The organism is Paraburkholderia sp. BR10923 (assembly GCF_040948765.1).
GTDB classification, from domain to species: Bacteria; Pseudomonadota; Gammaproteobacteria; order Burkholderiales; family Burkholderiaceae; genus Paraburkholderia; species Paraburkholderia youngii.
Genome location: NZ_JBFPKO010000032.1, coordinates 1 through 57671 on the forward strand (window position 1 = coordinate 1; position 57671 = coordinate 57671).

Annotated in this window: 52 protein-coding genes and 2 pseudogenes (1 of these 54 running past the window's edge); 30 read left to right on the forward strand and 24 right to left on the reverse strand. The window is 60.3% G+C overall.

Annotated features, from left to right (window positions below):
* The 3 genes and pseudogenes from AB3X94_RS35690 to AB3X94_RS35700 form a co-directional block, all read right to left on the reverse strand.
* Positions 1–82, reverse strand: a pseudogene (locus tag AB3X94_RS35690) (IS5/IS1182 family transposase); the annotation flags it as partial.
* A 1217-nt stretch (positions 83–1299) separates the two neighbouring features.
* On the reverse strand, positions 1300–2280 hold the full coding sequence (locus tag AB3X94_RS35695) for a ParB/RepB/Spo0J family partition protein (protein ID WP_152854520.1): 981 nt from the start codon (positions 2278–2280) through the stop codon (positions 1300–1302).
* Positions 2277–3485, reverse strand: a complete 1209-nt coding sequence (locus tag AB3X94_RS35700) for a ParA family protein (RefSeq protein WP_368593646.1) — start codon at positions 3483–3485, stop codon at positions 2277–2279. Before AB3X94_RS35700 ends, AB3X94_RS35695 begins: the two co-directional genes overlap by 4 nt.
* Positions 3486–5065: 1580 nt before the next feature.
* On the opposite strand from AB3X94_RS35700, the gene AB3X94_RS35705 reads away from it, so the two are divergent.
* The gene (locus AB3X94_RS35705; protein WP_152854522.1) at positions 5066–6430 is read left to right on the forward strand and encodes a replication initiation protein; all 1365 of its coding nucleotides are present in this window, start codon (positions 5066–5068) and stop codon (positions 6428–6430) included.
* Between the two features lie 145 nt (positions 6431–6575).
* Here the strand turns inward: AB3X94_RS35705 and AB3X94_RS35710 are convergent, their stop codons facing one another.
* Complete coding sequence (locus AB3X94_RS35710) at positions 6576–7154, reverse strand: hypothetical protein (protein WP_368593647.1); 579 nt, start codon at positions 7152–7154, stop codon at positions 6576–6578.
* Between the two features lie 470 nt (positions 7155–7624).
* Here AB3X94_RS35710 and AB3X94_RS35715 point away from each other — a divergent pair, with 470 nt between their 5' ends.
* From AB3X94_RS35715 to AB3X94_RS35780, 14 genes are read left to right on the forward strand one after another with little or no spacing between them, the layout of a single operon-like run.
* On the forward strand, positions 7625–8326 hold the full coding sequence (locus AB3X94_RS35715; protein ID WP_368593648.1) for a type IV secretion system protein: 702 nt from the start codon (positions 7625–7627) through the stop codon (positions 8324–8326).
* A complete protein-coding gene (locus tag AB3X94_RS35720; protein WP_368593649.1) occupies positions 8323–9207 on the forward strand; it encodes a TrbG/VirB9 family P-type conjugative transfer protein in 885 nt (294 codons plus the stop codon). Before AB3X94_RS35715 ends, AB3X94_RS35720 begins: the two co-directional genes overlap by 4 nt.
* 8 nt (positions 9208–9215) lie before the next feature.
* The gene (locus tag AB3X94_RS35725) at positions 9216–10526 is read left to right on the forward strand and encodes a TrbI/VirB10 family protein (RefSeq protein WP_368613963.1); all 1311 of its coding nucleotides are present in this window, start codon (positions 9216–9218) and stop codon (positions 10524–10526) included.
* Between the two features lie 31 nt (positions 10527–10557).
* Positions 10558–11346 carry a transglycosylase SLT domain-containing protein gene (locus AB3X94_RS35730; protein WP_368593691.1) on the forward strand — a complete coding sequence of 263 codons (789 nt, stop codon included), beginning with the start codon at positions 10558–10560 and terminating at the stop codon, positions 11344–11346.
* A complete protein-coding gene (locus tag AB3X94_RS35735; RefSeq protein WP_368593651.1) occupies positions 11343–12644 on the forward strand; it encodes a TrbG/VirB9 family P-type conjugative transfer protein in 1302 nt (433 codons plus the stop codon). Before AB3X94_RS35730 ends, AB3X94_RS35735 begins: the two co-directional genes overlap by 4 nt.
* Positions 12644–13081 (forward strand): lytic transglycosylase domain-containing protein, encoded by a 438-nt coding sequence (locus AB3X94_RS35740; protein ID WP_368593692.1) that lies wholly within the window; start codon positions 12644–12646, stop codon positions 13079–13081. Before AB3X94_RS35735 ends, AB3X94_RS35740 begins: the two co-directional genes overlap by 1 nt.
* A 3-nt stretch (positions 13082–13084) precedes the next feature.
* On the forward strand, positions 13085–13720 hold the full coding sequence (locus AB3X94_RS35745; RefSeq protein ID WP_368613964.1) for a toxin co-regulated pilus biosynthesis Q family protein: 636 nt from the start codon (positions 13085–13087) through the stop codon (positions 13718–13720).
* Between the two features lie 4 nt (positions 13721–13724).
* Positions 13725–15338, forward strand: coding sequence for a type II secretory pathway protein (locus AB3X94_RS35750; protein WP_368593653.1), 1614 nt, complete (start codon positions 13725–13727; stop codon positions 15336–15338).
* An 8-nt stretch (positions 15339–15346) separates the two neighbouring features.
* A complete protein-coding gene (locus tag AB3X94_RS35755; RefSeq protein WP_368593693.1) occupies positions 15347–16675 on the forward strand; it encodes a hypothetical protein in 1329 nt (442 codons plus the stop codon).
* A complete protein-coding gene (locus AB3X94_RS35760; protein WP_368613965.1) occupies positions 16662–17417 on the forward strand; it encodes a hypothetical protein in 756 nt (251 codons plus the stop codon). The genes AB3X94_RS35755 and AB3X94_RS35760 overlap by 14 nt, the downstream gene beginning before the upstream one ends.
* Positions 17418–17420: 3 nt before the next feature.
* Complete coding sequence (locus tag AB3X94_RS35765; protein ID WP_368593655.1) at positions 17421–19679, forward strand: ATPase, T2SS/T4P/T4SS family; 2259 nt, start codon at positions 17421–17423, stop codon at positions 19677–19679.
* Positions 19676–20809, forward strand: coding sequence for a type II secretion system protein (locus AB3X94_RS35770; protein ID WP_368593656.1), 1134 nt, complete (start codon positions 19676–19678; stop codon positions 20807–20809). The genes AB3X94_RS35765 and AB3X94_RS35770 overlap by 4 nt, the downstream gene beginning before the upstream one ends.
* A 17-nt stretch (positions 20810–20826) precedes the next feature.
* Positions 20827–21435 carry a type 4 pilus major pilin gene (locus tag AB3X94_RS35775; protein WP_368593657.1) on the forward strand — a complete coding sequence of 203 codons (609 nt, stop codon included), beginning with the start codon at positions 20827–20829 and terminating at the stop codon, positions 21433–21435.
* Between the two features lie 12 nt (positions 21436–21447).
* Positions 21448–22617 (forward strand): hypothetical protein, encoded by a 1170-nt coding sequence (locus AB3X94_RS35780; RefSeq protein WP_368613966.1) that lies wholly within the window; start codon positions 21448–21450, stop codon positions 22615–22617.
* A gap of 803 nt (positions 22618–23420) precedes the next feature.
* Here AB3X94_RS35780 and AB3X94_RS35785 read toward each other — a convergent pair.
* From AB3X94_RS35785 to AB3X94_RS35805, 5 genes are all read right to left on the reverse strand, one after another.
* Positions 23421–24419 (reverse strand): CAP domain-containing protein, encoded by a 999-nt coding sequence (locus AB3X94_RS35785; protein WP_368613967.1) that lies wholly within the window; start codon positions 24417–24419, stop codon positions 23421–23423.
* 236 nt (positions 24420–24655) lie between these two features.
* Positions 24656–25021, reverse strand: a complete 366-nt coding sequence (locus AB3X94_RS35790) for a hypothetical protein (protein WP_368593660.1) — start codon at positions 25019–25021, stop codon at positions 24656–24658.
* Between the two features lie 183 nt (positions 25022–25204).
* Complete coding sequence (locus AB3X94_RS35795; RefSeq protein ID WP_368613968.1) at positions 25205–26392, reverse strand: FlhC family transcriptional regulator; 1188 nt, start codon at positions 26390–26392, stop codon at positions 25205–25207.
* Positions 26393–26436: 44 nt separating this feature from the next.
* Positions 26437–27675, reverse strand: a complete 1239-nt coding sequence (locus AB3X94_RS35800) for a hypothetical protein (RefSeq protein ID WP_368613969.1) — start codon at positions 27673–27675, stop codon at positions 26437–26439.
* A gap of 244 nt (positions 27676–27919) precedes the next feature.
* On the reverse strand, positions 27920–28624 hold the full coding sequence (locus AB3X94_RS35805; RefSeq protein ID WP_368593663.1) for a nuclease-related domain-containing protein: 705 nt from the start codon (positions 28622–28624) through the stop codon (positions 27920–27922).
* 621 nt (positions 28625–29245) lie between these two features.
* On the opposite strand from AB3X94_RS35805, the gene AB3X94_RS35810 reads away from it, so the two are divergent.
* The 5 genes from AB3X94_RS35810 (at position 29246) to AB3X94_RS35830 (ending at position 32948) form a co-directional block, all read left to right on the forward strand.
* Entirely contained in the window at positions 29246–29605 is a 360-nt protein-coding gene (locus tag AB3X94_RS35810) for a hypothetical protein (protein WP_368613970.1), read from the forward strand.
* Positions 29606–29731: 126 nt separating this feature from the next.
* A complete protein-coding gene (locus AB3X94_RS35815; RefSeq protein WP_368593665.1) occupies positions 29732–30160 on the forward strand; it encodes a hypothetical protein in 429 nt (142 codons plus the stop codon).
* 9 nt (positions 30161–30169) lie between these two features.
* On the forward strand, positions 30170–30997 hold the full coding sequence (locus AB3X94_RS35820; RefSeq protein ID WP_368593666.1) for a hypothetical protein: 828 nt from the start codon (positions 30170–30172) through the stop codon (positions 30995–30997).
* 11 nt (positions 30998–31008) lie between these two features.
* A complete protein-coding gene (locus AB3X94_RS35825; RefSeq protein ID WP_368593667.1) occupies positions 31009–31521 on the forward strand; it encodes a single-stranded DNA-binding protein in 513 nt (170 codons plus the stop codon).
* A gap of 284 nt (positions 31522–31805) precedes the next feature.
* Entirely contained in the window at positions 31806–32948 is a 1143-nt protein-coding gene (locus AB3X94_RS35830) for a primase-helicase zinc-binding domain-containing protein (protein ID WP_368593668.1), read from the forward strand.
* Between the two features lie 385 nt (positions 32949–33333).
* Here AB3X94_RS35830 and AB3X94_RS35835 read toward each other — a convergent pair whose 3' ends face one another.
* The 4 genes from AB3X94_RS35835 to AB3X94_RS35850 all read right to left on the reverse strand — a co-directional run bounded on the left by AB3X94_RS35835 (position 33334) and on the right by AB3X94_RS35850 (position 35233).
* Positions 33334–33585, reverse strand: a complete 252-nt coding sequence (locus AB3X94_RS35835) for a hypothetical protein (protein ID WP_368593669.1) — start codon at positions 33583–33585, stop codon at positions 33334–33336.
* Between the two features lie 5 nt (positions 33586–33590).
* Complete coding sequence (locus AB3X94_RS35840) at positions 33591–33743, reverse strand: hypothetical protein (RefSeq protein ID WP_193727505.1); 153 nt, start codon at positions 33741–33743, stop codon at positions 33591–33593.
* A 105-nt stretch (positions 33744–33848) separates the two neighbouring features.
* Complete coding sequence (locus AB3X94_RS35845) at positions 33849–34220, reverse strand: hypothetical protein (RefSeq protein WP_368593670.1); 372 nt, start codon at positions 34218–34220, stop codon at positions 33849–33851.
* Positions 34217–35233, reverse strand: a complete 1017-nt coding sequence (locus AB3X94_RS35850; protein WP_368593671.1) for a PRTRC system protein D — start codon at positions 35231–35233, stop codon at positions 34217–34219. The genes AB3X94_RS35845 and AB3X94_RS35850 overlap by 4 nt, the downstream gene beginning before the upstream one ends.
* Positions 35234–36397: 1164 nt before the next feature.
* On the opposite strand from AB3X94_RS35850, the gene AB3X94_RS35855 reads away from it, so the two are divergent.
* Positions 36398–37534 carry an integrase domain-containing protein gene (locus AB3X94_RS35855; protein ID WP_368613971.1) on the forward strand — a complete coding sequence of 379 codons (1137 nt, stop codon included), beginning with the start codon at positions 36398–36400 and terminating at the stop codon, positions 37532–37534.
* 298 nt (positions 37535–37832) lie between these two features.
* Here AB3X94_RS35855 and AB3X94_RS35860 read toward each other — a convergent pair whose 3' ends face one another.
* From AB3X94_RS35860 to AB3X94_RS35890, 7 genes are all read right to left on the reverse strand, one after another.
* Complete coding sequence (locus AB3X94_RS35860; RefSeq protein WP_368593673.1) at positions 37833–38504, reverse strand: Lar family restriction alleviation protein; 672 nt, start codon at positions 38502–38504, stop codon at positions 37833–37835.
* 101 nt (positions 38505–38605) lie between these two features.
* A complete protein-coding gene (locus AB3X94_RS35865) occupies positions 38606–39466 on the reverse strand; it encodes a phage Gp37/Gp68 family protein (RefSeq protein ID WP_368613972.1) in 861 nt (286 codons plus the stop codon).
* Positions 39467–39478: 12 nt separating this feature from the next.
* The gene (locus tag AB3X94_RS35870; RefSeq protein WP_368593675.1) at positions 39479–39934 is read right to left on the reverse strand and encodes a hypothetical protein; all 456 of its coding nucleotides are present in this window, start codon (positions 39932–39934) and stop codon (positions 39479–39481) included.
* A gap of 98 nt (positions 39935–40032) precedes the next feature.
* Complete coding sequence (locus AB3X94_RS35875; protein WP_368593676.1) at positions 40033–40353, reverse strand: hypothetical protein; 321 nt, start codon at positions 40351–40353, stop codon at positions 40033–40035.
* A 46-nt stretch (positions 40354–40399) separates the two neighbouring features.
* Positions 40400–40912 carry a phospholipase D family protein gene (locus tag AB3X94_RS35880; protein WP_368593694.1) on the reverse strand — a complete coding sequence of 171 codons (513 nt, stop codon included), beginning with the start codon at positions 40910–40912 and terminating at the stop codon, positions 40400–40402.
* Between the two features lie 136 nt (positions 40913–41048).
* Positions 41049–41657: a DUF1173 family protein gene (locus AB3X94_RS35885; RefSeq protein ID WP_368593695.1), complete on the reverse strand. Its 609-nt coding sequence runs from the start codon at positions 41655–41657 to the stop codon at positions 41049–41051.
* A gap of 96 nt (positions 41658–41753) precedes the next feature.
* Positions 41754–42095: a DUF1173 family protein gene (locus tag AB3X94_RS35890; protein ID WP_368593677.1), complete on the reverse strand. Its 342-nt coding sequence runs from the start codon at positions 42093–42095 to the stop codon at positions 41754–41756.
* 544 nt (positions 42096–42639) lie between these two features.
* Between AB3X94_RS35890 and AB3X94_RS35895 the strand changes: the two genes are divergently transcribed.
* The 4 genes from AB3X94_RS35895 to AB3X94_RS35910 all read left to right on the forward strand — a co-directional run bounded on the left by AB3X94_RS35895 (position 42640) and on the right by AB3X94_RS35910 (position 47356).
* Positions 42640–42987, forward strand: a complete 348-nt coding sequence (locus tag AB3X94_RS35895) for a hypothetical protein (protein ID WP_368613973.1) — start codon at positions 42640–42642, stop codon at positions 42985–42987.
* A 122-nt stretch (positions 42988–43109) separates the two neighbouring features.
* On the forward strand, positions 43110–43904 hold the full coding sequence (locus AB3X94_RS35900) for a hypothetical protein (protein ID WP_368593679.1): 795 nt from the start codon (positions 43110–43112) through the stop codon (positions 43902–43904).
* A gap of 69 nt (positions 43905–43973) precedes the next feature.
* Positions 43974–47114 carry an SNF2-related protein gene (locus AB3X94_RS35905; protein ID WP_368613974.1) on the forward strand — a complete coding sequence of 1047 codons (3141 nt, stop codon included), beginning with the start codon at positions 43974–43976 and terminating at the stop codon, positions 47112–47114.
* Complete coding sequence (locus tag AB3X94_RS35910; RefSeq protein WP_368593681.1) at positions 47111–47356, forward strand: hypothetical protein; 246 nt, start codon at positions 47111–47113, stop codon at positions 47354–47356. The genes AB3X94_RS35905 and AB3X94_RS35910 overlap by 4 nt, the downstream gene beginning before the upstream one ends.
* Before the next feature lie 204 nt (positions 47357–47560).
* Here the strand turns inward: AB3X94_RS35910 and AB3X94_RS35915 are convergent.
* The 4 genes and pseudogenes from AB3X94_RS35915 to AB3X94_RS35930 all read right to left on the reverse strand — a co-directional run.
* Positions 47561–48707: pseudogene (locus tag AB3X94_RS35915) on the reverse strand (amidohydrolase); the annotation flags it as partial.
* Positions 48682–49992: an MFS transporter gene (locus AB3X94_RS35920; RefSeq protein ID WP_368593682.1), complete on the reverse strand. Its 1311-nt coding sequence runs from the start codon at positions 49990–49992 to the stop codon at positions 48682–48684. The pseudogene AB3X94_RS35915 and the gene AB3X94_RS35920, both read right to left, overlap by 26 nt.
* A gap of 90 nt (positions 49993–50082) precedes the next feature.
* Entirely contained in the window at positions 50083–51357 is a 1275-nt protein-coding gene (locus AB3X94_RS35925; protein WP_368593683.1) for a CaiB/BaiF CoA transferase family protein, read from the reverse strand.
* Positions 51354–52337, reverse strand: coding sequence for a hydroxymethylglutaryl-CoA lyase (locus tag AB3X94_RS35930; protein ID WP_368593684.1), 984 nt, complete (start codon positions 52335–52337; stop codon positions 51354–51356). The genes AB3X94_RS35925 and AB3X94_RS35930 overlap by 4 nt, the downstream gene beginning before the upstream one ends.
* A gap of 166 nt (positions 52338–52503) precedes the next feature.
* Between AB3X94_RS35930 and AB3X94_RS35935 the strand changes: the two genes are divergently transcribed.
* From AB3X94_RS35935 to AB3X94_RS35955, 5 genes are all read left to right on the forward strand, one after another.
* Positions 52504–53364: an IclR family transcriptional regulator gene (locus AB3X94_RS35935; RefSeq protein WP_368593685.1), complete on the forward strand. Its 861-nt coding sequence runs from the start codon at positions 52504–52506 to the stop codon at positions 53362–53364.
* Positions 53365–53687: 323 nt separating this feature from the next.
* Positions 53688–55121, forward strand: coding sequence for an MFS transporter (locus AB3X94_RS35940; RefSeq protein ID WP_368593686.1), 1434 nt, complete (start codon positions 53688–53690; stop codon positions 55119–55121).
* A gap of 192 nt (positions 55122–55313) precedes the next feature.
* The gene (locus tag AB3X94_RS35945) at positions 55314–55535 is read left to right on the forward strand and encodes a hypothetical protein (RefSeq protein ID WP_176112165.1); all 222 of its coding nucleotides are present in this window, start codon (positions 55314–55316) and stop codon (positions 55533–55535) included.
* Positions 55536–55670: 135 nt separating this feature from the next.
* The gene (locus AB3X94_RS35950; RefSeq protein ID WP_368593687.1) at positions 55671–56501 is read left to right on the forward strand and encodes a site-specific integrase; all 831 of its coding nucleotides are present in this window, start codon (positions 55671–55673) and stop codon (positions 56499–56501) included.
* Between the two features lie 88 nt (positions 56502–56589).
* Positions 56590–57671 carry the 5' portion of a tyrosine-type recombinase/integrase gene (locus tag AB3X94_RS35955; protein WP_368593688.1) on the forward strand. Its footprint extends 166 nt past the window's final position, so only the first 1082 of its 1248 coding nucleotides appear in the window; its start codon is at positions 56590–56592; its stop codon lies off the right edge, out of view.

A 57671-nucleotide genomic window follows, 5' to 3' on the forward strand; every position in this document is an offset into this window, starting at 1 on the left:
TGTTCATCAGGGTCAGGTACGGAGCGGCGAAGTACCACTCTTCATCCGATACATCCGTTGGGTAAGGCCTGCGATTTTTCATTCCGCCAGGATACCAGGTCCGACATAAAGTGCCTAACACCCTCTAGAAATGCTGTCGGGCAGGCTGGATTCTACGACCACCGTGATCCTACTAGGAACACGCCGAGGCGATGCTACGGTCCGCTTGCGACCGGCCCCCTTCCTGTCCCTGCCAGCCGCGTCAACTATGCAGGGTGACGGGACTTACCGCCCAATCGCTCGCGCCACCGCACGAGTCTCCGAGTCACTTGAATCAAGCCGGCGACATCGGCTCAGGCCGCGCGCTGGCGGCGCAAGCGTTGAGCACCATCACGCAGGCACAGTCGCATTGATACCCCGCTCCTTGCGATCTTCGTCGCTTCGCACCCCCGACTCAAGGCCGAAGTCTTCGACCCGAATAGGCCAGACAGCTGCTCGTGCTCTTGCTCCTTGCGTTGGGGCACCGTGTTCCTAATAGGAACACGCAGCTCGTGACCAATCCCGCGGTCCGTAGAACCGCGGTCCGGGTGAGTCTCAGCCGCCGCTTTTTCCCAGCCTTCGCGCGACACCACAGTGCGCTTTCCCTGTGTAATCTATGATGTGTTACTAGACGAACACACGGGAAGAGCTGACGGGGTCTCATTCCGCGCGCTCGTCGGGGTAGGTGAAACCGCGACCCCCTAGTGAAATGACTCGCCGACCGAGCAGGGCGACCTGTGAACGTAGGCGGACAGACGTACCCCTTTCATTGCCGGACTCCGAGCAGCGTGTCCTAGTAGGACACGGTCAAGGGTAAGCTCGGTGCCATGCCATGCCGTCGACAAAAGATGCGACCTTGGCCCATCTCTATCTCACCCTATTGGGCACCTTCGCAGTAAAACCCCACCGTTGCGAGCGACGTCGGAAGCGTGCGGCCGCTCATTAATTTTCGGTGCGCCTGATGGCGTCGCAGCGCTGGTCGACCGGACGGGCAGCTCGCCCCTTTACGCCCGTGCAATGTGTTCCTACCCGCAACGCGCACATCCGAAAACCAACGCGATCCCAGACCTGCTGCGCCTAGAGACCAGAACCCGTGTTCCTAGTAGGAACAGATTGCGTCACCTCGTTTCGGCGTCGGTGGTGTCCGGCGCCGTACCTGGCGTTACCACACGCCCCGCTGATTGCTCGATTCGATAGGGCGGAGCCTGTCACAACAGTATTACTACGTGAACACACAAAAAAAACCCTCCGAAGAGGGGACTTCGCGTTCGCTCGCTACGATTACGGGATATCAGCGAACAGCTCATTTATCACCGACCGGATGCGTTCCTCCTGTGCCTCGGTCAAGATGGCGCTCTTCAGCTTGACGGTGAAACTCACCGAATCCTTCGTTATGCTGCCCGCGTGAGCCTTACCTGCATAGACCTTATGAATGTCTCGATTCGTGGTCGGCGGCGCGGCTCCGCGTCGGAGCATGGACCCCTCGAGAAGCTTCGCAAATTTGCTCTGCTCAAGGCTACCGCTCACCAGCTGCTTCCAAAGATCCGCCGCGACTTCGGACGCCGACTGACCGAATTTCTTGAGCACTGTGTTCGTGTCGCTCGCGGCGTTACCGCTAAAGAGTCCAGGGCTCCGCTCCAGGTCTTCGAGCATGAACGTCGGAAGGTTCTCGAACGCCATGTAGCGGTAGAGCGAGCTGCGGCTAAGGCCCATCGCTTCCGCCATTTTCTTCCGGTCCGGAAACTCCTTTTCGGCCCGACGCATCGCCTTCCCGATCTCGTAGTCGGTTAGGTCTTCCCGGCTAATATTCTCGGTCAGCGCCATGACGGCCATATCGGCGTCCGTGACATCGACAATAATGACCTTGATGTCTTCGAGTTCAAGCAACTGATGTGCGCGCCAACGACGCTCACCAGCAATCAGCTCAAAGTACTCTTCGCCGTCCTGCAACGTAATGCGACGGACCAGTACCGGCTGCATCAATCCTACTTCCCTGATGCTCTCCGCAAGCTCCCGAAGTTTGGCTTCGACGAATCGGGTTCGAGGCTGCCAGGGATTTGGTCGAACCTTGGCGACAGGGACAACGCTCTGCGCCCCTTGCGCTTCGAGTTCTGCAATGCGCTGCTCAGCCTGATTCAGCTTGGTCATCAAGCCAATGCCTGTTTTGGGCCGGTTGTTGTCCCCTGTCGGCTCTTCAATGTGTCTTTCCGCGGCCGGCACCAAATTCTGCGTGTTTGCCTTAAGGCGCTCGCGCATGTTCATTCTGTTGTCCCCCACTTGTTGGCGTAAAAATCGTCCATCCAGCGACAATACTCTTCAAGAGGTTCGCGAATACGGGCAAGCGTCTTGTTGCCGCCCTCCCATTTCGATACATCGAACACCGTCGATAACCCCACCGCGCCTGTGCTCATCACCGAGCTTGCCGGCACTTCGGTCTGGCTCATCCAGTGGCCATATGCCGCCTGCACCCAGCTGCGAACGATCGGGGCCGAGGAGGTCGAACTGTTGTCAACGCGCGAAAGCAGAATACTGACGAAGTCGAACTTCTTTTCGCTGTCGCCGCCTTCTCTGAACGCCGGCGTCATGTCGTTGAAGAGGCTCCAGAACGAGACCGAACTAATGAAGTCCAGACTTTCCGGAACCAGAGGCATCACCATGCTGTCCGCCGCCATTAGCCCATTGATAGTGAGATACGAGAGCGACGGCGCCGTATCGAGAATGATGTAGTCGTACTTCCTGCGCAGCGGCGCCAAGCCGTCACGAAGAATGGACCAGAACTTGTATCCCTTAACTGTTTTTACTTGCGAGGGAATCCAGAACTCAGCCGCGAAAAGCGTTGGGTGGGCTGGAATGACATCAATCCCGTCCCAGTACGTCGGCTGCACAACGTCTTCGAGCTCGGCCTCGTTCGGTTGGTAAATGAAAGGAAGTACTGTATCGTCCTCGCCCAACATCTTCTCTGCATACAGGCCGCACAGCTCAGTGAGCGACGCCTGCGGATCCAGGTCAACCAGCAATACCTTGCGCCCGCGCAGGCTGAGCCCTTGCGCAATGCACATGGTGGTGGTGGTCTTGCAACTGCCCCCCTTGAAGTTCGAGGTGACAACAATTCGTCCCGCTGCTTCGCCTTTCTCCAGCAGCGGTGACTTCTTGATCGGAGAGACTTGCTGGACCCATGCCCGCGTCTCGGCAAGGCTGAAATTGCGGATCCGGCCATTGCCCTGGACCTCTCCTTGCGGGAGCGTGCTGCCCTCCCGGGTCGCTAGGTAGTGAAGCCTCGCGCGGTCGATGGCGCACATCTCCGCCACCTGGGTAGACGTGAATGTCGGGGCATGCTTCCGCGGATTGGGCGTCAGAATGTCCTTCCTCAGGTCGCGGGTTAGCTGATCGAGTTTCTTCGAAAGTTCTTCCACGCCGTCAAGAGTGACGGTTCTATTGAGTTCTGGAAATTCACTCTTCACTAGCATATTCGACGCTCCCATCGAAATTCTTGATGTTGCGTAGAATAAGCGATCGAGGGGAAAACTTCATCCTTTACTTTAAGTTTTTCGAAAAAATCGACGCGTCAGAACGCGCTGTAAAGGCTTGGGAAGATCCCGCCGATGGCTCAGCAACGACGGAATGGTGATCCCCGCCAGCAGCCCATAACCCCCCTCGCTGGAGGGGACCGAAAATCAAACGGTTGTGTAAGGCGGTTGTAGTCGCAGAAATGGCGTATTCAAAAGAGCAAGTCTTCGTTCGGTGAGCTTCCAACGGACCCGCGGTTCCCCCGATCTACGCTTCGATAGAAGGGCAAAGACACTAAGATTGTGGCTCCAAAACGTTCGCCTGACTCAAGGTCACCAGGATTGTGCGATCTTCCGAACACGGGGAAGGCAAAGTCACCGAAATTGTTGGCTTCAGCCATTTTGCAGGCTATCTTAAATGGCGGTAACCCGCTAAGGCCTACAATTTTTGTGACCTTTCTCGGCCCAGAGAACGCGCAAACGTCCATGCTCGCGGCTTTTCTGCAAACATAGGGTGCCCTGCCAACAATTTCGGTGACTTTTCCTGGCGCATCATAGGCGCTCCTACAATTCTGGTGACTTTGCCGCCGGAGCTCAATGGGCGCCAGCAACCGCTCGCAAGAGGCCCCTGACCCATTGCAATTCCCAACCGCGTCAATAGCTTAGCGTGCATTCGCCACGGCAATCTCTATTCCCCGACTCCACTCCGATCGCCGGGGCTGCCGAGCGGCGCCGAGCGGACCTCGAAGCGGCAGATCTCCACAGTTTCGGTGACCTTTTCCAAGACCATGTCTCACGTCGCGATCCTACAATTTCGGTGACTTTGCCAAGTTAAGGGCACTCAAGCGCACGGACGGATCTGCAATCTTCGTGACCTTGCCACGCCAGACATGAGCGGCACTGTCGCGAAGCCTTGCCGCAACAGGGGTCTTGGCGTACGGAGTGTGCGCTGGCGCAAACAATTTTGGTGACCTTGCCGGGGCCCAAACTGCCCGAGACCAGCCTCCGGCAGGCCTGCCACGTCCCCCCCAACAATTTTGGTGACCTTCGCCACAAATCCGGTGACCTTTCGATATCCGCGCCCGGCTCTTGAGACAAATTGAGTGACCTATCTGCACCGAACGATGACTTTGCCGCACAATCCCGGTGACCAACCGAGCCGCTGATGTGACCTTTCCAAGCTAAGTTCTTGATTTTATTGCAGTGCGTTATCACTAGTATGTTGGTTTAGTTTTCTTAAAGACACTAACTACCAAACCAAACCGCCGCGAAGTTCGCTCGGCCAAACACATACTCACAATCGCGATTGCTAACGCCGGTCTCTTGAAAACGGGGGGACTGAAAGGTCACCAAAATTGTGCTCCTCCCGCCGGCAACCCACGGTATTTGTCGGCGCTCGGCTCCGTTTGTCTGCCACCTCCACTGCTGCAGAACGCGTATGTTGCGACGGGAACAACTTTCTATCAGGCAAAGTCACCGAAATTGTTTTGACATTTCGACCTTACCAGGTCACGCTCCGGCCCAGACCAACTGGAGAGGGTATGGATAGCGCGGCGCATCAACTGGCTCTGGCCTTGTTTGAAGACTACACGGCCAGAGGCGAAAGCATTGTTGCGGCACCCCATGATCTGGGCTTCCGGCGAAGCAACGCTTTCGTCAAGATCGTCGACCTTAGCCTCGCGGCCCGCCGTCTTGTCGATGTTGCGTACTTCCTGGTCGCAGACGACCCTGAAATCCGCAAGGAGTATCGCGTCGATTTTGGGCTCTTCAAATGGTTGATGTGCACCACGAGCGAAAACCGGCGGCACCTCACCAAGCTAATTCGCGAAGCCCAGAAAGCCGCGATCGAGTTGACCGAAATCGACGTCGCGGACCCCACTAAAGAGCGCTGGGGTTCTGTCCCTTTGATGGGCTCGGCATTTGTTGACGACGGTGAGTTCACCTTTGAATTGGCGGAGCGGCTTCAACGAGCCATAAAAAATCCCAGTGCATCGCACTTCCTGAGTCTGCGCTACGTTTTCAAGTCTATTCACTCGAAGGTTCTTTACGACCGGCTCCAGCCATACATGGCAGACGGCGTGACGCCATGGTTCGAGGTCACCGCCATGCGCGCCTTGATGGGTTGCGAGACCAAGACCTACGACCTCTTCAAGCACTTCCGCAGCAAGGTGCTCGAGATCGCGATGACTGAGATCCTGGAAGTTACGGGCATTCGTATCGACATGCTTACGCAAAACGTTCCGGGGTCCAAGCGCATCGGCCAACTACGCTTCAGGTTGCAGGGACAGCGCCAAGGCGATGAGCAAAAAACAGCGCTCGTCGTGCTTAAATCCCTTTACGACACGCTGCGCAAGGAGTTCGCGCTCAACAGGGCGGAGTTCAACGAGATCATTGCCAATCGTTCGACGTACACCGATGACCGCATCAACCAAGCCATCGAATACACGCGACATATGGCTGCCCGGGGGAAGGTTAAAGTGCGCGCAGGCGGTTATTTCATGAAGGCGTTACGCGAGGACTACCTGCTGGGCACCATCGACAAGGACATCCATCAGCAGGCTCTGGCGCTTGAGTCCACTCAGCAGGTAGCGCAGCAGGACGCCGACACACGTGAAGCCCAACTGAGCGCCGCGGCCAACGACAAAAAGCAGAAGGAAGTGGCACTTGGCTGGGACCACTACAACACGCTCGCTCAGGAAGAACAGGCAAATGTGGCCGCAGAGTTCGCGACAAGCCCCGGCGCAATACTCATTGCGAAAGTGATTAAGGCGGAGCCGAAGGACCTGCTCGCGCAACTTACAGATCCCAAGGTGTACAGCGCATTCGGCTCCTTCGTTGCCGGCAAGATATCGCGGAAGGCGAAGGCTGCGCGAGTGTCTAAAGCGGTCGTTGTTGACGAGGCGTGAACCTGCAGTAGGAACCTGCTGTGTGCCCGCTTACCGACAAAGTATAGGGCCCGCGACCGATGTTCGTTTCTCCAGACAGGGTTGCATAGGAGGAATGCGGCTTCGCTCGGTCAATCAAATGCGCCCGCACAGATTTCAAGTGAGTTCAGCTGCGCGTCGCAGCCTTCTTAGGTGCAGAGAGAGCTCCTGCCCGGTGCTTCCGGTTGTAGGTCGCAAGCAACGCGTTGAGGATCGCTTCCAGTTCTACAATCCGCGTGGCGATCTGCTCGTAATTTGGCACGTCGAGGCGTAAATATTTTTTACCGGGAATGATCCTTACCCGCACGCCTTCGCGCACGACTGGCTTTCCAGTGGTAAGCACAGCAAACACTTCTTCAAGCGAACAATTCGCAGTGACGTGCGCAGTTCGACGAGTAAGTTCGGGTTCGCCAAGCTGGCGAGTGAGCGTTTGAAGCGTCTGAATATTTCTAAAAGATAACTTTCTATTCCTGAATACTTCAAGCACGGCTTCAGGAAGTCGTGCAGCACCTACCATCCTCGACACTTGCGGATACGAGATGTTCAGTTCGATGGCAATGGCTCGCAAGCTCGGCCACAGCCCCTGTTCAAGTACTGAGAGATAGAACTCACCAATGGCGATTACGGAAGCCCGTCTTGCGCGCAACTGCTCGTGCAACGCGATGGCGGCTTCGCGGCGAAGTGTCATGTCGTTGTTGTATTCCATGTTCTTAGCCTGCTCGTTAGGAACCGATCTATCTGAGACAGCAGCAATTGGATGCTGAAGGCGTTGTGAGTTACCCGTTTCGTTGCACCAGTGAAAGAGGTGTCTGAGCCGGCTCAGACACCTGTCTTCAACACGCGCATGCAAAAACTGAAATGCGTTTGGGAATAAGGCATTGAAAATAAGTGGAAAACTGCGCACACAACCAATCTGACTTCGTCGGGCAAACCGGACCGCCGACTGTGAAACGCGTGAAACAGTCGATGGGAAGATGCTACCTCCTTACAGGACAACCGATTTCCCCAAAAGCTCACGAATTTCTGCGTCATTTCACCTTAGGTCTCTGAGCCGGCTCGGCCGTCCGTGAACCTCTGGGGCCGCGCCGAAAAGCGGCGATAAATCGCATCTCTTTCGCATGATCGGCTTCCACCCTGGGCTGATTCAATTGAGTCGGCCCAAATGGATCGACCGTCATGCCCCTGTTCCGCAGCAAGAAGCAAATCGCCCTTTCCACCGCGCCTGGCGGTTACTCAAACGATGACCCTGAGAAGATCATCTTCGACATGGGTGCCCGTCTGCGTACCGAAGCCAATCACTGGAAGACGTTCTGTTTCATCCTGGCCTTTATCGCTGGGGGCGCGGTCTATACGCGGAATCCCCCCCCGTCGGTCGTCAAGGCATATGGCGTTTCGTCCGACGTCAACGGCCACGCAGTAGTCGCCCAACTGGCCGCATACAAGCCCGACGACCAGGCAATCCGCACTTCGCTTCGGGAAGCCGTTGAGCGCTGGTTCACGATCGAACCGGTCCTCACAGACGATATCCAGACGTCCCGCATGGCAAAGAACATCAACGGCATCAAAGCCATGATGGTTGGCAATGCGCGCAATCAGTTCGGCGACTGGGTCAAAAGCGACGCTCCATTCCAGGCAATCACCCTGAATCCGAAGCTGGTTCGGGAGGTACGCGTCACAAACGTTGCACTGCTTGAAGACTCGACCGGCGTCGTGGAATTCACAACCAGCACGACGCAGTCGCCTACCGACAGGCCTGTCGTCCAGAAATACGCCCTGACGATCCGCTATCAGATCGTCCCACCGACTTCCGAAGACGCACTCGGTTCGAATCCATTCGGAATGTTCTATCCGTTGTTCTCGATCCAAAAAACTCAATGATGATCGCCTCCCGCACGCTCGCTTTGTGGGCGGCCGCTTTCGCATGCGCGGCTGCCGTTTGCCCGGCTGTGAATGCAGCGAAGAAGGGCGTCGTGGCCCCGGCCGCTTCGTTTGACCTCGCCACGGCAATGAGCGACCCGATGAGCCCGGTGAATCCCTATAACGCCGGTTCGGACCCGATCACCATGCCGGGCGATGCTCGGATGGTCGTGTTTCCCTATAGCCGCGATCAGATCTACCGGATCATGACCGCGCCGCTGAAGAACACAACGATTGAGCTGGCGAAGGGCGAGCGCGTGACGACCGATCCAGCTATGGGTGACTCGATACAGTGGGTCATCGACACGGACGGCGAGAATCACCTCTTCGTGAAGCCAGTCAAACCCGGCCTCGTCAACACCCTTCACCTGACCACCAACCTGCGCGAGTACGACATGACGCTCGTGTCGTCGCCGATGGGCGGCCTGTTTTATCAGACTGTGCGCTTCAGCTACCCCGGCTCTGTCATGGCGAAGGTCCGCGCGCGCGAACAAGCGGGCGTTGGCCCCGAGGGCCACGGTGACGATTCCGAGGGCCGGACGGATTCGAGCCCAATTGGCGTCTCGCCCGACAAACTCAACTTCGACTATACAGTCTCCGGTTCGGCGTCGTTCCGTCCCGAGACCGTGTTCGATGACGGCAAGTCGGTATGGCTGCGCCTGCCCGCCAATGCACCGTTTGCCGTGCCCCTCGTCAAGGATCACGGGGATGTCGTGAGCCCGAACTTCATTCGGCGCGGCCAGTACATCGTCGTGCAGGAGATAGCCAACCAGATCGTGCTGCGCGCCCCGAATGAGGAAGTGACGATCAAGCGCGGCCGTGCAGGCCTGTTTGGCTTCTGAGGGGCGAGATGAACTCACCGACCGATCAGCAGAACAATCCGCACGCAAGTCTTTTCAAGGGGAAGTCGCCCCGCAACGCACTGTTTGCGGTGGGCGGCGTCGCCGCAGTCGTGATCGGAGCACTCGGCTTCTACTACCAGGTGAAAGAGAGCGCCAAGGTTGACGAACAGGCGGCGCTGCAGAAAAAGGCGAAGGCTGCTGAAGTCGTCGACAAGTCGAACAACACGCAGGACCTCAACAAGACGATCGACGACCAGTTGAGCGAGGCGCGCAAGATGGCGGCCTCCGAAGCGCGCGCGGCGGCCGCCGCACGCTCGTCCTCGCCCGCGGCTACGTCGAATATGGTGAATGTCGCGCCTGCGCTAACCGCCGATGGTTTTATCAACGATCAGCAGACCAGGCAGATTAAGGCTGACGCCGACACGGACGCGATCTTCGCGTCGCCGATCTTCAAACCGGGCCTGAAGGTCAAGGATACGGCGCGTGCGTCTACGACGCCCAACCCGTTGCCGGGAGTGCTCACGCCCGCTCAGGTCGCGGCCCAGCAGGCTGCCGCGCAACAGGCGGCGGGAGGGTCGGTCGCCGAACGACTCGCGTCGGCCTTCGCGGCCGCAGGAGCAGGACAGCCGCAGTCGCCGCGTCCATATTCGGGCCAGGACCACGATGCCACCTTCATCAGGAATGTGTCGGCGCAGTCCGGTAGCGACCAGGATTTTCCGCGCGCCGGTTTTGTGGGCAAGGCGCATGGCTGCGTGCTTTCGCCTCCCCACCACATCGGCGTGCTCTCGACAGAGCGACTTAATTCCGATCGTCCCGGCACAGCCTCACTGATCGTCGAAAAGGATGTGTACGACAGCATCCGTGGCGACTGCCTGATGATCCCTAAGGGCAGCTTCATCACGGCACCGTATAGCTCTGACATTCAGCCGGGCCAGGAAAGCATTCTCGTAGCTGCGACGGAGTTGCGCCTGCCGAATGGCAAGCATGTCCCGCTCTTCGGCGCGCAGGGTGCGGATGGCGACGGTTCGGCTGGCTTCTCGGGCGATGTCAACAACCACTTCTTCAAGATTTTCGGGACGTCCTTTCTCGTCGCGATCCTTCTGCACAAGTACGACGGTGGCGAAACCTCCACCACCACGGGTCCGCTTGGTGTTACCCAGGTCGGCAGTACGGCGGGCCAGGTTGCCGCCACGACGGCCCAGTCAGTGCTTGAACGATACAAGAACATCCCGCCGACCATTACATCGGACCCAGGTGAGCGCCGTTTCATGCTCAAGGTCAATCGAGACATTGTGCTGGAGCCGTATCGCGATGAGTAAGCCGCTCGATAAACGTATTGCTATCGGCGGAATGGTTGTTGCGCTGGTCGCGTACCTTCACGGCGCCCAGGCTGCGACGATCGCTGAAGTGATCAGCCCGACAAGCGTTGTTCTGGCCGATGGCAACGCCCGCGCGCTCGCTTCGTTTGATGGTAAGCCCGTGTTCTGGTGCGGGCTGCAGGTGTTCGAAAAATGGGCGACGCCGCTGGTGGGTCAATCCGTGGCGAGCGATCCGGATACGGGTATCACCGTGTCGGTCGACTCGCGCGACGTCTCGCTCGAGCGGTTGCTCGTCGCGAAAGGCTGGCTGCAGCCAACCGTACTGGACGATGACGCCCAGGCCGCGATTGCCGAGGGCCGCGGCGGCTGGGCGTGCGCGAGTGCGACAGCTCCGTTTGAGCTGATGCATAGAAGCGTCGATCCGAAGATACTCGCGGGCATCGCCTTGAACGAGTCCGGTCTAAACGGGCGGGCCTGGCCCTGGACGCTGAACATCGCGGGGCGGGGCTTCTTCTTCAAGACCCGTGCGGATGCTTATCGCATTGTCCAGTCGCTGATCGCACGCGGCCGCAGCGACTTCGACGTAGGCGTAATGCAGATCAACTGGGCGTACCACGCGCGCCGTTTCGCATCGCCGTGGGACGCGTTGTCTCCGGCCACCAGCATCCGCGTTGCTGAGGACATTCTCAACGAGAACTACAGCAAGACGCACTCCGTCGCGAAGGCGATTGCCTATTACCACAGCGCCAATCCGGCTCCGGGGCAGGCGTATCTCGCGCGTTTCGCGCGGCACCTCAACCAGATCCAGGCCGGCCTATGAAACTCAACGTTTCCCGAACTGCTCTTGCCTGTCTCGCGCTGTTCGGCGCTATCACGGTCCATGCGGCGAACACTGACCCATTCGATTTCGATTACGAGATTGCAGGTGGTATCGCAGAACGTCCTGCGCTCATCTTCAACGACGGATCGAAGACTTACATCCAGCCTCGCGCGGGTCAGGTTATTTCCGCAGTCGGTGGCCATGCGGAAGGACCCTATGTCGTGGTCGATGGAACGCCCGAAACGATCACGTACACGGTAGCTGGCCGTCCTGCCAGTGCGCGCTGGACGAAGGCGAACACGTTCATCGGCGGCGGAGCGCGTGGCGCGCTCGCGGCGCTGCGCGACGATCAGCCCGCTGGCTTCGATGGCTTCACCAATCGCCTCGTTCTCATCGGCACACATGGTGCGCTTGAACCGGTCCGCGCGCTCAAGGCAAGCATGCCCGTGGCCAGCTTCGTGAAGGCGTTGGCTCCGCAGGGCTGGACCGGGTCTGCACAGAAGGATGTGGACATCACCGACGCAAGCGCCTTTGCCACGCGTGCGGGCGAGAACTGGATGCAGGCGCTCGATCGCCTGATGACGCAGACCGGACTGTATGCGGACGTCGACTTCACGTCGCGACACATCCGCCTGCACCGCGATGCGCCGAAGTCAGGCGCGCTCAATTATGCCGCTGGCGAGAAACCGCAAGCCGATGCGGTTGCGCAGACCGTGGCTGCGAGACCAGAGGAAGCGGCACCGACCGCTGCGCCCGCATCCCTGCTGGCCGAATACTTTGGCGCGCAGGCGATCCGCGACGGCGACGACACGCATACACAGATCCGCTTCGCGTCGAAGCCCACGGGGGAGCTGACGTTCAGAACGCCCGAAGGCCGTTCGCTGCATCCGAAGTGGGATGCCGGTACGAACGTGATGACCATCGAGCGCGCCGAGCGCATGGTCGTGTCAGACGGCACGAAGACGGTCGAGCTCGCGCGTTCCGCGGGGACCGTCTATGACTTCGACACCACAAGCCCCGCGCATCTCGAGGCTGTGTTCGACCGCGACGGCCACACGTATTTCAAGTTCGCCGAGTCCGTAGTGCAGATCCATGTAGCAGACGTGAAGCACCTGGGTTCGGGCGAGCAGAAGGGCCGGTACTACATGTTCAACGGCACGGCCGAACAGTTCATCGTCACCGCGGATGGCAATACCGTGAATGTCACCCGTCGCCACGATGTGAAGTACTTCGAGCGTGCCGCTCCGGGCTCCCGGCCTGAGCCGACGGCACCTGCAACGGCGGTGGCGAAATCGTGATGCACGGTGCGCGCATTTCCATTGTTTCCGTGGTCAGCGCGGTGCTGCTTGGCTGTGCCTTCGTTGCGCGCGCTGACTGCCTTGATGACGCTGCTGCCTACCGGCACGTCAGCGCACAACTGGTCCGCGCGATCGCACAGCACGAATCCGGCATGCGGCCGAACGCAGTGAACGTGAACAGCAACGGGACCGAAGACATCGGCCTGATGCAGATCAACTCATCGTGGCTACCCAGGCTTGCCCGGTATGGCATTCGCCGGGAGCACCTTTTCAACGCCTGCGTGAACGCCTACGTCGGTACGTGGATTCTGGCCTCGAACATCAGACAGTTCGGGCCGACCTGGAAAGCCGTGGGTGCCTATAACGCGGTTTCGACCCAGAAGCAGCTGATCTATGCCAACGCAATCTATCGCCGCCTGCAGCGGCAGGGGCAATAACGAATGAACGTTACCATCGAACGCAATGAACGGGTGCGCGTGATCGCGCGTATCCTGGCTGCACTGGTGCTAGTGGGCGCATCAGACTGGAGCCACGCCGCAATCGACCCGGACCAGTCGCACGTTGCGGCCCCCGCCGGCGACGGATGGCAGATCCTCGCGGCAGTCCCGTCGTCTCGCGCGACAACTGCGATTTCTGCACCAGCACCCGCGCCCGCGCCCGCACTCGCACTTGCACCAGCACCAGCACCAGCACCAGCACCCGCAGTGGTTGCTGCACCCGTTGCGCGGACGGCATTGGATGCCTCGTCCTCACCGATCGCAACAGGTGTTGCCTCGGTGGTTCTGCCGGGCACACCGACAGCACCGGCTGCCACGCTGACGCTTTCCGTCTCGCCGCAGGACCTCAATCTGCGCAACGCGCTCGACCGCTGGTTGCAGACTCAGGGCTGGCAACTTGCGTGGAAGATCGATGACGATCTACCGCTCGAATTCAATGCGACTTTCTCAGGCGACTTCACGTCTGTCCTCACGCAGGTCATGCAGGCGACCAATCACATGCGCGTGCCCACGCGCGTCTGCCGTCACACGAACAACGTCATCCGCGTCATCGCGCGCGCGGCCAACTGCCAGGACTAACTCCATGCGTCACGCATCCATTATCAAAACTGGCCTTTCCGTCGCCTGCTCGCTGATGATCGCAGGTTGCGCGGTCAATCAGAGCGACATCAACGCGGCCTACGACGCGGCTCATCGCACCGGGAGCGATGCGATGGCCAATCTGCCCGGTTCGATGGCGCTGGTGGAAGATGTGCCGACAGCGTTCCTCGGCGACCGGCTTGTGCCCGTCGCGTATGAAGCGACGCTGCCCGCCACCTTCCGCGAGAAGAAGGTGACGATGCCTGCGAACATCGGTATCAGGCAGATTTCGACCCTGATCTCGGGCGCAACCGGTTATCCGGTCCATCTGAGCCCCGACGTGTTCGTGCCGCGCAGTTCGCTGGTGCCGCGAGAGTCAGCGGGCGGCAAGGGCACAACGACAGGATTGAACGGCAACGCCTATGAAGAGCCTGTCTACGGCCAGGTTTTCACGGGCTATGCCGGCGCGTATCTGACACGCATGACCGAAGACCTCGGTCTCGACTGGTCGTTCGACGGCTCGACCATCAACATCACGCGCTTTGTCACGCGCATGTATCAGATCGCCGCGATCCCGGGCAAGGTGTCGATCAAGTCGACCATGTCCAAGGGCATGGACACCTCGACGGGCAACCAGGCGAACGGCACCGGTGGATCGGGCGGCAATACGGGATCTTTTGCGGCACAGACGTCGACGGGGCGGGAAGGGGATTTCGACCAGATCAAGGCGATCAGCGATGCACTCGATAAGCTGCGCTCGCCAATGGGCCGTGTGACCGTGAACCCGCAAAGCCGCCTCGTGATGGTCTACGACACGCGTGAGGCGGCTGACCGCATGGGCAAGCTGCTTGCGCAGGAAAACGCCGTCTCGACGCGCCAGGTGATGTTGCGCGTGCGTACGCTGCAGATCGCGCTGAACAACGGCAGTCAGGCGGGCGTGAATGCCGACGTGGTGTTCAACTATATCCAGGGCGGTCTTGCCAAGTATGCGGTCAGCTTCACCTCACCCACGTCGCTCTCGTCGGGCGGGGGTACGGTCGGCCTGTCAGTGCTGCAACCGAATGCGCCGTTCTCCGGCACGAACGCCGTCATCAATGCGCTGAACCAGTATGGCCGCACGGTGCAGGACAACACGCAGACGAAGATGACGCTCAACGGCCTGCCCGTTTCGATCGCGTCGTTCCAGAGCGATGACTATCTGCGCTCGACCTCGCCGTCTGCGGGGAGCCTCAACGCCACGTCCGGTGGGGTGCCGGGTCTCACGCCGGGGACTGTGACCACAGGTGACTTCGTCAACATCCTGCCGGCGGTCAACGACCATAACCAGATCATCCTGTCGTACTGGGCCGACAGTTCGAAGCTCAATGGTCCCTTCACGTCGGCGTCGGTCGGCTCTGGCCAGACGCTGCAACAGATCCAGCTTGCGCACACGACAGGCAGCAAGGAGGACCAGACGATCGCGCTGTCTGATGGTCAGACGGTGGTGCTCTACGGTCAGATAACGGACCTTGCGAACAGCACGATGAATGGCGGTATCGCGGGTATCACGGGTCTGTGGAACAAGTCGAAGACCTTCCAGGTGATCATGCTGACGGCTACGGTCGTCCCGTCGATGTGAGCACGGGCATGCACATTACCGATCCGCTGCCGCGCGAGAAGAACGCGCGTCTGGTCTTCGGACTGGACTGGCGCGCGTATCCCGCAAAACAGATGCGCGCCGAGCGCCGCCGATACGCCGATGATTTCGGCGCGACGCACTACATCGAATACAAGGTCGGCAAGGACGCCATCGGTGGTTTCTGCGCACCTGAGACGGGTGAGATCAAGGGCGCGCGCCTGTATTCGGGAGCGGCGCGGATCGCCCAGCACGAACGTGTGAAGGGAAGGGCTGCCGTACTCGTCATGCTGCAGGATGACCAGCGCGTGCATGTCGTCTTCGTGGTGCGCGGTGTCGTACGCAGCGACGAGGTTCTCACGGTACCGAAGGCGCACGAAAGGCGTCTGACGATCGAGCAGGAATGCCTGCGGTTGAATCTGGCGCTGACCACGCTCGGTTCCGGCCAGGCCGTGGGAGACGTGGACGAGAGCTTCGGCGCGGCAGCGCTGCTTGACGATCGCAAGACTGGCCGCATCGCGAAAGTACCGGTCAACCTGCCGACACTCGTGCCGGTGCTGGTGATTGCCGCGGCCGTTGTATTCGGTGGCATCCAGCTGCTGGACCTGCTCAATCCTCCTGCACCGCCTGCGCCAAAAGAGCCGTCGCTGGAAGATCGATATGAGGCGCTTGTGCGTCAGACCTTCGCGGCAAAGATGCCGCGCGCCAATCTGCTCGCGCCAGCGCTTCTTTCCACGCTTGGCAACAGCGAATCAGTCGTGGCGGGCTGGGTCTTTGAGAAGGCAGTGTGCGCGACGCAGGGCTATTGCGCCATGACCCTTCGCCGATACGGCGGGAGTTTTGAGGACCTCCGCCAGGCGGCGCCCGAGGCGATGCGTCCGCTGCGCTTTGATGCGGATGGTCTGCATGCCGGAGCGCGCGGTCCGCTGGTGCCGGGCGTCGCGTTCGTGACAGCCAGCGACAAGAAGGCATGGCCGACCGAGCAGGGACTGATCGACGCCCTGCAGACACCACCGCAGAAGCTTTCGACCAAACCATTCGAGCTGATCAGTTACGGGTACACGGTTCACATCGAACCTGCGAAGCCGTTACTCGCGATCCCGCCGGGCGCAACCGGCCCGCGGCCCGCGCAGATGATTCGTGTCGGCACATGGGAGATCAATGGCTTTCGCTGGCAATCGCCGTTGCTCGCGAAGCTGCCATCGAACATGACGCTCGACTCCATGACTGTGGAGTTGAAGCTGAACGAACAGGGTGCAACAGGGAAGGCGAACGGCGGTGCAGGCGACCAGGGCGGAATCCATTTCACAGCGAAGGGCAAATACTATGTTCTCGAATAAACGGCTGACGGCGATTGCCAGTGCATTGACGCTGATCACCGGTGCTGCGCAGGCGCAACAGACGAAGCCGGCTTCGTCGCACATGCAGACGGCGAGCGTGCGCGTCCCCTCGGCCAGTCTCGACATGGGTTCGCCCGGGTCGCCAGGCGCTGCTTCGCCCTCCGCGGCTTCTCAACCGGTTTCGCAACCCGTCTCGCAACCCGTCTCGCAACCCGTCTCGCAACCCGTCTCGCAACCGGCAGCGCAGGCGTTACCGGCTCCCGCTGCGCCGCACCTGTCGATCGACGAGATCGACCAGATTACCCGTTCGAAAATTGCACGGCAGCTTGCCGGCGATGGCGGGCCGCAGGGTACTGCTGTCACGCTCAACGCGCCTGCGCCTTCGACAGTGCCCGTCACTGCGCAGGTCATCAGGGCGACACCGCCGGCTTCCCACACGGAACCGGTGCGATTCGTTGGCGCTTTCAGCGATACGAGCGGAACGTCGGTGCTGTACGACTACCGCAACGCCTCCTATCCCGCGCATGTCGGCGTGAAGCTGCTCAATGGCTGGACCGTGAAGCGGGTTGATGGATTCGTCGTCACTGTCACCGATGGCAAGCGTACCTGGACCGAAACCATCAGCGGCGGCACGGCCAATACGTCCGACAACGCGCAGCAGCCGGGCAGTCCGACGCGAACGCTGAGTGATCTCGGCGGTCCGCTGCCTTCCTCCTTTCCTCTTTCCGCTGCCGCACGATAAACGATGAGCCTCTTCAACGGTATTGAAAAAGACGAGCCGTCCTCGCGCGGCATTCTTGGGCGGTTCCGCGCACTTCGCGCCGGGTTCACTGACGAATCCCCCGCGTCGATGCCTATCGCGGGTGCAGGCCGCAAGGAGGACACGAATCGCGAGCCGCGCTTCATGCGTAGGGACAAGCCACTCAAGGCAGAACCTGTAGACACGAAGCCGGGCCAGCCCATGACGTTGGGCATGCGGCTGAGAATGGGCGACGTCACTGACGTCGACGCCAATGAAGGCGACTCGTACGTGAGCGCCGGCGGTGATCCGTCACAACCCGAAGCGACGGCGCACCAGGCGCACGTTGAGCCGGCGGCTCATCACCCGGCTGAAAGGCAAGGGGTCGCGGAGGACGTCGCTGAAGCGATGCGCAATGCTGGTCCCGAATCAGCGATGGCGTCCAGCATGGTGGAGCGTCCCCTTGCTGAGCCCGCCGTGCAAAGGATGGAAGCGCATGACGTTGCACCGCGGGCAGTGCCGCCCACAGGGTCCGCCGACGAGGCACATGACGTGCACGAACTCCATGCACAAGCTGACGTGGTGTCGCAGCAGGCGGAGTTCCTGCCGTCAGGCCTGCCGCAACTGGTGGCCGCCGACGCACTGGGTTTCAAGCGCATCCTCAGTGAGCGCGGCCAGGATGCAACCCTGCGCATTACCGATGCGGCGCGCCGCGAGTTTGTGGCGGTCGAAGTGCAAGCGGGGATGGCGATCATCATCACGACTCGCACGTTCCACGAGTCCGCGCTGTATCCGACGTATGTGATGGATCTCGAGCGCGCCGACATCAAGGTGCATGAAGAGATGATCGCGACCGACGCGGTGATTGCCGCGATCTACGCGAGCGAGCGCAACCGCTCGGCGGCCATCCTTCCCGAAAGTTCGCGTGCGATCGGCACATTTCGCGACGTGGCCGAAGCCGCACACGCCTATGGCGCCGGCGATATTCACTTCGAGTACCGCGACTTCAACGACGATGTCGAAGTCCGGTTCCGCGTGAACGGCGACCTCTACACGTACCGCAAGCTGCCCAAGGCGCTGGTGCGTCGCGCGCTCTCGGCCGCCTATCAGGATCTCGTCGCGCGTAACACCAACTCGGGCGAGACGTTCCAGCCCACGGCGTCGCAGTCGGCGATGATCCCGCTCGTTGTGCAGTCCGACATCGTCAATATCCGCTGGCAGAGCTCGCCGCTCGTTGGCGGTTTCGATGTGGGCCTGCGCCTGCTCGACGGCAACTTCCGCAACCTCAAGGTGCTGATGCCGGAACAGATGGGGCTGCAGACGTCCCAGTTGCGCATCGTTCAGGCGCTGGGCAACGTCAGCGGCGGTGTCACGGTCCTGACCGGCGAGACGGGCTCGGCCAAGTCCACGTTGCTGCGCGCGATGTCCTTCATGCTCGCGTCTCGTGACCTGCGCAAGCAGTTCGCAGTCAATGAACCGTCCGAGTATCCGCAGCCGTGGCTCTCGGACATTTCGATTCCGCGTCGTCCCGATGAGACCGACGAAGAAGCGAACCGCAAGTGCGCCGAGGTGATCCGAACGCTGATGCGGATGGACCCGGACGATGTGACGGTCGGGGAGATCCGCGATCGTGTTGTCGCCGGGCTCGTGGCTGAGCTCGCACTCACAGGGCATCCGGTGCGTACCACGCTTCATGCGGATAGTGCGATCGGTGCATTCATGCGCCTGGCCGGTGGGCGCCTGCAGTTGCCGATGGACGAAGTGTCCTCGGAGAAATTCATTAATGCGGTCGCGAACCAGAAACTGATCCCCCTGCTGTGCCCCCACTGCAAAGTGCCGGCGCGCGATGTGATGCCCGCAGCGCAGATTGAAACGCTCGAACGCAAGTTCGGTCTGGACACCTCGAAGATGGCGTGCCGCGACGAAACCGGTTGCGAACACTGCCGCCTGAAGGGACTGTTCACACGGGCGGGCAAGGTCGCGGCCGGTACGAAAGGGCAGACGCTTGCAATGGAAATTTTCCGGCCGACGTTGGAGTTTCTGGAGCGCGCTGCCGAACGCGACTGGCGCGGCGCTGAGCGGGTATGGCGATCGGCGCGCACGACGGGGTTTGACAGCGATGACATGACGGGCAAGACGATCTACGAGCACGCGCTCTACAAGGCGTCGCAAGGCATCATCGATCCGCGCTTCATCGACACGGCGATGCGTCCGTTTGACGAATACCGGATTTTCGCTGACCGCGACGGGAGGATGCCGTCGTGATCCGCGGACTGACTCATACGCTCTTCATGGCGCTGCCGCAGAAGGAGCGCATGCGCATCGCCAGATGGCGCTTCCAGAAGGTGCGCGAGACCTTCTATCGCGAGACACGTCTGGACGTGGCGGCCAAGGGGCTGCGCAATCGCGAGACGCTGCTCGAGCGGCTGACAACCCTCGAAAAGCGTCATCGCTCGCGCAGGTGGCTGACGTGGCCCGTGTTCAATGCGGTGGCGAAGCGCATGGTCGCTGGTGACGACTTTGCCACCGCACTCAAGCCGTTCATTCCGAGCCAGGAACACGCACTGCTCGATATCGCCGGTACGTCGACGCGCGAAGACGCCGCGGTGCGCGGGCTGGAGCTCGCAGAAATGGCCGCGCACGCAGAGGGTGTGCTCGCGTCGACGACGTCGCTGGAGATGGCCTATCCGGCATTTCTCATCGTCTATCTCTACATGTTCTGCATGCTGTTCGGCGGAGAAATTTTCCCGGCCGTCGCGGACACGAAGCCGGTCGATCAATGGCTACCGGTAGGGCAGACGCTCTATGCGATCGACACGTTCTGCTACGAGTACTGGTGGCTGAGCGCTGCGATCGCCGCGGGTCTGGTGTCGTTGTATTTCTGGACGCTCAAACGCTGGACCGGACACTTCCGCAACCGCGTAGATGCATTGCCGCTGATGTGGCGCAACCGGCGCGACCTGCGTGCTGCGCTGCTCATCGTGTCGCTTGCAGGTCTCTTCGATTCGAATCTCGTCCTGCGTGCTGCGCTCGACCGGCTTGCGAAGACCGCAGACCCGTGGCTCTGGTGGCACATCGACCGCATGAGCCGGCGGCTCACGCAACGCCCCGATGAACCGATGCGGGCGCTCGACACCGGCATCTTCTCCGAGGTGGTGATCGACACCATCGCCGACGCGGCGGGGCGCGACCAGTTTGTCCAGGCCATCAAGAATCTGGGCCGAACATCGCTGGACCGCGTCGTCGCCACCGTGCGCCGAAATGCACGTATCACGCATTACGTGCTGCTCGGCTTCGCCGTCACGCTGTTTTTTGTGCTGGGCATCGGATCGTACGCTGCGACCGGCGCTGCGAGCTTCGATTCTTCCCCGACTACATCCGCTGTATCCAATTGACCGAGGCAATGAGAAAAATGAACAAAAACCCGATCCAGAATCAGACCCAGGAACAACGCAAGGCCGCGATCCTGCGCATGGGCCGTCGGCGCAAACAGTCCGGCGAGCTGTCGATCATCGAAGGCGCTGCCGTGATGGCGGGTGCCGCGCTGCTGGCACTCATCGTATATGAGGGTCGCAGCTTCGTGATGGATCGTATCCACGCCCACCAGTTCAAGAGCGAGTCGCAACTCTTCCGCAGCGGTATTCAGGACGCGACGGCGAGCGACACCGATTTTTCGGCTGAATCGCTGCTCACGCTTGCGCAGAATCACGCGTTTGATTCGGCCGGTAGCCGGGTGAACAAGACGTCCGGCACGCTGACCGGCATCTTCGGTGGCCCGGTGACCGCCGCGGTCGCGACCATTTCCACGACCGACGATGCGATGGTGCTGACCTATCCGGTTCCGGCGACGGTCTGTTCGCTCGCGGTGGGCGCGGTGGCAGGCGCCTATACCAAGGTGACCGTCAACGGGACGACCGTCTCCGATCCCAATACGACCTTTAGCCAGACGACTGCGGGAACGGCGTGCAGTTCGAGTGGTGCGACGGCGAGCATTGCGATGTACGCGACGCACAACAACTAAGGATAGTCGCCCATGTTCAGCATCGTTGAGATGGTGGTCGTGCTGGTGGCCGCTGCGCTGATGACGACGGTCGCGATCAAGGAAGACGCAGCGAAACGGCGCGCGCAGGTCATGACGGCCGAAGGCCAGAACGAGGCGGTCATCAATTCGGCGTTATCTGACTGGGTGACCAACAATTACGCGACGCTGATTGCAGGGGGCCCTGTCGCGGTGGTCGCCAGCCCGCCGACGCTCAATGACCTCTTTACGCAGGGAAACCTGAAACAGCCGCACGCTGCGGGACCGTTCTGGGGCGGGTCGTACGTGATCAGCATGAGTGTCGGGCCTGCAACGTGTACGGCGAGCGCCGGTGACTGCCACGTCACCTACGTCATGTATCCGTCGAAGCCGCTCACGCGAGGCGGGGTGCCGGATATCGTCGGCGCGTCGCAGATTGCGCAGGCTGGCGGCAATTCCTTCGGGTACTCGAAAACGCAGAACGCGGGAACGATCACTGGCCTGAACGGTGCATGGACCGCTAACAATCCGCTGGGCAATGTCCCGGCCGCGATTCTTGCGACCAACGGACCGACCTCGGACGGCAACTCGGTCTATATCCGGCGCGACGGCGCGCTGACGTGGACGGGAGACCAGAACGTCAATCACGTGAGCCTGCACAACGTTCACGATCTGGATGCAGAGGGGACGGTGAGCGCGGCGAATGTTGGAGCCACGGGCGCGGTGGCGGCAAGCGGTGCGGTAGCCGCGGGCATGACGGTCACGGCTGGTACGACTGTCACCGCCGGTACGACGATCGGGATGGGCAGCGTGGGATGGCCAAGAACCGCTTGCCCGGCGGTGAATGCCATGGCCGGGGCAAGCGACGGTTCCGGCCTAGTGCTGTCGTGCCAGAAGGTGTCGGGCGTTCTGCAGTGGATGCCCATTGGCGGGCCGAAGCTGTGGTACGGCTACACCGCTATTCCCGACGGGAACGGTACGTTCGTGCCCAATCCAGTGTGTCCGGCGGGCGGGACGCCGGGGATTGTGGTTTCCGGACAGAGCACCTACACCGACCCGACCGCCTCGATCCACTACAGGGTCGATGGTACGGGCCCATGGACGGTCTATATCGTGGATGGAAGCCCAGGCGACAACACCGTTATCCCCGGTACCGCCGTTGCGACGACGTACTGTTCCTATTGAGAATAGAGAAAATGACAAAACTGATAATCAGGATGGCGCTGGCCGTCTGTGCGGTGCTTTTAAGCCATGCTGCAGTGGCAGGGCCGGTGAGGTGCTCGGTCAACAATCAGGACTCGACGTGCGTCGGTCACATAACAACGGTCTGGCAGACAGCACCGACGTGTCCCACAGACCCAGGATGGACGACCGTAGCTGCGGCGCAGTGGATCGGATCGCAATACACCGCTCCGCAGTGCAACTATCAGGCGCCCCAGGGATGTCCGTCCGGATTTACGCAGACCTCGCCACCGGTTTGGACCGGGTCTAACTGGACGCTACCCCTCTGCCAGCCGGTAACGCCGCAAAAACGCACCATAGTGTCGGCCACGGGATTCTGGGTATGGGCGGATTGTGGCTCCTACCTCGGTGGGAGCAAAACGGGTCCGATACCGCTAGCGGTCTATAAGGATATTTGGTCCGATGGGTCAACCACGTACTATCAGTTCTTCTTCGGTAAGCAATACCCCGTATCGGTCGACAGTCAAGGTCGATACTACGTGAACGAGTTAGGCGACAATTGGGACACGGACCAGGGTAATGGCTACCCGCTTGCGTCTCTATATGAGACGGCTGCCGGTGATCCGAGTGCTTCGATTCCACCGCAGCCCAATTACGCATGTTCTGGTTCCAATCACTAAGCGATACCGGAGTTCGCAAACGCTATAAAACGTAGAGTCAAAAAAAAGCCCCATCAATTGCTGATGGGGCTTTTTTCGCCTGGAGGGAGCTTGCCAGGCCTTGGGGACTATCAAAAATCCATAGTGTCAACCGACGATGTTGCCGGTCGTGAAGGTGAAACTGCGGCTGAACGGGGTTCCGTTGATGGTCCCGGTAATCGACACCGCGTACGTCGAATTCGGCGCAAGTGGCGACTTGGGGTATGCCACGCCTTCGTAAGCCGCGATATCGTTGTTGGGATCGCTGGAATCCAACACCTGCAGCGTGATGACGTTGCCCGACGTGTCGGTCATCGTCGCCGATTGCAAACGGATCGTGTCCGTCAGATTGCCCGCAACGGCGACGGGGGTGCCCCAATTACCCGAAGTATTCGGCGGGGTTGGGGTTTCACCGCCTGCTGAATAGGCAACGCCAGTCGTGCCTTGGCAAGGGAAGGTCAAAGGCACGCTCGTCAATTTGGCTTGCGCGTTCGCGACACTGATCGACGCATAGACCTCCGGAAAGCCATTGAACGTCGTTTCAGATTCGCCGATGCCGATGGATGTTGCCGGCGACACCAAGACGCCGATGTGATAGACGCCAGAGAGCCAACCATAGACTAGCTGATGGCCGCATTGGTCTTCCGTTAGCTTCGCTGGGGTATAGAAGCCACCGCTCACACCCCCAACCGAAACAGTCTGCGGATAGCCAAAGTGCGCCGCACGGTCGCCATACGTCACGCCGGTGAAGCCTGCATTGCCCGAAACTTCTGTATCCGAGACACCACTGTTCAGCGCAGCCAGATACTGAGCGTGAGACTGTGTCGCCTGATCCAGCGCCGCATTGTCCTGAAGGGCCGAAAAGCCGCACTGCTGCCGTTGCTGGTTCAGCAGATTAAACGCCGCGAGCTGTGCGCTGCCCGCCGCGTACTGCGGCGTCGATAGATTCGTCACGGACGGGGCACTGGCGCCTGTCGGTGCTGAAGCGCTGCTGCCGCCGTTGCTGCTACCGCTGCTGTCACCACCGCCCCCACCGCCGCCGCATGCAGCCAGGGCGAGCACAGCCGCGAAAGAAATGGCTGTCAGAGTGGAAATGTTCTTCTTCATTATTGAATCCTTGGATTTGTTGTTGGCCGTGCACCTTGCGCGACCTTGATTCCATCTTACCGACGGGCGTGCAAAGTCAAGTTCCCGCCCCGCCGCGTTTGGCCCTTCGCCAGGCGATCGGACTCACGCCAGATTTGGCGCGCCATTCTAGTGGTAACGGAAAGTTTGAGTGAGGCTTGAGGCCAAACGTCGTCTGAGGGAGGAAAACAGCGACCTCGAGACGGACATCCCTGTTCCTACCGGCGTCTGCGGGCGCGTCGGTGAAAGACTCGCAAACCAACGAAGGCGGCAACCAAGCCGATACCAGTAATGGTTGGCCCGGCTTTCGCGAGTTGCGGGACGACCCGGGTGGCCATATACAGGGCAAATAGCGCGATTGAGACTCGACCAACCCATGGCGCACTCAAAAGGGACAGTAGAGGCGATGGCTGGCTGCTCACATAGTGGGCGTATCCCTCGTTGGCCTTTTCGAGGTCGAACTCCGTGGCATTCACTGCGCGCTCGCTCCGGTAGAACCTTTCGTATCGCTCAAAGCGCCCGTCACCGCGCCCGTCGAGCCATGCAGCGTTGCTCTCCCGCGCCAGGTAGGCGTAGTCATCCATCGTTGCGCCTAGTGAACGTGTCCTGCGTGCCACCCGATCGCACCGATAGCATCGGCGATGATGCTACCGTCTGCCTCGGCGTAGTACGCGCCGGTTTCAGGGTTTTGCCAACCGAACTGGGGCCGACCATCAATGCAAAAGATGACGAGTCCAGCGGGCAGGTCAATTTCGCTGGGTTTGGCTTCAGGTCTCACTGTTTGCCCTCCGCGCAGCGCGCTTTTTCGCGCCGAGCTGCTGGTTGCAGGCAGGGCATGTGAAGCGACTGTGCATTTCAATCTTCGCGTCGTTGTTTGACACGACGTAATGCGTGCTGCATGTGCGGCAAGGCGCGACGGTCAGGCGAGCATCGGCTGCCATCGAACGGATCAGGTTCCATCCGCGGTCCGGCATGATGACCCGATTGCCGCCGAATAGGCGGTCGTAGACATCATTGGTTGCGAGCAGCGCCTCGGCCGGATTCGCTCCCATGGCAGTTGCCGATCGATACAACCACGCGTAGACGGTAGCGTGCAGCCGATGGACCGGAGTTTCGACAAACCATGAGAGCGACGTTGCCGTGTTGCCGCATGGCGAACTCTTGCCGTGGATCTCGCTGTAGCGCGTTCGCATCTGATGCTGGTTCAGACCGAAAAGGTTCGAGGCCGTTGAGGCGCGCAGACCGTAGGCCATCATCGCGCTGGCGTAGGCCTCGTTTTTCAGGCGCCCGAGACGAAGTTCTCCCCATTGAGCAGCGTAAGGAAGAATTCCAACGCGAGAGGGCGAGGTCAACATGATCTGGTGGGCAATCATCTCGTCAGTCAGGGTGCTGCCGGCGAACTCCCACCAGAACGTTGGACTGTTGAAACGCCAGCGGAACAGCGGCAATTCCTTCATCCGGCCCAGCGCCAACCGTAGCTTGTGCGTCGGGACAGAAATCAGATACTTCGCGACCTCGGTCGAAATGCCTAGCAGCGGGGCACTCAGCACGCTGACGTTGAGCACCTGCGTGACAAGCGAAACAAATGCGGAATTCTGCTGGTTCACCGCGTAAGCCATCAGTGAGTCAAGCTGAGGCGTCTTGCGGCGAAGCACATCGACAGCCACGGTGGTGGCAGTGTTGTCGACGAAGCACCGCCAGTCCTCGACGGTCTTCAGCGTCGGCTCGACCATCAAAAACGGCGCGCGCAGCAGGTTTCGAAGCGAGGACTGGTTGAGCTGAAGCTGCTCGATCTCTTTGCGCTCGACATTGAAGACCTCGTTGAACCGACTGTCCTGCTTGAGCAACCACTTCATGTGGTCGACCAGATTGAAGTTTGCAACCTGAATTTGGCCGGTGAGCCATTCCGGCACATAGAACCGGTCAATCGCCCGGTAACCGTCTTTGTTGTTCACTGCGTTTTTTCCTTGTCTCTCAAACACATCAGTTGCCTGCAGAGTCAGGCCGCGCGAGCTGCTGCCAGCAATTCCCGGTGAAACTTGCCCGTAAGATCGGCCAGTCCCGTCAGAAGTCCCTTAAAGCGGCCGAGCGAACCGTCGGCCGTGACCAGCAGTTGAACGCTGTGGAATTCCTGAATGAACGAGCCGAAACGTTCTACCAGCCCGGCAACCCGCTTTTCAACGGCCGCTTTCTGATCGATTTCCGCTTCCTGTTTTTTCTTGAGCTCGGTCAGTTCCGCGAGGCGCTTTTGCGCTGCTTCACATTCACTGGTGAGCCGGCTGAGTTCCTCGAACCGGGTTTTCGCAGCGCTCTCAAGATTCCGAAGGTGCTCGGGCGTGACTTCGACCTCAACTTCTCTGATCGTGACCTTTTCATGGGCTTCGGCAAGCTCACGCCTCTTGGCCTGGACTTCACGTTCAAGCGTCGCAATGGTGCTTTGCAGGCCGCTCGCGGTCTGTTCGGCTGAGGCAAGGTCGACCATGGTCTTCCTCAGCTTCTCGCGGTCCTGCTGGACTTCATGATTCAGACGCTTCGCTTCCGCTGCGAGCCGCTCGTTATCGCTCTTCGCGTCGTCAAGCTGGCCATAGATTTCGGACAGCTGGCTCGTAACGGTAGCGAGGGCGCTCTCCTTCTCCACGAGGCGATCCTCGTAGCTCTCGATGATCTTCTTGATGTCGCGCTTGCTCAGATCGGGATTGTCGCGCTTGGCGTCAATGACCATCTCTACGACTTCGTCACTCTTGTTTACCAGCAGCTGCATGTCAGTGATCGACAGCATTTCGACCGCGCCGCTGTTCTTGCTGAAACGCTCGTAGCAGCGAATGTAGAGGTAGACCGAGTCGCGTTTCTTGCGGAACGTTCCTTCAAGGAAGCTGTAGACAAGCTCGGCTGCCTTTTTGCGGACCTGCTTTGTATCACCGTACGTGCTCACGAAGTGGCCCTCGATCCGCGTTCGGATGTGGTAGAACGAGCCTCCGATGCGCATGTGTTCGAGAAGAATCTTTTTCGTCGAGTGCGCGACTTCCTCGGCTTCTTCTGCGATCGAAGCACGCAGTCCGGCCGATATCTCATCGCCACCGAAGAACTCATTGACCTTCTGGCCAATTTCATGTTCGGACGGCACATGGGCGAAGGCGAGGGGCAATTCCCGCTCAACATTGCCGTCATTGCCCTCAGGACGGGTAGGATCGAAATCGTCCTCGTCGCCTGCTGTAACCGGGACATTCTTTTTGGTCATGTTGTTCTCTCTTCTTTTCGTGCTCGTTACTGATCTTTTCCTGCTTTTTTTGCAGGCGCCAAGGCCATTCGCCGGATCGTTCGAAAGCGGGTGCAACCTGTTTTCCCGAAATGCACCGCCTCAGAATACGCGCCGTTTCGTTGCTGCCATCCCGCTAAGAAGCTCAGTTTCATGCAGCTTTCACAGGAATGAAGTACGGGAATCCGACGGCCAGACAGTTGATTCGGCAAACATTTCTGAAACTTTAGGTAGCGATCGGTATTTTTTTAGGGTTTTCCCTCAGTTTCATCCGGTGCCTTTCTATGGCAGCGGGCGCTGTTTCGGCGACGGCCAGGACAGCCCGTCGCGCGTGAAGCACATTCACAGGCCGGTTGGTTGTGGAGGCGTACTCGGACTTTCGGGCGCGAAGCCAGTGACGCAGATCGGCTGCCCGCATCATGTTTAAAGGAAGGGCGGAGGACAGGTCGCAATGAGCGTGAGGGAATGCCGCCACCCCTTCCACTGGCCAGGTCCCCGGCAGAATTGACCGCAGAAAAGCGACCTTCGAGCGGTTCTGTTGCATCGGTGAGCGCCGTACATCTCTCAGTCCGTCAACCCCGGTACGCACGACCGTCTGTAGGTCTTGCCCTGGTTCAATGCGACCCGCCCAGTTTTTCGTCTCCACAACGAAGATGCCGAAAGGCGTCACGACAAGATGATCGACCTCGGCAGTCGGAAATTCGGCCCCCGGCGCATGATTGAGCAGAAGGGGGCCCGGATGCAGATAGAAGTTGTCGCCGCAGAGCCATTGCAAAGCGGCATGGAGCTCGGTCTGAACGGCAGCTTCACCTTCGTCGCCGCTACGCTGGCTGCGCGTTGCGGGGGGATGGCTGGAATTCGACTGGGGTCGGCGCCTGAGTGCCCGATAGACGAATACGCACCCGGTTACGAGAAAAATGTACGTCAGCATCGTGAAACCTCGCGGAGTGAAGATGATTCCAGTCTGCCGCGAAAATTGAGAAGTCAAGTCGTCGCCGGAACGACTGTGGTGTTGACGCCGCCGTCGACTCGACGGTGTCTGCATTGGCCATATCCCTTGATGCGCCGGGGCATCCGTCGCGCATTCGGCCGATTTGACGTCGCTCCTCGAAAATACATGTGCAGCACTTACATGTGCCTTTCCGCCAATCCTTTCTTCTTGCCTTCATGCACCCCCGGAAAGCTATAGGATTTAGTCGAGCTTTCTTGGCGAAGACGTTGAGCCGGCTCAGACAGGTCTGCCCAACGGGTGCGCATCTCCAGGACATTCAAAGCTGTACGACATTGGCGAGCATTTGCGGCTTCCAGCAACTGACTGAGCGCTAACCTTGCACTATCCATTGGCGTCCTGCGACGCATCGACCTGCCGCGAGTGATCGCGCGCTACCTGCTTTTCCCATCTCCGTCTTTTTCCTGCCGCAAGAGCTTTGGTGCGCGTCCGTGTGGACGCAGACCAAAGCGCTTCGCGCCTGAGTTTCCTTGCTCTTCGAGCATCGAAACCACCGGACGTTGGTCCGGACATTCCCTGTTGATTATTTTTCTAGAGAGAAAAATGCTGAAGGTCCATTTCAAAGACTCAATCAAGTCGCCAGGCAAGGTGCTGGCTCTGTGTTTCATCGCGTATTTCGCGACCATTTCATTTGTCGTTTCCGGCTTTCTTGTTCTTCTGGCTGCCCATTGGGTAGTCAAGAAAATGAAGAAGAAGGGGAAGGCCATTCTGCAGGCGGAAGCGGATGCGGAAGCGGCTCGCATCGAGACTGAAAAACTCGCTGCCCGAGCTGCGGGCGAAACGAAAGTGCCAGTTGCATCTGCCGCAACTGCAGCCGCCAACGACAGCAATATGAAGCCGACGCCGATGAAGCAGTACGCAAAATCGGCTGTCGTTGTTCCGTTCAAGAACGGTACCCGTTAATCGGCCTACCGTTGTTATCTACCGTCACCTGGGCCTCGCGCCTCTGGTGACGGCACCCTTCACCCTGCCGGGAATCGCATTCCCGGACACGGGCCATGAGATTGCCGGCGCCACCGGAGCAATCCCATGGAAATGCATGTGGCTGCCTGGCAGCTGGACATGTTCGGCGATTCATCGCCTGTTGTCGTAACCCCTCCCAAGCCTGATCCGCTGCCCGATCCGCATCTTTGGAGCGAGTCGGTGCGCGCAAAGATGGTTGATGCGCTCATCTCACTCGCCAGCGACAGTCGTCGCGGCGATAACATGCTCGAGTCGCTGATGGATTGCGCAGACCTGCTGTCCGAACGTCTACGCAACCGCAAGATCGATGTCGATGACTACCGCGCGACGCTGGGCTGGATCATGGGTTACTGGGATGGCGCGCTGCCCTATCTCTATGTGTGCAAGGTCAACGGCGTTGATCCGGAGATCCTGCAGGACGCAATTCTTAGCACGCCGCTACTTCTGCGCGATTTGCGCGAAGTTCAGCGCGTTTGCTTTGGCACGTTGCTATAGGAGCGAGTCATGGCGAACGCAGTAACGCTTTTTGCCCGCGTCATGGCGGACCTCTTCAACGGCAAATCTGCAAGCGAGCCCTCCGGGTTTTGCGCGCAGACGAACCCGCAGCCGGACGCACCAGATCCACAACCGACGGACGGGAATGACACCACGGCCAGCACGGTTGGGCAGGGCGCGCCGAACGAGACCGTTGTAACAATCGGCGACATCCCCCATCTGTTCGTCGATGAAGGCGATCACGTCGTCCAGTTCAGTCCTGCTTTCGACGACCACTCAGAGGAAACCGAGTTCGGTATGAAGATCCTCCCCGATCTCGCGCCGCACTGGGCGCAGCGTGCCGTGCACCGGTGTCCGCTCAAGGAGGCGGTAGCTGCCGCGATCCGCCACAACGGCAATCCACCTGCCACCAGTCCTCCGGCTCAGAGCAAGCGGCTCGGCAACGGCCATCCTGATCCATCAGCCGGAAGCGAAGAAGCGTTTGAGGCCGAACCGGCCGTGCCAACGCGATCGCGCCGCAACGACACCGCGGACGCGTCGAACGTCGTTGGCCGCATCGTTTCATGGGGCGAAGAGCGCTTTCCCGATCGCAAGAAGCCGGGGCGCTTTTACAAATCCTTCGCGATGCATATCGACACCAGCGCTGGTGAGCGAACGCTGCAAGGCGAAGGCCTGAAGGAAGCGATCGCGGAAAGCCGCTGTGTTGTTGGTGATGTCGTCTCTGTACGTCGCACCGGGAAAGTCAAGGTTCCCGCGATCCGCACGGATGGCTCACCAATTGTCAAGGACGGCAAGCCGCTCATGTGGGACAAGTGGCTATGGTCAATATCTAATTAGAGGAACAACAAATGGCATCTGTCAATAAAGTGATTCTCGTCGGAAACCTCGGCGCGGACCCTGAAGTTCGATATCTTCCAAGCGGTGACGCAGTGGCGAACATTCGTCTTGCGACGACCGATCGCTACAAGGACAAGGCGTCGGGCGAGATGAAAGAGGCGACAGAATGGCACCGCGTCTCATTCTTCGGGCGCCTCGCCGAAATCGTGTCAGAGTATTTGAAGAAGGGCTCGTCGGTGTATATCGAAGGGCGTATTCGCACCCGCAAGTGGCAGGCGCAGGACGGTACCGACCGCTACTCGACGGAAATCGTTGCCGACCAGATGCAGATGCTGGGCGGCCGTAGCAGTGACGAAAGCGGCGGCGACTTCGAACAGCGTAGCGGCTCGCGCGCACAGCGACCCGGTCCGGCCTCGCGTTCTAATGATTCGGGTCAGTCGCACGCAGGCGCCCGCGGGCAACTTCCGCAGCCGTCTCATAGCGGCGGTGGTTTCGACGAAATGGACGATCCGATCCCGTTCTGAGGTTTTGTAACCGCCGAGCTGCATGGCTTGCGATCTGATCCCGGAAAGGCTCACCTTTTCCTGATCCTTCTCCCGTAACACCTCACCATCGCAACGACATGCCTTCGGGCGTGTCGTGCGACGGACCTTCTGCACTGGCCGTTCGGGCCTGCCTCCTTCTCTGTCCAGCCAGCACGTCTGCTGAAAAAAGTTGCCCGCCAGTGCGCGGACTGCTTTTTTGAGCACGCGTTCTTACGCCTGTCTCAGGCATCGACCCCAACCCACTTCCACCTAGGAGAGTGACAATGAGTACATCTGGACGCGGGCTTTCACCCGAGAAGTACGAGTGGCTGCAACGCAAGCTGAAGGAATTCAGTCTCTCTCCGGAGGCGTGGATTTCGACATTGATGAGCTATGGCATTTCTGGCGATTCTCTGACTGGCAACGGGGCTCCGTGCCCGATCTGTGGTGGTGAAGACCGTTTTACATATGACAACAGGAACGGCCGTGGTGACTGGGTTTGTCGCCAGTGCAACGACGGACGTCCAAGCGCTGGCGACGGCTTGCAGCTCATCGCGAAAGTAAGCGGCATCGGACTCTATCGCCTGATGCGCCAACTCGATGGTGGCTTGCCGCCGCCGCCGCCCGCCACCTGCAACAAGAAGGCACCTGAGCCCAAGCGCAAAGTCGATCCCGCGTTCGTTGAGAAGATCCTCAACATGACATGGGAAAAGGATTGTGCGCCGCTCGAGGCCGGTGGATTCGCCATGCAGTATCTCAAAGGGCGTGTGCCAGGGTTGTCGGTTGAACCGTCGAAGGCTTTGCGCTTTGGCATGCTCGAATACCGGGACAACGACAAGACGGTGCTTGGCACCTGGCCCGGTATCGTCGCGCGCTATGTGTTGCCTGACGGACGGCTCGGCACATTGCACCGGACGTATCTTGACCACCATGTGCCCAAGAAGGCCACGATCGTCTCAGCAGATGGGGAGATTCTTGATTCCAAGAAGAACCACATGACGCTGAATTCCTTGCCTGGTGGCGCTGTTCGACTGATGGACCCGGTCGATGGCGAAATCGGTGTAGGGGAGGGGCTTGAATCGGCGTACGGCGCGCATATGGAATTCGGTGTGCCGGCCTGGTACTGCCTGAACAAGGATCTTCTGCGGCAGTTCGTTGTTCCTCGCGGGCTCGGTATCAAGGTCGTCCATATCTTCATGGACTTCGACGAAATCGATCCGAAGACTCGAAAGTCGCCGGGCGTCGCGGCGGGAATGGAGCTCGCAACGCGCTTGCGTGCCGAGGGATATTCCGTTGTGCTGCATCGTCCGAAGCGTCGTGGGCACGACTACTGCAATGAGTGGAATGAGTTGTGGCAGCTCAGGCGCAACTCGTCGCTGCACAGGCAGCATCGTTATGTGGATATGCGGCAAGCTGTCGCCGCTTAAGTATTGCGCCGGCGTACTGGCGATCTTCAAACCTGCCCGATGGGGATGTTCCCCATCGGGGATGTCTTGTCGGGCCAATTTCGATGGAGTAGAAAATGGCTTCGTTCCAGGTTCTCGTGGGGAGCTTTGCAATCGTCGCAACCAACGGCGCTGCGGGTGGCCGTCAGCGTGTAGGAAAGTCGGATGCCGTCGCTTTCGACGTTATCGACCGGACCGCCTGTGGCAACACCGCCTATGCGTGTCGCGATCAGTCTTTTCCAGATGCGTGGGACTTTTGTACACGCCGACTTCTTGTTACTGCGGCTCCACGCTCGCATTGATCCAGAAAAGCGAAACGGCCCCCCAGATGTTGGGGGAGCCGTTTTTTTTTGCCTGCGCGCTCCGTTCATTTCATGATCGCGACGCAGACTGCAACAACGACGGCAAAGACTTTCCACATGCGCCAAAGTTCGCTCGACCAGAGCGCGCCAGCGGCACCAGTCAGCAGCAGCACGACGCACAGATCATTGTTGACGTGCATGCTCGCCAGCATCGCGGCAAACCACCAGAGCGCGAGCGACGCGCCGAATATGATCGCGCGGCGTGTGAAGAACGGAAGCGCCATGAACTTCGTATAGCAGACCGTCAGCCGATCCATTGCGTTCACTCCTTGGATTTGGTTTTCGCCACGTGTTCTACGGCATCGAGGCTGTACCAGCCGGCAATACCAGCAGCAACCAGAGTTGCAATGAACAGCCAAGAGCGCGGTTCAGTCAGTGGCAGGCCGTTACGCACGATTTCGATTAATTCCAGCATTTTCGCCCCCTAAGATCGGTAGCCGCTTCGATGCACCGCACGTCGCGCGATGAACATCGAAGCCATGACCCATCTTCGCATTACCACGGCGAAGTCAAGTTTCTATCAGAAGAACGCACCAAAGGCGTCGGCGATCTGATCGACGTCGTGCCCCCCAGGCTCATCGGTCCCGTTGATTGAGCGCAGCTCGTCTTCTTCGATGACCGCTTCCGTGGCAACGCGCGTGGCGGCCGCACGTTGATCGACTGCCTCGGGCGCAATCACATTGCGCGCGATCACGGCGGCGGGATAGACGGCACGCACCGCGACTTGCCGCTCGAAGTCTAAGGTGACGCAATTTTCCCGCAACGCGGCTTCGGCCAAGGAGCGCAGCAGCGCCGCACGTTCCCTGTACGAGCTTGCCTGCCGGAGTCTGGCATGAAGGAGAGGCGTGGTCACCGCGTCAATGACCAGCTTCATGTCGAACTTTTCGCTCATGCTTTTGCAGTGGCGCGCTCGCGGGTAAGCCCGGCTTCGCCGACGATCAGGAATCCCTTGGCGTTCGCCGTGCAGGGTGAGTCTATGACCTCGAGCGTCACGCGTGGGAACGCCTTCCGGATTGCAGGTGCATACAGCGCACCACCGCCGCCGGACAGAATGATCGAGCGCACGTTGGTGAGCTGGCCGACGTTGTTTTGCATTTCCTTGACAACACCAGCGATGACCGGTTGCGACTGGTCGAGATATGGATCAAGGTCGATATCGTTGCCATAGAAAAAGAACGGCTTGCGCTCGCGCAACGCCTTGTCGATGCGTTCGATGTCCTCGACCTGTTCGTCCTGGTCGCGCGAGATGAGTGCCGCGATGCGCTGATAGATCTGGGATGCGCCGCCTGGGATACCGTCGCTGCGCTTATCGTCCATCGTGAATCCGTTGGCATAAACCCAGTCAGTCGTGAAGTAGCCCACGTCGATCACGAGGTGGGCGCTCTCGCGACCGAACTCACCCTGACGGTTAGAAGATGCTGCGACAAGCGAGCCGAGCGGTTGCGGGATGACTACCACCTTATCGATCGTAATGCGACCCGGGCCGTAGTCGAACGTGCCGGTGAAGCGATCACGCAGTGCGCCGGAGTACTTCTTCATGTTATGAACGGGCAAACCAAGGACCAGGCGCTCGATATGGGTGACGTCCGCGAAATGAATCGCGCCGAATAGAAGGGCTGCGTAGTTATCGGACAGCACAAAATCGTTCGACAGCGCGCGGCCGGTGTTGCCGTACGCTGCCGTGAGCGAAACGTCGGGCCCAACCTCGTATTCGATCTGCTCGATAACGATGGTCGCGACCTTGCGCGAGGCGAGCACGCTGTCGCCATAGCCGGACAGTGCACGGCTTGCGGCGAGCGGCGCAAGGGAAGGGAACATGCCCGTGGCGATGGTGCCGCTCGCTGCCCGGTGAGCGTGTTTGGTGTTGCCGTAACCGACGTCGATTGCAAAGACCGAAGTTTTCAAGGTGACTCCATGCGTTGAGTTGAACCACGCTCCGAAGTGATAGAAAACTGACAGATAAGTGTCAGTTTGAATCGCCCCGGTCGCGCGGCACCGGCGAACTATCAGATAACTGACACTTAAGTGTCAGTTCGAGTGTTGCGCCGGGCTTTCTGAGCAAACTGACACTTTTCTGTCAGTTCTACCTGGTTTCAGTCTAGCGAGCGCGTAGCGAAGTCAAGTCGACGAAAGCCGACCGGTTCTGACCATCTTTCGGCATGCACTGCTTGCGCGACTGGCCCTATCCTTGGCATACCTACCGCGTCCCAGACGCATCGAATGCGAGTGCAAGGCACTCGCTCGTCCCTATCCCTGGCCCGCAACAGGCCGAGAAGTACCCCACTGACCGGGCCGCACAGTGATGCGGCCTTTTTCTGAAGCAAATCAAGTCCATGGTGGTCCACGTTGAGGACACCCGGACACTGCGATATCCATACGATTGGCGGCGGTTTGCCGCGTTGTGACGCGTTGAGGACATGTGGAGAGACCGGACACCGGACACTTTCTACATCTCGGCGGCGTCTGCACACGCCCTTACAGCGACGGCTGGGTGCGCTCACGAAACCCGATACACCGCGGCGGAGATGAGTGACTTTGGGGGCGGGGGAAGCCTTGCGGACCGGCAAGACCGGATAACCGCGATTCCCTGACGGAAGAGGACACGGCGCGCGCGGCCGTACACAAAACGCGTACAGGTATTGCCCGGCAATTAGCACTGGCCCGGAGCTCCGCGAAGCGGAACACGGTTCACAGGCGCGAAAGCGTGACGCTGGCAGGGTAGCCACGAAGCTGCATTGAGCGGGAAGTGTTTCCACGCAGCGCGAAGGCAGCGATGCCCCGCGCGAAATGCATCGGTGGCGGATTGCGCGAAGCGCGATTCGTGCTGATGGGCGGCAGGTTGGACAGTCGGAATGCATGATCTTCTCATGCATCTGGTTGATCGGATGGAATCGCTAAAGGACAGGAAGGCAGGACCCAAGCGACGGGGCTACGGCGCAGCCGCCACAGTGGCGGGCAACAAAGGGCAAACCGGGTGGTCGGGTGACGGCATCGGGTAGGGATGTCGCGAACATCGGGCTGGATAATGGCACGCAGAGGCAGCGCGGCGGCGCCGCAAGGGATTACCGCATGAGCGCAATTCTCAATGTGAGAGCGATCGTCAACGGCTATGGTTTTGGTCCCGAATTCCGGGATGCGCTCCTCAAACTGTTCGACGAGAACGTTGCGCGCGTTCATAGCACCACGCGAATCAGCAAGCGCGCGTTGTCGATCAAGACGCAGGAATATCGCGCTGCCAAACTGTGTAAGGCGTTCAAGGAACTGCGCGAGGGCGGTTACGCTCTTCAGACGCCCTGGTCGCTTAAACGCAAGCACGTGAAATTTCTGGTCGACTCGTGGGTGGCGGCTGGTCAGAGCGGCGGGACGATAGAAAACAAGCTGACGTATTTTCGGGCGATGGCGCATTGGATGGGCAAGACAAATCTGATTGGCTCGCTTGACGACTACGCGGACCGAGAGGCGCTCGGTCTGAAACGGAGTTACGTGGCAAAGGAGGATAAATCGTGGCAGGCGCATGGCGTCGATGCCGTCGCGAAGATCGAAGAGATCGCGCAAACGTGTCCGCACACAGCGGTTCAGCTGAAAATGCAGGCCGCGTTTGGCTTGCGCATCGAAGAGAGTTTTATGCTCCGCCCTGTGGAAGCAGTGCGAAATTGGACACTGCTGGCAGTGACGCGTGGCACGAAAGGGGGTAGGCCGCGCGAGGTGCCGATCGAGACCAAGATCAGGATACTGGAAGAGGCTGCGATGCTCAGCAACGGTCTCACGGGCTCGACAGTCCCCGCAGATAGGACCTTAGGTCAATGGCGTGACTGGTACTACTACGTCCTCGAAAAACACGGGATCACCAAAAAAGGCATGGGCATTACCAGTCACGGTCTTCGGCACGAATATCTGCAAACGCTCTATCAAGATACCACTGGTGTACCGGCGCCAATTAAGCGAGCTGGTGAACGGCCAGATCCACAGCTACATGAACAGGCGATGCGCCGCGTCGTCGAGGCCGCGGGTCACTCCCGGCTGAGCAAGGCGGGCGCGTACCTGTCAACCTTTGCCATGCAGGATCGGCGGCAGAAGAAGCTGCCGACTATAGACGACGCGCGCAACGCCGTGACCGCGGCCGCCGGCAACAAGAGTCATGCCGCGAAGGCGTTGGGAATTTCGCGGCAGGCACTGTACCGGATACTGGGTGCCGCGGACAAATAGCATTGCCGAGGCCCGTGGAAATGGGCCCCAAAATTGTGTGTCATACACACCGCTTCTCGCGCAACTGCTCCCCCACAATATGAATCGTCTCTCGGGTTCCGGCATTGGCCGTAGGAACATGTTGGAACCAGTTCACAGCCGGCTCGCGTAGCCGGCTCTTTTTTTCCCGGGTTCGTGACGGCGCGTCAACTGGCAGCTGACCCTGCTTCAACCAGTCGCGTTGGACTCAGTTGGGAAAGGCGATCGCGGCCAAAAGGCGGCGAATATGTTCGTATCGCACGCCGCGGCCAACCTGCCATCACCAACGATCCCTATCCGGCATTCCGTCGATCGCCAGTGCAATCCTGTCTTCGAACATCAGGTCGGAGTGCTCGCGCGGTGTAGGTATCGTCGGAAACTGGATGTAGCGATTGCCGTCGACGTCCAACCACTTTACGAGTTGGACCAGCTTGCGGTATCGCGCGGCGTCGCGAAGCACCGGCTCGATTGGCCAGCTGTCGATCGTCGAAACCGAAGCGTCGACCAGCCTTTGGGCGAGCACGGCGAACAGCGGTCCTCGCGTCTCCCAGTCCTCGTCATTGCGGGCCAGCATGTCAATAACCATCTGGGTGTCGCAGGCGCCAAGCTCCTTCTCGACGAGATCGCGCAGGTCACCCTCGGTGATTTTGGGTCTGCTCAAACGCCTGTTCCAGATCACCGCTGCTTCTTTCAAAGCGTCGGCCTCATTGTTGGCGTATGGGAACCACGGCGTCGACATCCCGCAGTCGGCGCAATAGATGCAGGCAAGCCTCTCGGTTTGAGGGGCGAAGGGCGGGCGGGGCACAGTATCCCCGATCTTGGGCGGTCCCGCGCGGCGTCCAAACTGGCCATAGTCAAAGCCGGACTGGCCGACTTCGGCAACGATCCGTTGAGACAGGCCGACCGTTCCGCGTCCGCCGCAGTGATCGCATGGATAGAGCTGTTCGTACATTGTCCGGGTCTTCGCCGTGCATTTATTGGGAGATGTTTGCACGCATTATCGTTGGACATTGGACGCGCGAAAAGCCGAAATACAACCGGTAATGTTCCGTTTTACGTATGACGAATACTTTCAGGAACATCGTCATGAACGCTGCCGTCCAGCCCCCGACCGGCGGATTTCTTGCCGACGCGGTCCATCGGCTGTCTGGAGGGGTTAGAGCCGGGCGCCCATTCGCCCCATTGCTTGAAGAAGAACGGGACCTCCACGGCAGTGCACTGGTCGCGCAGCGAGCGCGCCCAATCGGGATGCATTGGCCGGGCGCCGTGTCCGCTTTCGCCGCCGACAATCACCCAGTCCAGCGCCTCGAGGGCGTTGGTGTGGTCGCGCCAGTCACTGCCCGCGAACATGCCTTCGAAGCTCACCGGGCCCAGCAGCGGCTCCATGGAAACGAAGCGCACCCGCGCTGGCACCGCAAGCAGCTTCGGGATGTCGCGATCGGCCTCGGCCTGATTGACGACTGTCGCGCCGAGCCAGACGTTGTCGCGACCCGCGAGCCAGTCGCGCGATCGCGCATGAGCGACCATGTCGGACACATTGCCGATGCGCTTCGTGAGCAACAGCCAGTCGAGATCTGGCGTGCGCTCGATCAATTCGAACAGATCGCGGCGCCATAGCGGATCGACCTCGTTGTCGAACACGTCGGCGAGCGATGCGCAGAACACCCGCTGCCGGCGACCATGCTTCGCGAAGAACTCATCATGCTGCGCATTCCACTGCAGCGGCTTGCGCCAGTTTGCAGCGGAGGTGCGGCGACGGGGCGCGCCCGGGCCCCAGTTGATCGGCGTTCCGCCGGCGAAGCGCGCGTTGCGCGTTTCCGCATAACAGTGATCGCAACCGGGGCCGACCTTCTGGCAGCCTTCCCACGAATTGAAGGTGTGGCCGGTCCATTCGATCTTGCTGTTCTCGCTCATCCCGACTCCCGCTCAGACAGTTTCGACATCGTGAGAATGTACCGCCAGCGTGCCGCACTGGCGGGCGCGCTTTTCGATCGCGTCCAGCCATGGAAGAAACGCCGCGTCGCCGAGATCGGACGGCGCGCAGGTCGGGACGATCAGATGTTCGATGTGATCGCCCGCCGGGTTGATCGCGTCGAGCGTCTTCGCGTCCGGCACGACCCAGAAATACCAGCGCTGCACGAAGTACCACCAGGTTTTCGCGCGCTCGAGCTCGGCCCACGTCGCGCTGAAATCGAGGACTGACCCGACTGCACTGAAAAACACGCAGCGCACGCCATGGGGCGTGGTCGCGGCGACGACTATCTGGCGGCCCGAAGAAAGTGATTCAGGATCGTGGCCGGCGCAGCCCAAAGCCGGGTGGCGACCCAGCCAGTCGAGCGAGCGCGAGATTGCGCGTTCAAGGAAAAAGGTTTTGCCCAGCATCGCGGACTCCTGTAGTTGGATAGCCCGATGAGAACCGGGTGCATTTGATCTTGCCTGTCCGGCCCGGAAGTCAAGTTTCGCCGTTGCTCCGCCATCCGCTACCGCGTGCGCAGTCGTTGACCGTCGACCCACGCCTTGCGCAGTGCCGCCCTGACGTTGTCTGCCTCGTTGGGAAAATTGCGCTGTACCCATTCACTGCTCAGAACGCGCTCTTCGTCTGTCCAGTCGTTCTCATCCTCTCGCGTCTCCTCGAATGACGCGAGCGCGTTGTCGACCCGCTGCCGGATCGCGTTCAGGCGCTCCTGCAACACTGAAAGCCACTGGCGCACAGAATCGGGGCGACCGGTGAGCACGAATGGCGACGCCGCATAGCGCGTCAGATTGAGGATGTCCTGAACTACCTGGGATATCTGTTGCACGGGTACTCCTGTTCAGTGGGTCGGAGCGTCTGGAAGTCCAGCGCTTTCAATAGGAGGAACGGAATTCGACGCCCTGGTCCCAGCGGCTTTGCCAATGCTCGAGATAGCCCCGGGCGACGCCCGGGCAGTCCCAGAGCACGAGCGCGTTTTCGCTATTGCGAGACGCCGCGGCCTGGCTGTAGTTGAAGGAACCGGTTTGTACCGTCGCGCCGTCAACGATCACCACCTTGTCGTGGTGGATCGGGTAGACGCTAACGGTGCGCACGGGAATGTTCGCGTTCACGAGCAGGTTCATAGCCGCATGGGCCTTGCCGGACCAGTCCTCGCTGAGGTTGTTCTTGCCGTCGACAACGACGGCGACTTCGACGCCACGGCGCTTCGCCTGGAGCAGGTGACGCACGACATCGGGCGAGGTGAACGAATAAGCCGAAACCCGGATCGAGCGCTGGGCGCTGTCGATCGCACGGTCGACCAATGCGGCCGCGCTGCCTTCGGGCGAGAAGCCGACTTCCGGCTGGCACGCGCCACCGCCTGCTGAAGCGTGGGCGGCGGTTGCCATTACTGCGGCCACTGCCGCGCTTGTGATTGCCTTCGTGAACTGCATGGTGAGATTCCCTGTGTTGATTCGCGCGCTGGGGCGCGCCGCGCGCCAGCGACACGTACTTCCAGGGTAGGGTAGCGGGACTCTTGCGAAGTCAAGTCTCACGCATCGAAGGCGGCGGAATCTGCACCTGCGTGAGCGGCTCCCGATCGACATCCCATTCGACGGCCGGTATGCCACGCGCGAGCCGAAGCGCCCGCTTTTCCTCCTTGCGTGCCTCGTAGGCTGGAACACCGTTCATTCCATAGACCTCGATGTGCGTCCGCACGCCGGCGTCCCGTAAGACGAAGTCGGGCAACATGTCGTCCTCTGCTGACATACGAACGGGCTTTGCGAAGTCGCGCCGCTCAGTGACAAGCCGGTTGGCCATCGCGACTTCGTGAATCGAATCGCAGGGCAGGTACGCGTGAGAGCAGAGCATTGCAGCCAGATCAATAACTTTCAGGTGGCCCTTTGAAGTGCGCTCAACGAGAAGGAGGGCAACGACGCGCGCGCTGCGCTCGCCGAGGGCGCGCCACGCATGCCATAAGTCCGCGCGGCGTGCTCGATCAGGCTGGTGCTGGCGTAGTACCTGCGCGCGCTCTGACGCAGACTTACTGCGTGACCATATTGGGTCGGAGCCACCTCGCTTACCTCGCCAATGATGAGTCCGCGCCGTGTCGTTCCTTTTTCTGTCGTGAGCCGCGCGATAAAAGCATCGAATTCGGCATTGATTGCGACGCGATCGGCTTCATCGAAGCGACGCATGATGTGCAGGACGTTCTGGGCATCGGCACCGTTGATCAGGGCCGTCCCTGCCTCAGCCAGCAGCTTCGACCCACAAGGTCTGGAGGAAGGCGAGCAGGCTGGCCGAGCGCCGGCTCTGGTGGGATCGGGTTTCCGTTGCCGAGCCGCGAGAGCCGAAGGTGGTTTCTCGCGTGGTTAGCGCGGCGTCCAATTTTATGTTCAGGCCTGTGGATGTCGACAGGACGGCTGCTTTGGAGTCGCCGCCGCGGACGGAAGGTGCAACATTCGGATCTTTGAAGAACGAGCAGGCGCGATCGTGACGATGTCCATCGTCTGGCCATCCGGCCAGATGGAACAGCGACCCGTAAAACGGCGGATCACAAGCTGGAGCGAAGCAGCACCGCCGCACTCGCATGTGGCGTACCCGGGCGTTACCTTTGCGCGTTCAAGCCGCCTCACGTACCGCGCGGGATTTTCCTGAACGTCGCTTAAGGGGAATGTGCCGCCGTCGAAGCTTACGTTGAACATGTTGCACGCACCTTGAATTTGGCCGTAGAGGCGTTCGAAGGACCTCGGCGGCATCGGGCATCAAAACTGGCTCATTGAATCCGCGCGGACAAGGCGCGTAAGCCATTTTGAGCCGCGCGGCGAGCACGGTGACATGCGAAAGCTGCACGCTTGCGGGAGCTTTAAGGGTGCGCTTTGATGCGGCGAAAGCTATACGGCTTTCGGGAGCTTTCCCGGTTAAGTGGCTGAGCCGGCTCACGCTTTCTGCTGGTGCCGCGTTTTGATGCAAACCTGATAATCGCCTTGCGGCGAGTGGCCGGCAAGGAACAATCCACAGGGTTATCCAGAAAATCTTTGGATAAGCATGCGCCGACGTCTGAGCGCGGAAAAGCCTAAAAGCCATACAAAATTCGCGCCCATTTCGGGAAAGCCACCGGAACGCGAGCGGTAGCATGTATGCATCCAACGCGTCAGTGACGCATCGACTAAACGCCCGCAGCAGGTGGGCGCTTTTTGTTCAGCCCGAGGGGTTTCACACCCGTTGCGGGCGTGTTCCCGTTTATCGACACGGGAGCATCATGAACATCAATCGGCTGCTTCGCATCGGTATGCAGATGCATTGCCCCTCGTACGAGACACACGATCGCCTGCTGCGGATCGTGAAGTCGACGAAGCGGTATTCGAACCATTACCGCGCAGCGGCCCTGCGCCTTCTGGTGGTGGCAGCACCCGAATCGGTGACTGGCGGACTTGCATTCGCCGAGCGTCGTCGTCGGGTACGCAACCACTACGGCATCTGAATTGCAGTAATCCACGCGCTTCGGCGCAACAACCTGGCTCGCAGCTGCGGGCAATCCACTTACCCAGACGGGATCACTCCCGACTGGGCGTGCTCTCCCGTCTCATCCACAAGGGAAGCACCATGTACACAGCACTCGTTCAACAGTTCAAGGACGCGCAGACCAAAGCAGCTGCCGCATATCTGGAAGTTTGCGCGGCAGAGGTTGCCGCCTTTCCGAAGGATTCGGAATATCCGTATCGCGCAGCGAGCGTCCGGTCGGAGTACTCAACCGAGCGCGAGCTCTCGGAGTTCTGCTCGCGTCTGGCTCATGTGCTGGTCGGGGAAGCGATCCGTCGCTTCTCGCCTCCGGGCGGTCGGCTGGAAATCAACGACGAGCAGGAACTGGCCAACGCGTCGATCGATATTCGCGGCGCACTGAAGGCCGGGAAGTGTCCCGACTTCGACGCTTTCTGGGCTCACCTGGAACGCACGTTCAGTGGCGACGCTGGAAAGCGCATCGGACTCGTTCAGGCTGCAAAGCTGGTGATCGACGGCTTCGGGCTTCGTCCGGAGTCGGAGATAAAGCGCACCAGCAGCGCGATCATCCTGGACGCTCGAATCTGGAGCGAGCAGGTCTACCGATCGAACGAGCGCCAGGCGACCTATCACTCGTCGACGACAGCCACTGGCCTGATCCGTGGTCTTGCAGCGTTTGCGTCGGACGCCGGATTCGATTCACTGTCCGCACAGCTTACGCGCGGGCGACTGGTCGACTACCACTTCACAACGCGGGAAAAGGTGTCACTCGACGGCCTCGACATCGTGATGTTCAACGAGAAGTGGCAGTTCAAGTTTGCGCATCAGGTCGGCGACGCACTCTCGCTGTTTATCAGCGAGTACGGTACCGAGCATCTGGCGAATCGTCACCGCTTCTGAGCGGTCGTCACGAATCCGCCTGTCTTTCACTGGCCCGCTGATGCGGGCCTTTCTTTTTCTGGAGCTGCAATGGAGCAACTTGACTTAATGGAATTGGTGGATGCGGACTGGTACGCGCCGCTTCGCAGCATCGTGAGTCTCGGCTCACAGGATGAAGGTGTCGCGCATCAAGGCGAGCTGCATATGGCCCGCCAGCGTCATCTGGGGCAGTTTTTCACCCCCGATGCGATCGCGCTGTTCATGTGGCAGTTCGTGTGCAACTTCCTGCCCAAACGCAAGGTGTCGATCCTGGACAACTCGGTTGGGTCCGCCCGCCTGTTGCAGTATGCGAGCCCTGATCGTCACGCGCTGTATGGCGTCGACGTGCATGGCGACGCAATCATCGCGGTGCAGGGTGCGATGGAGGCGGCCGGGTTCGACTGCGATTTCCGGCGAGCCGGGATGGAGGATATCCACCCCAGGTCGTTCGATATCGCGCTGATCAATCCGCCGTTCTCGCTACACCTCGAGTCACCGCATCTCAAGCCGCTACCCGGTACAACGTGGGGTCGATATGGGCAAGGCACCTCGGCGCTGAGCCACGAGTACGCGCTTCAGCAGGCGCTCGACGCTGCGCAGGTCGTTGTGGCGTTGCTGCCACTGACGTTCGCCGATGCGATCGCATCGGCTACCTGCGACAGCGATTCGCCGTTGCAGCGCGCGGCGCACCGTCTCGCGGGTTTCTTCGAGATGCCGGTACAGGCGTTCAAGGAAGAGGGCGCGAATGTCCGCACGGCGGTTCTCGTCTTCGATCGCTACCGCCTCACGATAGGTCAGTTCGTGCGCGAGCAGGTGTCCGATCCGTCCATGACCGTCGCTGATCTTAAGCTGCATTTCGAGGAGAGCGCACATTCGAAGCCGAAGCTCGGACTCCAATCGCTCGATGAGTCACAGCCCGCGATTACGCGGCCCGTGACGGGCGATCAGCGGGTCACGATCTGTCACGACGGCCGCCGGATTTCGCTACGGTTCCGTTGTGGATTCGTTGAGGCGATGGTGCTCAATCACGTGCTGGATCGGCGGATCTATTCGCGCGATGGTCATAGACTGCCGCGTGGGATGCGGTACGCGGGGCAGGGCCTGCTGGATATGGAGGCGTATCTGGTGCAGGATGATCCTTCCGATGCATTGAACCGGCTGGTCGAGCATATCGAGTCCGCGGGCGGCAAGGCGGAGTTCGCCCCCGGCTTCGTTGAGCATTTTGCAAGGCGCGCGCGCAGGTCGGCGCGGCAGGCGGTACCGCTTCGTCACGAAGTCTGGACGACGGGCGCCCGCTCCGCGGAATCGGTTACCGGTGTCGCTCGCGCGACCCACAAGATCGATCCAACGAAATGGGCGAGTCCGCTTGTACGGGCCGGTGACACGGTCGTTTTCGCCCGGGAGGCCGACGGGCGCTACGGATACACCGTAAACGGAGTGGCGAGCATGCTCGCCGTCGACGAGCTCAACGCGAGGTTCAGCGTTGAGAACGTCGCGGAGGGCTGGGAAGTCGTGCACGAGGGCCTGGCGACGGCGTTTCCACAGCATGCGGCGCTGCTTCGTCGTCGCATGGAAGCGCTCTGCATCGATCAGTGGCTCGATTGGGAGTTCCAGCAGGACGATCTGATTGAAACGCTGATGAAGCCGCAGGGTTGCGTCATTGCATGGGAGCAGGCGTGCGGCAAGTCGCGTCTGTCTATCGCGCTGATCCTGCTGTCGGGCGTCACGCACGGTCTGATCGTGGTTGAGGCCCGTCTTATCGGCGAGATGCTGAACGAACTGGCGCAACTGCCGATTGACCCGTCCGTCGTGAAGGTCATCGACAGCGAGGAGGATCTGAAGGATCTTCGCCAGGTGAACCTGATCTCGTATGAGCGTCTGCGCATGCCGGTGGATCGGGCGAAGTCTGCGCGGGTAACGTATGCGCACAGGCTGCGCCGCCGTATCGGCCTGTTGGTGGCTGATGAAGGCGAGCGGCTGGCCAATCCGACGAGTGACCAGAGCCGTGCGCTCTGGCAGTTGTCTGCCCGGCGACGTTACGTGCTGACGGGCAGTCCGATTCCTAACTACCCGCGTGATGCCTTCGGGCTGATGGCGTTTTCGGGTGGCGATGGGACGGCAGCGCAGCCGTATGGGTATCGGCGAGGCTATATCGAGCCGAACTGGATCAGCTCGGTTGAGTTCGCGATGCGCGGCGTCGACCGGTTCCGTGATGACTTTGTGGTGCTGGAGTGGGTCACGTGGCAATTCGCGGAAAGCCTGCAGGAAGGGGCAAAGCGCGAAGTGCCGAAGATCGGCAACCTGCATGCGTATCGCGCGATGCTTGCACCGCACGTCAAGCGCAGGCTGGTCTGCGAACCCGACGTGTCACGTTGCATCCGGATCGATCCGCCCGTGGTCACCACGCACACGATGGATTGGGACGCGCAGCATCTCGCGACCTATCTGGATGCGGCCGACGAGTTTGCGGACTGGTATCGACGCTCGCGCGATGACAAGAAAGCGTGCAACCTCGTGACGATTCTCGCGCGCATCCGTGCCGTGCATTTCGCCGCCAACTATCCGCAGTACGGGATGGAGGGCGTCGCACGACTCGCGGGTCTGACGAGCAAGCAGCGCGCGATCATTGCCCGTATGCGGGAAATCGCCGCAAAGGGGCAGCAGGCGATCGTGTTTGCTGAAAATCCGGGCGTACTCAATGCGATCGCCAGGGAACTGTCATCCGATGGCGTGGATACGGTTCTGTTTCATGGCGAGATCCCGATCAGCAAGCGGGTGGCCGACAAGGACCGGCGGTTCATCACCGGTCGGGCAACGGGGCTGCTGTCGACGAAGGCCTCCGGTCGTGCGGGTTACAACCTGCCGAACGCGGACTACGTGCTCTTTTACGACCGGTCGTGGACGTGGCGCATCGAGTATCAGGCGATGCGGCGCGCGCTGCGCTGGAACCGCAAGGGCGTGCTGAAGGTGGAGTATTTCCATCTGCCCGGCAGCATCGATGAGTATCAGGCGCAGATGGTTGCGCACAAGCGCGATTCGATGCAGGCGGGACTGGACTGGGCGACGCCCGAGCTCGAGGATGAGACGTTTCTGCACATGGACTCGCTTCTGGATCGCTTCGTCGAGGATCTGGCAAGCGTACATGACCATACCGCACGCGATATGCGAGCAATTCTGAAGGAGGCTGCATGAAGGAGTCACAGGTAAGCGTGCTGGTCGGCGACGGCGTCGTGACGCTCAAGCGCGAAGGAACGAGGCGAGCAGTTGTAGCCGGTGTGCTTGGTCGCATCGAGCGCGACGGCGTGGAGCTGCTGTGTCTAGATCGTCTGGTACACGAAGCCCATGAAAGGACGTTCGTCGGTTGGAACGTCTCAGGCGCCGTGACCACGTTGCTCTCACGTGCGATCCCAACCGCCGTCGTGACGGCTGTTTGAGTTTCCCGGAGATTTCCGGGAACCAAGTCATTTAATCAGCCCGGCAGATCATCGCCGGGCTTTATTTTTGGGCGAGCGTTTCCCGAGGACAGCAGCCGACCCGTTTCTGTCATACGTTCAAGCCTGTCCAAACGCAGCTTTCTGATCGACAGCGGTCATTACAGGCTTACAGCCGGCCCGCTGATCGTTCCGACGCACTTCCGTGAGGCGATAGACCTTGCTCACCGTCCCCCGGAACAAGGCCTCGCGCTCGTCAGCGCTAGCTTGTGCAGTCAGCTTCTTGAAGGCGTTCCAACCATTACTGAATGGATAGGAGCCCTTGTCCACCGGGAAATTGCTCTCGTACATGCAGCGGTCCGCACCGAACGCTTCGATACACGTATGCATCCATGGCTTCCACGCTTGCGCCAATTCATCCGATGACGGCGGTCGCTCGCCCTTTTCAAACTCGAAGCCATTGATACGCATGCCGAGTCCGCCCACCTTCACATAGACATTCGGCAACTGAGCGAGTGCGCGCATTGAGCTCGACCAGGCGTCGAACGCTTCAGCGCGGTGGCTTGCGTAACTGGCGATGCGGACTACCCCGCCGCAATGGTTGATGATGAAAGGCGTATCAGGATGGACCTTTGCCAGATCGAACAACTCCGGCAATTGCGGGAAGAACAGCCATGCGTCGTACGACAGCCCCAGCGATCGGAGCTCCGCGACCCCGGCCCGGTAGTCGCGATCGAGCAGCAGTCCCCGCGGCGCTGCCGAAATCGGATTCACCAGCGTCTGGTCAGCATCCCAGGTAACCAGATGCCGAACGCCACGGAAACGACCATCGCCAGCATCCAGTTCCGCTTCGAGAACATCGCGCACCGCCGGCCCCCGGCGAAGATCCGCATAGCCGACCATACCTTTCGCAACCTGCGGCTCGCCACTCTGCAAAGGAGCCGTGACACCCGCGACATACTCGATCTCTCCGACCGGTCGCATCGGCTCCGGACCCGACGGGCGATACCGGGTCAACGCCTGCATGAACACCGACGCGGTGATGTTGTGACCGGATCGCGCGTCCTCGAGATACTCGTCGACAAGATAGGTCCATCCCGGACGTTCATAAAAGTGGTGATGGGCGTCGATGATCGGCATGTCGGGCTCAAGCGCAGCCTCGGTGCCAGAGGCGAGCCAGTCCGACCGAACGGGAAGGTAGTTGCTAGTCGTACTCACGGCATGTTTTCCTGTTTGCAAACGCCTGACGTAGAGCGATAGCAGGCAGCATCATTGGTACTGCCATTGCGCTCAGCAAGCGGCGGCGTCGGGTGATGATGGTATTGCTATCAGCGCTCTGCGCGATCGAATGCATAAAGTGACAAAGTCAGCAATGTCGTGATGCCTAGCACAATCGACAGACCAATCATGCCGGCCTCGAACGTACCGAAACTGTCCTTCAGATAACCCACGAGGTACGGTCCCGCAAAGCCGCCGAGTGCACCGATCGAGTTGATAAAGGCCAGGCCACCGGCAGCCGCCTGTCCGGAAAGGAACCGGGCAGGAAGCGTGTAAAAGATCGTCCGGCCCGCAATCGTGCCGATCAACGCGAGCGTGATGCCAGTCATCGCCGGAACCAGCTGATGGAAATACGTCGAGACACCCAGCGCAATCGCACCAATCAAAAGGCCTGCGGCGAGATTTGCGATCGGGCCGCCGCGACGATCGACCCGCTTTGCCCACCAGAGCAACGCGACGGTGGCAAAGAAGTAAGGCACGGCCGACATCCAGCCGGTCTGCATTACGCTCATCCCGTGAGCCCGCAGCATCTGAGGCAGCCAGATGCCGATGCCGTAAGAGCCCATCGTAAAGCCAAAGGAAATCATCGCCAGAATGTAGGTCCGCGCGTCCTTCAACGCTGCCACGAAATTTTTCTTCTTCTGACGGGACGAGCCTTCCCGATCAAACGCGCCTTGCAGAGCTTGCCGTTCCTCGTTGGACAACCACTTCGCATCGGCGGGCTTATCCGCCAACATTTTCAGTACGAGAAAGCCGAGCACGCATGCGGGCAATCCTTGAACGATGAACATCCACCTCCAGCCCGCCAGTCCCAGGACGCCGTCCATATGGAGCAGCGCCGCCGAGAGCGGACCACCGACGAGCGACGACAACGGCGTGGAGACGGTGAACCACGCGAGCACCCGAGTGCGATAGCCAGCCGGAAACCAGACGGCGAGGAAAAAGATCACACCGGGAAAGAAGCCCGCCTCACCGATGCCGAGCAGCAGCCGGACCGCGTAGAAGCTTTTGGGGCCGACAGCCAATGCCGTTGCCGCTGCGAAGAAGCCCCAGGTGATCATGATGCGGGCGAGCCAGCGCCGCGCGCCGAAGCGGTACAGCGCGAGGTTGCTCGGGACCTCGAACAGACAGTACCCGGCGAACATGATGCCCGCCCCCCAGCCGAACTGTGTGGCGGTCAAACCCAGATCGTGATTCATCGTCAACGCCGCGAAACCGACGCTCGTGCGATCCAGATAGTTGAAAAAGTACGCCAACGCGAGGAGCGGAATGAAGCGCCACGCAGCTTTCCTGACTGCGGACTGCTCGAGGGTGGAACCCACCGCGCTGCCTGTCGTGATGTCCGATGAAATGGATGTCATGTCTCGTCTCCAGTCGAATCACGGCGCGCAAAAGGCCCTGCCGGCCTCCGCGGCTTAGTGATTCTTTATTTGCTTCGCTGCTTCGCTGCTTCAGGCGCTGGCGAGTTCGTTCGCCGACGGGTTCGATGCATCGCCAGGCTGGGCGTCCTGACACTTGACTACCCCAGCCTCGGTCAACTGTCTGAGGTCTTCCGGTGTGTATCCGAGACCCGACAGAAGCGCTTGAGTGTCCTGACCCAGCGAAGGGGGCGCCGCGCGCAGGTGCAGGCGCTCACCATCCAAGGTCAAGGGCAGCAGCGCAGTCCTCGTCGCTATGGGCTGTCCCGCGCCGCTTGCATCGGGCGGCAACGTCACTTCGGCGAGTCCGCCGGTGGCGAGCAGGTGCGGATCGTCGAACAGATCCTGCGGCTTGGTAATCGGCGCATAGGGCAGTCCGCAGCGCTCGAAAATCGTGCTGATCTCGGCCGCGGTGAACGCTTCCATCTGCTTTCGAAGCAGCGGCAGCAACCAATCGCGGGCCTGCACGCGCTGATTGTTGGAAGCGATACGCTCGTCCGCCTTGAGCTCCGCCAGCCCGAAAGCGTCGCAGAACAGCGCCCATTGCGTATCGGAGACAACGGCCAGGAAGATCTGCTCGCCGTTTTTGACCGAGAACACGTCGTAGACGGCCCACGCTGAAATGCGGCTTGGCATCGGCGCCGCCGCTTTGCCGGTCACGGCGTACTGCATCATGTGTTGAGCCACCAGGAACACATTGTTCTCGAACAGCGCGCTCTGCACTTCCTGACCCCGGCCCGTGCGTTCGCGTTGAGCCAGCGCCGCCATCGCGCCTATCGCGCCGAACATTCCACCCATGATGTCGTTGACACTCGTTCCGGCGCGCAGCGGCCTGCCTTCCGGTCCCGTCATGTAAGCGAGGCCGCCCATCATCTGCACGACCTCGTCGAGCGCGGTGCGATGATCGTATGGGCCAGGCAGAAAGCCTTTATGCGACACGTAGACGAGACGCGGATTGAGCCTGGACAGCGCGGCATAACCGAGGCCGAGCTTGTCCATCGTGCCGCTCTTGAAGTTCTCGCTGAAGACGTCCGCTCCAGCGAGGAGCTTGTGAACGATTTCCACGCCACGCGGATCTTTTACGTCCACGGCGATGCTCTTCTTGTTCCGGTTGAACGTGCTGAAGAAGCCCGCACCGGAGCCGCGCAAAGCGCGCGTGCTGTCGCCGGAAATAGGCTCGACCTTGATCACCTCCGCGCCCAGGTCCGCCAGCACCATGCCGCATGTCGGCCCCATCACCATGTGCGTCATCTCGACGACGCGTACGCCGCTATACGGCAGATTCTGGTTTGCTTGTACTTCGCTCATTGCGCTATTCCAGTGAGGCAGCCTTGGGGTTGCGGCGCGCTGGGTGCGCGGCCGTCTGCATACGCGAATCCCTTTGGGAGCCCCGCGTCCTGCACGTGTCCGTATAACGCTTCGCCGGGCAGCGCCTCGGCGAGAATTGCACGGGCGGCGATCAGCCTGTCGATGTCCACACCGGTGTCATAGCCCATGGCTTCGAGCAGGAAGGCGAGGTCTTCTGTCACGATGTTGCCGGTCGCGCCCGGTGCATACGGGCAGCCGCCGAGACCCGCCTGGCTGGAATCGATCGTCGTCACGCCGACTTCGAGCGCTGCAACGACGTTGGCCAGCCCCTGTCCGCGCGTGTTATGGAAGTGGGCCCCGCCGGCCTTTGCGCCGAGTTCCGTTTGCAGACGGCGGAACAGCCGGCGAACCTGGGTCGGATTCGCGTAGCCGCTCGTATCGGACAGGCCGATTTCATCGACGCCGCATTCGGCCATTGCCACGCACATGCGCATGGTCTGATCGTCGGTCACAGTGCCCGCGATCGTGCAGCCGAAGGCGACCGAAACACCGGCCTCGATCTGCACGCCGGGAAACCGCTCGTCACGAAGCGCGACGATATTGCGCACTTCTTCAATCATCTGCGCATTGGTCTTGCGGATATTGGCCAGCGAATGTTCGTTGGTCACCGAAACGGGCAGCGTCACCTTGTGCACGCCTGCTTCGAAAGCGCTCTGGCTGCCACGAAGATTCGGCGCTAGAACCGCGACGTGCAAACCGGGAAGGGAGAGCGCATGCGCGACGACCTCGCGGATGTCAGCCATCTGAGGCAGCAGTTTCGCCGGCACGAATGAGCCTACTTCAATTTCCTTCAGGCCTGCAGCGGCGAGCGCCGAGATCCATCGCAGCTTCGCTGCCGTGGGCATGACAGTTTTGATGCTCTGCAATCCGTCACGCGGACCGACCTCGCTGATCAACACCTTGGGATTGGGCGTATTCACGACTGACTCCTTGGTTCTAACACGCAGACCTGCGTTCTATGGGATAGAACTATAGGTGCGCTTTGCGACTTGGTGAAGACGGGTAAACCCCGAAATCGCGAAAAACAGAACTTGAGTTCTGTCACGCGAAACATTAGAGTGACGGCATAACCAGGGAGGAGAAGAGATGACTATCAGTGGGCCCGGGAATGCAGAGCGGTCGCTCGACGCATCGGACACAAGCAGTGGAGTCGCCGTTCTGGATCGGGCTTTCGCGATTCTCAACGCTTTCGGCCAGACCGACGACCGGTTGACGCTCACCGAGCTATCGCGCCGCACCGGCTTGTATAAAAGCACGGTCTTGCGGTTGCTCGGTGCTTTGGAGCACGGCGGATTTATACGGAAGCTGAATGACGGTCAGTACGCTGTCGGACATCAACCGCTTCGCCTCGCAACGCTTTACCAGCGGTCTTTTCAAGTCGGCCCCGTTGTGGAACCCATCCTTCAGCAGTTGAGTCGCGACCTGGGCGAGACGGCCTCTTTTTACGTCCGGCAAGGTGACAAGCGCCTGGTCCTGTATCGCGTGGAGCCCTCGAGAAGCGTGAGAGTAGCGATCCGGATTGGCGAGGAATTCGAGATCGACAAAGGCGCCTCCGGCAAAGTGCTGCTCGCATTCAGTGAATCATCGGATCCGCGCTGGAATGAGGTGCGGGAACGATTCTGCGCGGTCTCATACGGTGAACGAGATCCCGAAACAACGTCAGCATCAGTGCCGGTGTTCGATTCAACCGGTCAGCTGTTGGGCGCTCTGACCCTCTCCGGGCCGAAAGGCAGATTCGACGCCCCAGCCACCATCAACGTTGCTCTCAAAGCATTGCTTCTCAGCGCGAAGCGAGCAACGGTCGACTTGGGGGGCATTGGTGCGAGATACGATGCAAGCATCGCCAGATTCGTCGACGAAGACGCTGCCAAATCGGAAAAAGCGGATGTCGATACGGAAATGCCTGACCCAGGCACGCGGCCTTTGAGCATGCGCCCTTTGCATTAGGCATGTGAACCCCGGCATGCCATCTGAATGCCGCGCAAAGCGCGAATCGCCTTGCTGCGGCAACGATCACATCCTCGCTTACAGCGACCAAAGCGCGCAGCGCCCAGCTTTCCCGGCTGGCTGAAAGGCGTCGTTATTCATTGTTGAGCCGATCCCACTCCGTACGTGCTGAAAGATGCGCTTGCCCGGCATGCAAGGCACGGGTCGGCGCTGGTTATCCCTAGTCGCTCCTTCACTACCTGCACGGCTACCATAGGAATACTGTTACACAGAACTACGTTCTATCTAACAGAACTTCAGTAAAACAGCCAGGAGATATGCAGATGGCCAGTCTTCCCGTTAATGGGACAAAGCTCTCGTCCGGTTCACCTATCGTTGGGGAGGCAGAGCGAATCAACGCGCGTATCGACCGCTTGCCCGCGACGCGCTCGATATGGATGCTGGTCTTCGTGCTGGCTGTCGGCGGCTGGTTTGAGTTCTACGATCTATTCTTGACCGCGTATGTCGGACCGGGCCTCGTCAAAAGCGGCCTGTATTCGACGACGACGGCGTCGTTCTTCGGCTTCTCGGGGCTTGGCGCGTTCGTCGCGGCATCGTTCGCGGGTCTTTTCATCGGCACGTTCTGTTTGTCACGCCTTGCCGACCGCTTCGGACGCAAGACGACCTTCACCGTCTCGCTGCTTTGGTATTCGGTAGCGACCTTTGTGATGGCTTGGCAAGACAGCGCGTCCGCAATCAATCTGTGGCGTCTGATCGCGGGCATCGGCGTGGGCGTTGAGTTGGTGACGATTGATACATACGTCAGCGAACTCGTGCCGATGCATCTGCGCGGCCGCGCTTTCGCGTTCGTGCATCTTGTGCAGTACGCCGCCGTGCCTGCCGTCGCACTGTTCGCATGGTGGCTCGTGCCGCGCACACCGTGGGGCATCGACGGATGGCGCTGGGTGGTAGTCATCGGCTCGCTGGGCGCGTTTGTCGTGTGGGCGATCCGCCGCCGCGTGCCGGAGAGCCCGCGCTGGCTCGCGCAGCAAGGCCGTCTCGAAGAAGCGGAAAGCGTGACGCACGCGCTCGAGGCAAAGGTGATGGAGCAATACGGGAAAGCGCTGCCCACGCCAGTGGAACGCGTCGAGCGCGCGGTCACCGTCGGCAAGGCGCGTTTCGGGGAGATCTGGCAGCCCCCGTATCGCCGCCGCGCCATCACAATGCTTGTCTTCAACCTTTTCCAGGCGATCGGCTTCTACGGCTTCGCGTCGTGGGTACCCACGCTGCTCGTCTCCAAAGGCGTGACCGTCACGCATAGCCTGATGTATTCGTTCGTCATCGCGGCGTCGAATCCGTTCGGGCCTTTGATCGCCATGACATTCGCCGATCGTATTGAACGAAAGACGCTGATCGTGCTTTCCGCGCTCGGCATAGCCGTCTTCGGCAGCCTGTTCGCAACACAATCGTCGCCCGCGATTCTGATGATGCTAGGGGTGCTCATCACCCTGTGCGGCACACTGCTCTCGGTCGGCTATCACGCTTACCAGACCGAGCTTTTCCCAACACGCATCCGTGCCACGGCGGTCGGCTTCGTCTATTCGATGTCGCGCCTCTCCGCAATGTTTTCTGGGTTCATGATCGCCTTCGCGTTGCGGCACTTTGGTGTTGAGGGCGTATTCGGGTTGATAGGCGGTGCGATGGTGGTGATCATGGGCGCGATCGGCTTCTTCGGTCCGCGCACGAATAATCGCACGCTCGACGACATCTCTCATTGAGCGCAAGAAATCGCGGTCTCGCCGTTAGAGATCCGCGCGGCAACGCGGTCCTGCCCGACGTCGCGAAGCACGAGGACTGACGCTTGAAGCGACTCTCGCGACGATGGGCTGGTTCGTGCCAACTATATGAATGCGGGAGTGGAGTTTTACTGCGCAGCGAACTGGCGCAACTTGTACAGGGACCGGGCTGGGATGATGTCCGATGCGACTAAAAATCTCGAGACTCGCTTCTTTCAAAGCGAGGCGATGCTGGTTGAGCACAAGCTGATGGCCTCGCGTACGGTTGCAGTGCGCGGCGCCGACCCGATCATTATCGAAGCTATTCCATTGAATACAGTTGCCGACTGTCATGCACGAGCAGTGTCTCATGCTAGCCAGCAAGCCGACGTTCGCAAATCAAACTTGAATGACTGAAACTGGCCGTTGGACTAAACCGCTCGCGCGGTAGGGGCTACGGTCAGACGCCGGTGGTCATGGAGAGGCCGGCATCGCGGTTCCGTATGTTGGCGAATGAGGCAATCCGCCTCGTTCTCCAGCAGGAGCCCCATCATGACCTCCTCGCAGTCAAACGTCAGTCCGCTGCGCCAGCGCATGATCGACGACATCCGCATGCGCCAGCTTGCCCCCAAGACGCAGGACATCTATCTGCACATCGTGCGTGAGTTCGCCCGGTTTCTCGGGCGCTCACCTGACACGGCCACCGTCGAGGACCTGCGGCGCTACCAGCTCCATCTGGTCGACCACGGCACATCGGCCGTGTCGCTGAACCACGCGATCACCGGCCTGAAGTTCTTCTTCACCGTCACGCTCGACCGGCCCGAGCTGATGGTCAGGATGCAACCGGTACGCGTGCCCCGCGTATTGCCCGTCGTGCTCAGCCCCGATGAAGTGCGGCGGCTCATCGAGGCCGCCGGCAACCTGAAGCACCAGACCGCGCTGTCGGTCGCGTATGGCGCGGGGCTACGCGCCAGCGAAGTGGTCGCGCTGAAGGTCTCTGACGTCGACAGCGAACGCATGACATTGCGTATCGAGCAGGGCAAGGGCCGCCGTGACCGCTACGCCATGCTCTCGCCGGTGCTGCTCGAGCGTCTGCGTGTGTGGTGGCGTGTGGCCCGTGCGCAGGGCAGGATGCCCGAGGGTGGGTGGCTGTTTCCTGGGCTCGATCCACTCGATCAGCTGAGCACGCGGCAACTGAACCGCGCCATTCATGCCGCCGCCGAGGCCGCGCACATCGACAAGCGTGTGTCCATGCACACGCTGCGCCACAGTTTCGCGACGCACCTGCTCGAACAGAAGGTGGACATCCGCGTGATCCAGGTGCTGCTCGGCCATGCGAAGCTCGACTATCTCCCGCGCCGAACTATGTCCCGCTTGGATTGAAGGTCCTCGTTGTTCATGAAGATGCGGCGTGGGCGCTCAACATTGGCATGCTTCTTTTCGGGCACTTTCCGCCTGAAAGGAGAAGACCGTGGAGCATTCCTATGTGAGCGCCAAGACGATGGTCTGCACCGTTGGAGGCCTGATATCTGAGCACCTTGTCGCATTCGTCGAGTGGCTGGTCGAGCAACAATATTCGGAGAGTTATGCATTTCTGGTTGCCCGACAGGCGCTTGCATTTGGGCGATGGTGCAACGATAGGCGGCTTTCATTGTGTGCCTTGAACGACAGCGACATCGCACGATACCAGCGGTTGCGATCGCGGCATCGATCGAGATGCCTCGAGACCCGACGCCGGGAACTGCGCGCGTTGCAACTATTGATGAACTACTTGCGTAGTCGAGGCGTGTGTCATGCCTCTCAAGCGCTCGCGGCGGCCGCTGACAACGTTATCGAAAAGTTTGCGTTGTGCCTGCGGCATGAGCAGGGGTTAGCGGAAGTGACTGTCGAGAACTATGCGAGGTGGGTACGCAGATTCCTGGTGTGGCGTTTCGGTCGCGGAGATATTTGCCTGTCTGATGTTTGTGCGGCCGACGCAGCAGCATTCATTCAGAGCGAAGCAAAGCGCATGAGGCCGGCCGCGCTGAAGAATATTGCCAACGCTTTGAGGTCGTTCTTCCGTTACTCCCAGTCCCGTGGCGAAGTCTCCGCAGGACTTGCGGCAAGCGTGCCAACGGTGGCCGCCTGGGCGAGCACGCCCCCAATCCCGAGAGCCATCTCAGCGGAACACGCCCAGCGCGCAATCGACAGTTGTAACCGACTGAGTGCCGTAGGGTTACGCGATCGCGCCGTGCTGCTGCTTCTGGCGCGGCTGGGGCTGCGTGCCTGCGAGATCGTCAGGGTGACGCTGGACGACATCGATTGGGATCGCGCTCAATTGCGCGTGCGTGGAAAAGGTGGGCGCGAGAGCCTCCTGCCATTGGCCGCCGACGTTGGTGAAGCAATCGCCGCCTATCTCCAGCACGGGCGGCCCTCCTGTCCAGATCGGCACCTCTTCCTTCGTTCCGTGGCGCCGGTACGCGGGTTGATGGAAGGTTCAGACGGGATTGGCACGATTGTGCGTCACGCAATCCTACGAGCGAGAGTCGACGCGCCTCATCGCGGCTCACATCA

Coding starts and splice junctions, on each gene's coding strand:
- AB3X94_RS35900 (WP_368593679.1), top strand. CDS start 43,110: ATGTACACAGCACTCGTTCAACAGTTCAAGGACGCGCAGACCAAAGCA.
- AB3X94_RS35740 (WP_368593692.1), top strand. CDS start 12,644: ATGCACGGTGCGCGCATTTCCATTGTTTCCGTGGTCAGCGCGGTGCTG.
- AB3X94_RS35715 (WP_368593648.1), top strand. CDS start 7,625: ATGCCCCTGTTCCGCAGCAAGAAGCAAATCGCCCTTTCCACCGCGCCT.
- AB3X94_RS35950 (WP_368593687.1), top strand. CDS start 55,671: ATGACCTCCTCGCAGTCAAACGTCAGTCCGCTGCGCCAGCGCATGATC.
- AB3X94_RS35880 (WP_368593694.1), bottom strand. CDS start 40,912: ATGGCAACCGCCGCCCACGCTTCAGCAGGCGGTGGCGCGTGCCAGCCG.
- AB3X94_RS35830 (WP_368593668.1), top strand. CDS start 31,806: ATGAGTACATCTGGACGCGGGCTTTCACCCGAGAAGTACGAGTGGCTG.
- AB3X94_RS35945 (WP_176112165.1), top strand. CDS start 55,314: ATGATGTCCGATGCGACTAAAAATCTCGAGACTCGCTTCTTTCAAAGC.
- AB3X94_RS35920 (WP_368593682.1), bottom strand. CDS start 49,992: ATGACATCCATTTCATCGGACATCACGACAGGCAGCGCGGTGGGTTCC.
- AB3X94_RS35790 (WP_368593660.1), bottom strand. CDS start 25,021: ATGGATGACTACGCCTACCTGGCGCGGGAGAGCAACGCTGCATGGCTC.
- AB3X94_RS35815 (WP_368593665.1), top strand. CDS start 29,732: ATGGAAATGCATGTGGCTGCCTGGCAGCTGGACATGTTCGGCGATTCA.
- AB3X94_RS35910 (WP_368593681.1), top strand. CDS start 47,111: ATGAAGGAGTCACAGGTAAGCGTGCTGGTCGGCGACGGCGTCGTGACG.
- AB3X94_RS35845 (WP_368593670.1), bottom strand. CDS start 34,220: ATGAGCGAAAAGTTCGACATGAAGCTGGTCATTGACGCGGTGACCACG.
- AB3X94_RS35855 (WP_368613971.1), top strand. CDS start 36,398: ATGAGCGCAATTCTCAATGTGAGAGCGATCGTCAACGGCTATGGTTTT.
- AB3X94_RS35755 (WP_368593693.1), top strand. CDS start 15,347: ATGCACATTACCGATCCGCTGCCGCGCGAGAAGAACGCGCGTCTGGTC.
- AB3X94_RS35780 (WP_368613966.1), top strand. CDS start 21,448: ATGTTCAGCATCGTTGAGATGGTGGTCGTGCTGGTGGCCGCTGCGCTG.
- AB3X94_RS35820 (WP_368593666.1), top strand. CDS start 30,170: ATGGCGAACGCAGTAACGCTTTTTGCCCGCGTCATGGCGGACCTCTTC.
- AB3X94_RS35695 (WP_152854520.1), bottom strand. CDS start 2,280: ATGAACATGCGCGAGCGCCTTAAGGCAAACACGCAGAATTTGGTGCCG.
- AB3X94_RS35835 (WP_368593669.1), bottom strand. CDS start 33,585: ATGGATCGGCTGACGGTCTGCTATACGAAGTTCATGGCGCTTCCGTTC.
- AB3X94_RS35700 (WP_368593646.1), bottom strand. CDS start 3,485: ATGCTAGTGAAGAGTGAATTTCCAGAACTCAATAGAACCGTCACTCTT.
- AB3X94_RS35725 (WP_368613963.1), top strand. CDS start 9,216: ATGAACTCACCGACCGATCAGCAGAACAATCCGCACGCAAGTCTTTTC.
- AB3X94_RS35805 (WP_368593663.1), bottom strand. CDS start 28,624: ATGCTGACGTACATTTTTCTCGTAACCGGGTGCGTATTCGTCTATCGG.
- AB3X94_RS35775 (WP_368593657.1), top strand. CDS start 20,827: ATGAACAAAAACCCGATCCAGAATCAGACCCAGGAACAACGCAAGGCC.
- AB3X94_RS35745 (WP_368613964.1), top strand. CDS start 13,085: ATGAACGTTACCATCGAACGCAATGAACGGGTGCGCGTGATCGCGCGT.
- AB3X94_RS35800 (WP_368613969.1), bottom strand. CDS start 27,675: ATGACCAAAAAGAATGTCCCGGTTACAGCAGGCGACGAGGACGATTTC.
- AB3X94_RS35840 (WP_193727505.1), bottom strand. CDS start 33,743: ATGCTGGAATTAATCGAAATCGTGCGTAACGGCCTGCCACTGACTGAA.
- AB3X94_RS35925 (WP_368593683.1), bottom strand. CDS start 51,357: ATGAGCGAAGTACAAGCAAACCAGAATCTGCCGTATAGCGGCGTACGC.
- AB3X94_RS35765 (WP_368593655.1), top strand. CDS start 17,421: ATGAGCCTCTTCAACGGTATTGAAAAAGACGAGCCGTCCTCGCGCGGC.
- AB3X94_RS35760 (WP_368613965.1), top strand. CDS start 16,662: ATGTTCTCGAATAAACGGCTGACGGCGATTGCCAGTGCATTGACGCTG.
- AB3X94_RS35935 (WP_368593685.1), top strand. CDS start 52,504: ATGACTATCAGTGGGCCCGGGAATGCAGAGCGGTCGCTCGACGCATCG.
- AB3X94_RS35710 (WP_368593647.1), bottom strand. CDS start 7,154: ATGGAATACAACAACGACATGACACTTCGCCGCGAAGCCGCCATCGCG.
- AB3X94_RS35785 (WP_368613967.1), bottom strand. CDS start 24,419: ATGAAGAAGAACATTTCCACTCTGACAGCCATTTCTTTCGCGGCTGTG.
- AB3X94_RS35810 (WP_368613970.1), top strand. CDS start 29,246: ATGCTGAAGGTCCATTTCAAAGACTCAATCAAGTCGCCAGGCAAGGTG.
- AB3X94_RS35860 (WP_368593673.1), bottom strand. CDS start 38,504: ATGTACGAACAGCTCTATCCATGCGATCACTGCGGCGGACGCGGAACG.
- AB3X94_RS35890 (WP_368593677.1), bottom strand. CDS start 42,095: ATGCGAGTGCGGCGGTGCTGCTTCGCTCCAGCTTGTGATCCGCCGTTT.
- AB3X94_RS35705 (WP_152854522.1), top strand. CDS start 5,066: ATGGATAGCGCGGCGCATCAACTGGCTCTGGCCTTGTTTGAAGACTAC.
- AB3X94_RS35720 (WP_368593649.1), top strand. CDS start 8,323: ATGATGATCGCCTCCCGCACGCTCGCTTTGTGGGCGGCCGCTTTCGCA.
- AB3X94_RS35870 (WP_368593675.1), bottom strand. CDS start 39,934: ATGCTGGGCAAAACCTTTTTCCTTGAACGCGCAATCTCGCGCTCGCTC.
- AB3X94_RS35730 (WP_368593691.1), top strand. CDS start 10,558: ATGGTTGTTGCGCTGGTCGCGTACCTTCACGGCGCCCAGGCTGCGACG.
- AB3X94_RS35865 (WP_368613972.1), bottom strand. CDS start 39,466: ATGAGCGAGAACAGCAAGATCGAATGGACCGGCCACACCTTCAATTCG.
- AB3X94_RS35905 (WP_368613974.1), top strand. CDS start 43,974: ATGGAGCAACTTGACTTAATGGAATTGGTGGATGCGGACTGGTACGCG.
- AB3X94_RS35940 (WP_368593686.1), top strand. CDS start 53,688: ATGGCCAGTCTTCCCGTTAATGGGACAAAGCTCTCGTCCGGTTCACCT.
- AB3X94_RS35825 (WP_368593667.1), top strand. CDS start 31,009: ATGGCATCTGTCAATAAAGTGATTCTCGTCGGAAACCTCGGCGCGGAC.
- AB3X94_RS35895 (WP_368613973.1), top strand. CDS start 42,640: ATGTATGCATCCAACGCGTCAGTGACGCATCGACTAAACGCCCGCAGC.
- AB3X94_RS35750 (WP_368593653.1), top strand. CDS start 13,725: ATGCGTCACGCATCCATTATCAAAACTGGCCTTTCCGTCGCCTGCTCG.
- AB3X94_RS35735 (WP_368593651.1), top strand. CDS start 11,343: ATGAAACTCAACGTTTCCCGAACTGCTCTTGCCTGTCTCGCGCTGTTC.